General features: G+C 28.2%; 43 protein-coding genes, 6 tRNA genes and 1 other annotated feature. Of the genes, 42 read left to right on the top strand and 7 right to left on the bottom strand.

Annotated elements, in window-relative coordinates; all coding sequences use genetic code 11:
• The first annotated feature begins 53 nt into the window (after positions 1-53).
• The 18 genes from Q0Y03_RS08560 (at position 54) to addA (ending at position 18114) form a co-directional block, all read left to right on the top strand.
• Positions 54-129 (top strand) — tRNA-Ala (locus tag Q0Y03_RS08560).
• Between the two features lie 192 nt (positions 130-321).
• Positions 322-819 (top strand): HD domain-containing protein, encoded by a 498-nt coding sequence (locus Q0Y03_RS08555; protein WP_133016190.1) that lies wholly within the window; start codon positions 322-324, stop codon positions 817-819.
• 15 nt (positions 820-834) lie between these two features.
• The gene (locus Q0Y03_RS08550; RefSeq protein WP_291677413.1) at positions 835-1344 is read left to right on the top strand and encodes a transcription repressor NadR; all 510 of its coding nucleotides are present in this window, start codon (positions 835-837) and stop codon (positions 1342-1344) included.
• A 17-nt stretch (positions 1345-1361) separates the two neighbouring features.
• Positions 1362-2774, top strand: coding sequence for an FAD-dependent oxidoreductase (locus tag Q0Y03_RS08545; protein ID WP_297713411.1), 1413 nt, complete (start codon positions 1362-1364; stop codon positions 2772-2774).
• A 14-nt stretch (positions 2775-2788) separates the two neighbouring features.
• A complete protein-coding gene (locus tag Q0Y03_RS08540) occupies positions 2789-3022 on the top strand; it encodes a DUF1667 domain-containing protein (RefSeq protein ID WP_291677409.1) in 234 nt (77 codons plus the stop codon).
• 128 nt (positions 3023-3150) lie between these two features.
• Positions 3151-3355 (top strand) — a binding site (T-box leader).
• A gap of 63 nt (positions 3356-3418) precedes the next feature.
• Positions 3419-4696 (top strand): serine--tRNA ligase, encoded by a 1278-nt coding sequence (gene serS / locus Q0Y03_RS08535; protein ID WP_297713410.1) that lies wholly within the window; start codon positions 3419-3421, stop codon positions 4694-4696.
• A 249-nt stretch (positions 4697-4945) separates the two neighbouring features.
• Complete coding sequence (locus tag Q0Y03_RS08530) at positions 4946-5788, top strand: DUF2520 domain-containing protein (protein ID WP_363318730.1); 843 nt, start codon at positions 4946-4948, stop codon at positions 5786-5788.
• Positions 5789-5790: 2 nt separating this feature from the next.
• Positions 5791-6618 (top strand): 3-methyl-2-oxobutanoate hydroxymethyltransferase, encoded by an 828-nt coding sequence (gene panB, locus Q0Y03_RS08525; RefSeq protein WP_297713409.1) that lies wholly within the window; start codon positions 5791-5793, stop codon positions 6616-6618.
• A gap of 13 nt (positions 6619-6631) precedes the next feature.
• Positions 6632-7477 (top strand): pantoate--beta-alanine ligase, encoded by an 846-nt coding sequence (panC, locus tag Q0Y03_RS08520; RefSeq protein WP_297713408.1) that lies wholly within the window; start codon positions 6632-6634, stop codon positions 7475-7477.
• Positions 7478-7494: 17 nt separating this feature from the next.
• On the top strand, positions 7495-7881 hold the full coding sequence (gene panD / locus Q0Y03_RS08515; protein WP_297713407.1) for an aspartate 1-decarboxylase: 387 nt from the start codon (positions 7495-7497) through the stop codon (positions 7879-7881).
• Between the two features lie 230 nt (positions 7882-8111).
• Positions 8112-8202: transfer RNA gene (locus Q0Y03_RS08510), tRNA-Ser, on the top strand.
• 96 nt (positions 8203-8298) lie between these two features.
• Positions 8299-8856 carry a carbonic anhydrase gene (locus Q0Y03_RS08505; protein ID WP_297713406.1) on the top strand — a complete coding sequence of 186 codons (558 nt, stop codon included), beginning with the start codon at positions 8299-8301 and terminating at the stop codon, positions 8854-8856.
• 67 nt (positions 8857-8923) lie between these two features.
• Positions 8924-9014: transfer RNA gene (locus Q0Y03_RS08500), tRNA-Ser, on the top strand.
• Positions 9015-9019: 5 nt separating this feature from the next.
• A tRNA-Ser gene (locus Q0Y03_RS08495) sits at positions 9020-9112 on the top strand.
• Between the two features lie 187 nt (positions 9113-9299).
• Positions 9300-10241: an ROK family protein gene (locus tag Q0Y03_RS08490; protein ID WP_297713405.1), complete on the top strand. Its 942-nt coding sequence runs from the start codon at positions 9300-9302 to the stop codon at positions 10239-10241.
• 148 nt (positions 10242-10389) lie between these two features.
• The gene (locus Q0Y03_RS08485) at positions 10390-10908 is read left to right on the top strand and encodes a GNAT family protein (RefSeq protein WP_297713404.1); all 519 of its coding nucleotides are present in this window, start codon (positions 10390-10392) and stop codon (positions 10906-10908) included.
• Between the two features lie 10 nt (positions 10909-10918).
• Positions 10919-14350, top strand: a complete 3432-nt coding sequence (addB, locus tag Q0Y03_RS08480; RefSeq protein WP_297713403.1) for a helicase-exonuclease AddAB subunit AddB — start codon at positions 10919-10921, stop codon at positions 14348-14350.
• 2 nt (positions 14351-14352) lie between these two features.
• Positions 14353-18114 (top strand): helicase-exonuclease AddAB subunit AddA, encoded by a 3762-nt coding sequence (addA, locus tag Q0Y03_RS08475; protein WP_297713402.1) that lies wholly within the window; start codon positions 14353-14355, stop codon positions 18112-18114.
• A 133-nt stretch (positions 18115-18247) separates the two neighbouring features.
• Here addA and Q0Y03_RS08470 read toward each other — a convergent pair whose 3' ends face one another.
• A complete protein-coding gene (locus tag Q0Y03_RS08470) occupies positions 18248-18775 on the bottom strand; it encodes a dihydrofolate reductase family protein (protein WP_297713401.1) in 528 nt (175 codons plus the stop codon).
• A 118-nt stretch (positions 18776-18893) separates the two neighbouring features.
• On the opposite strand from Q0Y03_RS08470, the gene Q0Y03_RS08465 reads away from it, so the two are divergent.
• Positions 18894-19850: a WYL domain-containing protein gene (locus Q0Y03_RS08465; RefSeq protein WP_297713400.1), complete on the top strand. Its 957-nt coding sequence runs from the start codon at positions 18894-18896 to the stop codon at positions 19848-19850.
• Between the two features lie 54 nt (positions 19851-19904).
• Here Q0Y03_RS08465 and Q0Y03_RS08460 read toward each other — a convergent pair whose 3' ends face one another.
• Both Q0Y03_RS08460 and Q0Y03_RS08455 read right to left on the bottom strand, forming a co-directional pair.
• Positions 19905-21245, bottom strand: a complete 1341-nt coding sequence (locus tag Q0Y03_RS08460) for a CCA tRNA nucleotidyltransferase (RefSeq protein ID WP_297713399.1) — start codon at positions 21243-21245, stop codon at positions 19905-19907.
• Positions 21246-21377: 132 nt separating this feature from the next.
• Positions 21378-22580 (bottom strand): L,D-transpeptidase, encoded by a 1203-nt coding sequence (locus Q0Y03_RS08455; protein WP_297713398.1) that lies wholly within the window; start codon positions 22578-22580, stop codon positions 21378-21380.
• 180 nt (positions 22581-22760) lie between these two features.
• On the opposite strand from Q0Y03_RS08455, the gene Q0Y03_RS08450 reads away from it, so the two are divergent.
• From Q0Y03_RS08450 to Q0Y03_RS08440, 3 genes are all read left to right on the top strand, one after another.
• Positions 22761-23540, top strand: a complete 780-nt coding sequence (locus tag Q0Y03_RS08450) for a DUF1189 family protein (RefSeq protein WP_297713397.1) — start codon at positions 22761-22763, stop codon at positions 23538-23540.
• Positions 23541-23609: 69 nt separating this feature from the next.
• A tRNA-Arg gene (locus Q0Y03_RS08445) sits at positions 23610-23684 on the top strand.
• 100 nt (positions 23685-23784) lie between these two features.
• The gene (locus Q0Y03_RS08440; protein ID WP_297713396.1) at positions 23785-24918 is read left to right on the top strand and encodes a DUF1887 family CARF protein; all 1134 of its coding nucleotides are present in this window, start codon (positions 23785-23787) and stop codon (positions 24916-24918) included.
• A 13-nt stretch (positions 24919-24931) separates the two neighbouring features.
• On the opposite strand, the gene Q0Y03_RS08435 is transcribed toward Q0Y03_RS08440, so the two are convergent.
• Positions 24932-25822 carry a phosphatidylserine decarboxylase gene (locus Q0Y03_RS08435; protein ID WP_297713395.1) on the bottom strand — a complete coding sequence of 297 codons (891 nt, stop codon included), beginning with the start codon at positions 25820-25822 and terminating at the stop codon, positions 24932-24934.
• Positions 25823-26008: 186 nt separating this feature from the next.
• Between Q0Y03_RS08435 and Q0Y03_RS08430 the strand changes: the two genes are divergently transcribed.
• A complete protein-coding gene (locus Q0Y03_RS08430) occupies positions 26009-26569 on the top strand; it encodes a TetR/AcrR family transcriptional regulator (protein WP_297713394.1) in 561 nt (186 codons plus the stop codon).
• Positions 26570-26596: 27 nt separating this feature from the next.
• Here the strand turns inward: Q0Y03_RS08430 and Q0Y03_RS08425 are convergent, their stop codons facing one another.
• Together Q0Y03_RS08425 and Q0Y03_RS08420 are read right to left on the bottom strand one after the other, a co-directional pair.
• A complete protein-coding gene (locus Q0Y03_RS08425; protein WP_294141065.1) occupies positions 26597-28186 on the bottom strand; it encodes an ATP-binding cassette domain-containing protein in 1590 nt (529 codons plus the stop codon).
• 151 nt (positions 28187-28337) lie between these two features.
• Positions 28338-28985 carry a hemolysin III family protein gene (locus Q0Y03_RS08420; protein WP_297713393.1) on the bottom strand — a complete coding sequence of 216 codons (648 nt, stop codon included), beginning with the start codon at positions 28983-28985 and terminating at the stop codon, positions 28338-28340.
• 214 nt (positions 28986-29199) lie between these two features.
• Here Q0Y03_RS08420 and Q0Y03_RS08415 point away from each other — a divergent pair, with 214 nt between their 5' ends.
• From Q0Y03_RS08415 to Q0Y03_RS08405, 3 genes are all read left to right on the top strand, one after another.
• On the top strand, positions 29200-29772 hold the full coding sequence (locus tag Q0Y03_RS08415; RefSeq protein WP_297713392.1) for a DUF1836 domain-containing protein: 573 nt from the start codon (positions 29200-29202) through the stop codon (positions 29770-29772).
• 3 nt (positions 29773-29775) lie between these two features.
• Complete coding sequence (locus Q0Y03_RS08410) at positions 29776-31470, top strand: ABC-ATPase domain-containing protein (RefSeq protein WP_297713391.1); 1695 nt, start codon at positions 29776-29778, stop codon at positions 31468-31470.
• Positions 31471-31579: 109 nt separating this feature from the next.
• Positions 31580-31654: transfer RNA gene (locus tag Q0Y03_RS08405), tRNA-Glu, on the top strand.
• Positions 31655-31740: 86 nt separating this feature from the next.
• Here the strand turns inward: Q0Y03_RS08405 and Q0Y03_RS08400 are convergent.
• Positions 31741-33114, bottom strand: a complete 1374-nt coding sequence (locus tag Q0Y03_RS08400; RefSeq protein WP_297713390.1) for a YjiH family protein — start codon at positions 33112-33114, stop codon at positions 31741-31743.
• Positions 33115-33411: 297 nt separating this feature from the next.
• Here Q0Y03_RS08400 and proB point away from each other — a divergent pair, with 297 nt between their 5' ends.
• From proB to Q0Y03_RS08320, 16 genes are all read left to right on the top strand, one after another.
• Positions 33412-34218, top strand: coding sequence for a glutamate 5-kinase (proB, locus tag Q0Y03_RS08395; protein ID WP_297713389.1), 807 nt, complete (start codon positions 33412-33414; stop codon positions 34216-34218).
• A gap of 24 nt (positions 34219-34242) precedes the next feature.
• Positions 34243-35487 (top strand): glutamate-5-semialdehyde dehydrogenase, encoded by a 1245-nt coding sequence (locus tag Q0Y03_RS08390; RefSeq protein WP_297713388.1) that lies wholly within the window; start codon positions 34243-34245, stop codon positions 35485-35487.
• A 56-nt stretch (positions 35488-35543) separates the two neighbouring features.
• Positions 35544-35990, top strand: a complete 447-nt coding sequence (locus tag Q0Y03_RS08385; RefSeq protein WP_297713387.1) for a GNAT family N-acetyltransferase — start codon at positions 35544-35546, stop codon at positions 35988-35990.
• 70 nt (positions 35991-36060) lie between these two features.
• Positions 36061-36657, top strand: coding sequence for an ElyC/SanA/YdcF family protein (locus Q0Y03_RS08380; protein ID WP_297713386.1), 597 nt, complete (start codon positions 36061-36063; stop codon positions 36655-36657).
• A 149-nt stretch (positions 36658-36806) separates the two neighbouring features.
• A complete protein-coding gene (locus tag Q0Y03_RS08375) occupies positions 36807-37604 on the top strand; it encodes an SDR family oxidoreductase (protein WP_297713385.1) in 798 nt (265 codons plus the stop codon).
• Positions 37605-37735: 131 nt separating this feature from the next.
• Complete coding sequence (locus Q0Y03_RS08370) at positions 37736-38305, top strand: Uma2 family endonuclease (protein ID WP_297713384.1); 570 nt, start codon at positions 37736-37738, stop codon at positions 38303-38305.
• Positions 38306-38709: 404 nt separating this feature from the next.
• Positions 38710-39759 (top strand): carbamoyl phosphate synthase small subunit, encoded by a 1050-nt coding sequence (locus tag Q0Y03_RS08365; RefSeq protein WP_297713383.1) that lies wholly within the window; start codon positions 38710-38712, stop codon positions 39757-39759.
• A gap of 13 nt (positions 39760-39772) precedes the next feature.
• Entirely contained in the window at positions 39773-42979 is a 3207-nt protein-coding gene (carB, locus tag Q0Y03_RS08360; RefSeq protein WP_297713382.1) for a carbamoyl-phosphate synthase large subunit, read from the top strand.
• A gap of 155 nt (positions 42980-43134) precedes the next feature.
• Positions 43135-43437, top strand: coding sequence for a hypothetical protein (locus tag Q0Y03_RS08355; protein WP_297713381.1), 303 nt, complete (start codon positions 43135-43137; stop codon positions 43435-43437).
• A gap of 120 nt (positions 43438-43557) precedes the next feature.
• Positions 43558-44334, top strand: a complete 777-nt coding sequence (murI, locus tag Q0Y03_RS08350; protein WP_297713380.1) for a glutamate racemase — start codon at positions 43558-43560, stop codon at positions 44332-44334.
• 144 nt (positions 44335-44478) lie between these two features.
• A complete protein-coding gene (locus tag Q0Y03_RS08345) occupies positions 44479-44751 on the top strand; it encodes an STAS-like domain-containing protein (protein WP_297713379.1) in 273 nt (90 codons plus the stop codon).
• Between the two features lie 234 nt (positions 44752-44985).
• A complete protein-coding gene (locus tag Q0Y03_RS08340) occupies positions 44986-45510 on the top strand; it encodes a peptidylprolyl isomerase (RefSeq protein ID WP_148323273.1) in 525 nt (174 codons plus the stop codon).
• Between the two features lie 128 nt (positions 45511-45638).
• Complete coding sequence (locus Q0Y03_RS08335) at positions 45639-46013, top strand: DUF3783 domain-containing protein (RefSeq protein ID WP_297713378.1); 375 nt, start codon at positions 45639-45641, stop codon at positions 46011-46013.
• Entirely contained in the window at positions 46006-46680 is a 675-nt protein-coding gene (locus Q0Y03_RS08330; RefSeq protein ID WP_297713377.1) for a helix-turn-helix transcriptional regulator, read from the top strand. The genes Q0Y03_RS08335 and Q0Y03_RS08330 overlap by 8 nt, the downstream gene beginning before the upstream one ends.
• 85 nt (positions 46681-46765) lie before the next feature.
• Positions 46766-50413 (top strand): S8 family peptidase, encoded by a 3648-nt coding sequence (locus tag Q0Y03_RS08325; protein ID WP_297713376.1) that lies wholly within the window; start codon positions 46766-46768, stop codon positions 50411-50413.
• A gap of 66 nt (positions 50414-50479) precedes the next feature.
• Positions 50480-51814: a peptidoglycan-binding domain-containing protein gene (locus tag Q0Y03_RS08320; RefSeq protein ID WP_297713375.1), complete on the top strand. Its 1335-nt coding sequence runs from the start codon at positions 50480-50482 to the stop codon at positions 51812-51814.
• Positions 51815-51955: the final 141 nt, after the last annotated feature.

Below are 51955 nucleotides of genomic sequence, written 5' to 3'. Positions count from 1 at the left end.
CGGCTCATAACCGGTCGGCCCGGGGTTCGAGTCCCTGAAGGTCCACCATTTTTGGGGGTATAGCTCAGTTGGGAGAGCACTTGCCTTGCACGCAAGGGGTCAAGGGTTCGAATCCCTTTACCTCCACCAAAAGCTACGATATAAATCGTAGCTTTTTTTGTTTTATAAAATTTAAATAACTTAAGTTAATATTTTTAATATTAAGATGTAGAATTATAACTAAATAAAATAGATTTTTATATTTTTAATTTATTTATAATAGTGGTATTATAAATATGAATGTGTATTACAATATATGTTAAAGAACAAGGTGATAAGTAAATGTCTTTATATAGGGTTAAACAATTTGTTTGGGCATTAAAATCATTGTCCGAGGATATTGATACTGAATATGTAAATAAATTTCTCAATAAAAGAGAGAAAAATTTATTTAATAAATTAAAAAAAACAGATAAACAACATTGTATTAGAGTTAGTAAAGATGCTGTACATTTATCAAAGGGAAAAAATATAAATTTGAATAGAGTTGCCAAAGTAGGGCTATTGCATGATATAGGAAAAGGTGAATATGGACTTAATATTATTGAAAAATCTGTATTAGTAATATTAAATAAAATGACCAAAGGAAAATTAAAAAAATATGATGGTATTAAAGCTGTTGATTCTTATTATAATCATGCAGAAAAAGGTGCAAATTTATTAAAGCATTTTAATACATATGATAAAGAATTTTTGGATACTATTAGATATCATCATAGTAATAAAATACAAGGAAATAAACTATTAGATATAATAAAAGAAAGTGACAATAGAAATTAAGTTATGGGGTGAACTATGAAAGCTGAGGAAAGAAGAAATAGCATTATTGAAATGTTAATAAGAGAAAAAAAAGCTATTAAGGGAACAATATTAGCTGAGAGATTTAATGTAACAAGACAAATAATAGTTAAGGATATAGCTATTTTAAGAGCAAAAGGAAATAATATAATAGCGACTCCAGATGGATACATGATTAATGATGATAGTAGTAGTAGGGTAAAATCAGTTATTGCAGTAAATCATAATAAAGAGGACGTTATTAAGGAGCTTGAAATAGTTGTTAAGTATGGTGGAATAATAGAAGATGTTATAGTAGAACACCCTTTATATGGAGAGATAAAAGGGATATTAATGATAAAAAATCTTAATGATTTAAACAAATTTAGAAATGCATTAAAAGAGATAAATGCAAAGCCATTATCTATATTAACTAATGGCGTACATCTCCATACTATTTCTGCTGACTCTATTGAAAATATGGAGTTAATAAAAGAAGAGTTAAAAGAAAATGGTTTTATTTTATAAATTAGGGGAATTGAATTATGGATTATGATGTTTTAGTTTTAGGTGGTGGCATAATTGGATGTGCTGTTGCTTATGAATTATCTAAATATAATTTAAATATAGCTGTAATTGAAAAAGAGTTTGATATAGCAGATGATATTTCATTTGTTAATACTTCTATTGTATATGATGGATCAGAAACATCTAATAATGTAATGGCTGGATTAGAGTATATAGGAAATATATTAATGGAAGATTTATGTGAGAAATTTAATGTTCCATTTAGAAGAATAGGATCATTAAGAGTAGTTAATGATGATAATGGTGTAATTAAATTAGAAGAGATGTATGAAAGAGCTATAAGACGAGGAATCGATGGAGTATATTTAATAGATCCAGATGAGGTGTATGAAATAGAGCCTAATATTAATACGGAAGTAAAAAAGGGATTATACTCTCAAAATGTTGCAATAGTCGCTCCTTATGACTTAGCAATTGCATATGCTGAAGTTGCATTTGATAATGGAGTTAATTTTAGATTAGAAGAAGAAGTTTTAACTATACAAAATGTTACGAAAGGATTTAGGGTTGTAACTAATAAGAATAAGTTCTCTTGTAAGGTTGTTATAAATACAATTGCAAATGAAATATATATAAATGAAAAAGGGATAGTTGAAGAAAAAGACTTTGAGGATGGAATAAATTCTTTCAAAAATATGAGTTATATTTTACTTGATGATAATTATGAAAAGAAGTTACAAAGAATTGTTACAAAAACTTTTGATAAAGATACTTTTGTTGTCTCAACTCCTGTTTTAAATGGAGGTTCTCTTATTGGAATAAAAAGTATTGAAAAAACTAGTTTAGATGATAATTTACAATATGCATCTAAATTATTAAAAGGATTAGATAAAAGTAATATAAATAACCTATTTAGGGAAAGTTATGATAAGGATTCTATTGTAGTAGATGATCAAAAAATTGATAAGGGATATATTAGTGTTATAGGAACTCATTATGGAAAAGTTACATTAGCGCCAGCTATAGCAAAAATGTTATGTGATACTATTAGCAGTAATTTAAATTGTAGATTAAAGAAGAATTTCATTGATAAAAGAAGAGAGTTCTATAGATTTAGAGAAATGGATAGAAATGAAATTAATGAGGTTATTAAGCTAGATAAACGTTATGGTAAGATAGTATGTATGTGTAATAATGTTTCAGAAGGAGAAATTGTTGATTCTATTAGAAGACCTTTAGGTGCTAGAACTGTTAAAGGTGTTAAAAGAAGAACAGGAGCTGGATTTGGAAATTGTCATGGGGCTTATTGTAATGAAAAAATAATTCAAATACTATCTAGAGAGTTAGATAGAAAATTTACTGATATAGTAGATGATTCAAAAAAATCAAATATAATTTCAGGCAGAATTAAGGAGTTTAAAGATATATAATAGGAGTTGTAAGTATGGAGAAAAAAGATATTTTCACTTCTGTAGTTAGAGTTAAAGGTAGTGAGAAGTTTAAGGTTGTTCCTGTTAAAAGTAGTGATGAAGTTGATAAGGGATTATGGATAGAAATGTCTAAGGTTGTCAGTAGATTATATGTAAGTATTCCTATAAAAATGGGAAGTATTATATGTAAGAATATTTTAAATAGTGGAGTTGATATAATTTGCACTAGGGATATTCAAAATAAATAATAATTTAGAGATAATTTTAAAATTTAAATTCATTCCTATAAATAGCTTTACCAAAATAGGGATTTAAATGTATTGACAAAAAGTAGGAGCTTATAATATATTAAATATATTAATATTGTAAATATTTAATTAAACCGTTGAAAAGGCTAGTAATAAAGTAATTGTTTTAAGAGAGTCAGTGGTTGGTGAAAACTGATAACAATATTTTATGAATCCACCTTGGAGGGACTGTGATGAGCAGTACGGATAAACCCGTTAGTTTTATAAAGAGTGGATAATAGATGAAAATTTATTATCAATTAGGGTGGCAACACGGAGTTCTTCGTCCCTTATATGGGAAGGAAGGGCTCCTTTTTTATATCAGAAAAAATAAATAAAATATACATGGAGGATATTATGTTAGATTTAAAATTTTTAAGAGAAAATCCAGAAATAGTTAAACAAAATATTAAAAATAAGTTTCAAGATCAAAAACTTCCGTTAGTTGATGAAGTAATTGAATTAGATAAGGAAAGTAGAGCTACTCAACAAGAAGCTGATTCTTTAAGATCAAATAGAAAAACAATTTCTAAGCAAATTGGTGCATTAATGGGCCAAGGAAAGAGAGAAGAAGCTGAAGAATTAAAAACTAAGGTTAATGAACAAGCGGCACGTTTAGCAGAATTAGAAGCTAAAGAAGCTGAACTTGAAGAAAAAATAAGAAATATAATGTTAGTTATTCCTAATATTATTGATCCAAGTGTTCCAATAGGAAAAGATGATAGTGAAAATGTAGAAGTTGAAAAATTTGGTGAGCCTGTAGTTCCTGAATTTGAAATTCCATATCACACAGAAATAATGGAAAAATTAAATGGAATAGATTTAGATGGTGCTAGAAAAGTAGCTGGTAATGGATTCTATTACTTAATGGGTAACATAGCAAGATTACAATCAGGAATACTTTCTTATGCTAGAGATTTCATGATAAATAAGGGATTCACTTACTGCATTCCTCCTTTCATGATTCGTAGTGAAGTTGTTACTGGAGTAATGAGTTTTGCCGAAATGGAATCTATGATGTATAAGATAGAAGGTGAAGATTTATACCTAATAGGTACAAGTGAACACTCTATGATAGGTAAATTCATCGATACTATATTAAAGGAAGAAAGTCTTCCTCAAACTTTAACTAGTTATTCACCTTGCTTCAGAAAAGAAAAAGGAGCGCACGGAATAGAAGAAAGAGGAGTTTATAGAATACATCAATTCGAAAAACAAGAAATGATAGTAGTTTGTAAGCCGGAAGAAAGTAAAGAATGGTTTGAAAAGTTATGGAAATATACTGTTGAATTATTCCGTTCTTTAGATGTTCCAGTTAGAACTTTAGAGTGTTGTTCAGGAGATTTAGCAGATCTTAAAGTTAAATCTATTGACGTTGAAGCTTGGTCTCCAAGACAAAAGAAATACTTCGAAGTTGGAAGCTGCTCTAATTTAGGAGATGCTCAAGCTAGAAGATTAAAGATTCGTGTAAATGGAGAAAAGGGAAAATACTTTGCTCATACATTAAATAATACTGTTGTTGCTCCACCTAGAATGTTAATTGCATTCTTAGAAAACAACTTAAATGAAGATGGATCAATAAACATTCCAGAAGCTTTAAGACCTTATATGGGTGGAATGGATGTTATAAGATAATTTAAAATTGATTAAATTTAAGATATAAGAAAATTAATTATGATTTTCTTATATCTTTTTTTATAAGAAGTTATTGTAAATAATATAATAACAAATATTGACAAAAACAAGAAATGTGATAAATTTAAAGTGGGTGGTATTTTAATTAAACCGCACCTTATATATTTGAAAATTTAAAGATTAAAGAAGTAGCTCATATCAATTTTGAATGGGACTTATTAGTATCACACTCTTTTGGAGGTGATAATTATAAAATTTGGATTTATTGGAGCAGGAAAAGTTGGCTTTTCCCTAGGAAAATATCTAAAAGAAAACAATATAGACGTAAGTGGGTATTATAGTAAATCACAGCATTCATCTAAAGAAGCTGCAATTTTTACAAATACGCGACAATATAATAATTTAGAAGATTTAATAAAAAATAGTGATGCTATATTCATTACAACACCTGATAATCAAATTGCAGATGTATGGAGTGAAATAAAAAGGTTACCTATTAAAGAAAAATTAATTTGCCATTGTAGTGGCTCTATTTCTTCAGAAGTCTTTTCAAATATAAATAATCATGGTGCATATGGTTATTCTATTCATCCAATGTTCGCTATCTCGGACAAATATAATTCTTATAAAAATTTATCTCAAGCATTTATTACAATTGAAGGACATGAAAAACATATTAAATATTTAAAGCGTTTATTTTTACATTTAGGAAATGATGTAACAATTATTAATAAAGAGAATAAAATTTTATATCATGCCTCATCAGTAACAGTTAGTAACTTAGTGTTAGGATTAATTAATAATGGTATTAATTATCTAGAGGAATGCGGATTTACGCAGGAAATGGCTATTAAGGCTTTATATCCATTAATTGAAAATAACTTAAGAAATGTTAAGGAAAGAGGTGCAGTTAATAGTTTGACTGGGCCTATAGAAAGAGGAGATTTAAGTACTGTTATTAATCATTTAAATGTAATACCTGAAGAGGATAAAGAATTATATAGGTTATTATCAAAGAATATTTTAAAGATAGCGAAAATTAAAAATCAGGATAGAGATTATAAAAATTTAGAAGAGTATTTAGGAGATTAGTTATGAAAAATACAGCAGTCACATTTAAACAAGCTAAAGAGAAAAATGAAAAGCTTACTATGCTTACAGCATATGATTATTCTACAGCGAAAATAATTGATGAAGCTGGAATAAACGGAATATTAGTTGGAGATTCATTAGGAATGGTTTGTTTAGGATATGAAGATACACTATCAGTTACTATGGAAGACATGATACATCATACTAAAGCAGTATCTAGAGGTGTAAAAAATACATTAGTTGTAGCAGATATGCCTTTTATGTCTTACCAAACATCAGTATATGATGCTGTAGTTAATGCAGGAAGATTAATTAAAGATGGTAGGGCTAATGTAGTTAAATTAGAAGGTGGAATTGAAGTTTGCGATAAGATAGAAGCTATAGTTAAAGCTTCAATACCAGTTATGGCTCATATTGGATTAACCCCTCAATCAGTTAATGCATTTGGTGGGTTTAAGGTTCAAGGTAAAGATGAAGAGGCAGCAAAGAATCTTATTGAAGCAGCTCTAGCTGTAGAAAAAGCGGGAGCATTTGCAGTTGTATTAGAATGTGTCCCTGCTAAGCTTGCAGCAATAATAACTGAAAAGTTATCTATCCCTACAATTGGAATAGGTGCTGGAGCACAATGTGATGGGCAAATTCTTGTTTATCAAGATATGTTAGGTATGTATAGTGATTTTACGCCTAAGTTTGTTAAGAAGTATGAAAGTTTAGGGGAAAAAATGAATGTAGCTTTTAAAAAGTATATAGAAGAGGTTAAGGATGGAGTTTTCCCAGCAGAAGAGCATTCTTTTAAAATAAATGATGAAGTAATTAAAAAATTATATTAAAGGGGAAGATAAAATGAGAGTTGTAGAAAAGGTAAATTACGTAAGAGCTACAGTAAAGGAATGGAAAGCCAAGGGATTAAAAGTTGGATTTGTCCCTACTATGGGGTATTTACATGAAGGGCATGAAAGTTTAATTAGAAAGGCATCAGAAGAAAACGATAGAGTTGTTGTAAGCATATTTGTTAATCCAATTCAATTTGGGCCTAAAGAGGATTTATCTACTTATCCTAGAGATTTAGATAGAGATAGTAAAGTATGTGGGAGAGCAGGAGCAGATATTATATTCCATCCTGAAAATGAAGAAATGTATTTTGAAGACTTTTCTACTTTTGTTGATATGAGAGGATTAACTTCAGGCTTATGTGGTAAAAGTAGACCTACTCATTTTAGAGGTGTTTGTACTGTTGTAACAAAATTATTTAATATAGTAGCACCAGATAGAGCTTATTTTGGGGAAAAGGATGCTCAGCAATTAGCAGTTATAAAAAGAATGGTAAGAGATTTAAATATAGATATAGAAATTATAGGATGCCCTATAGTTAGAGAAAAAGATGGACTTGCTAAGAGCTCAAGAAATACTTATTTATCAATAGAAGAAAGAAATGCTGCAACTATATTAAATAAGTCATTAACGTTGGCTAAAGAAAAAATTCAATCTGGTGAAAGAAATTCAGAAATTATTATTAAGTTAATTGAAGAAATACTTAATTCGGAAAAGTTGGCTAGAGTTGATTATATAGATGTTGTAGACAGTCTATCTATGGAGAGGGTGGAAAGAATAGAAAAATCAGTATTAGTAGCAATAGCTGTATTTATAGGTAAAACAAGATTAATAGATAATTTCACATATGAGTTATAATAAGGAGCGAAGCAATAATGAAGATAAATATGTTAAAAGGTAAGATACACAGAGCAACAGTAGTACAAGCTGAACTGAATTATGTTGGAAGTATAACCGTAGATGAGGATTTATTAGATGCTGCAGGAATATATGAATATGAAAAAGTTCATATAGTTGATATTGATAATGGTGCAAGGTTTGAAACTTATACTATTGCTGGGGAAAGAGGAACAGGTATGATTTGCTTAAATGGTGCAGCGGCAAGATGCGTGCAAGTTGGAGATAAAATTATATTAATGGCTTACTGTGATTTAGATATAGAAGAGGTAAAAGATCATAAACCGAAAGTTGTTTTTGTTAATGAAGAAAATAAAATTAGTAGAATAACTAATTATGAAAAGCATGGTCAACTTTCTGAATAATAAAATATTAAAGTGACTTTAGAGAAGTATGATGAATTTGAAATAATATTTTTTATTTTAAATTCATCATCTTTATTAATAATATTATATAATTACAAAAAATTTATATATTTTGAGGTGTTTTTAGATGGCTACAAAGTGATAGAAAGCATATAGAAAATTAATTTAAAAAAATTTATAAAAGGTGTTGACATAATATTTTTACACTGATATAATAACAATTGTTCCGAGGAGAGATGGTCGAGTTGGTTTAAGGCACCGGTCTTGAAAACCGGCGTGCGTGTGAGCGTACCCAGGGTTCGAATCCCTGTCTCTCCGCCAAGAGCTTCTAGCAAACGCTAGAAGCTTTTTTTGTATATATATTTAAAAATGCGGTAAGATAAAAATATAAAATAATTTTTATAAGTTGGGGTATATATGAATAAATTAGGTGAAATATTAAAATACAATAAAATGTTTGTAGAAAATAAAGGATATGAACAATACAAATCTACAAAATATCCAGATAAAAAATTAGTAATATTATCTTGTATGGATACGAGGTTAACAGAATTATTACCGAAAGCTCTTAATTTAAAGAATGGTGATGCTAAAATAGTAAAAAATGCAGGAGCTACAATAATGCATCCATTTGGAAGTATTATAAGAAGTATTATAGTTGCCATTTATGAATTTGATACAGATGAAGTGTTAGTAATTGGACATAAAAATTGTGGAATGAGCAATATTGATGGAGAGGAAACTATTAATAAGATAATTAGTAGAGGGATTCCAAAAGAAACAATAGAAACGTTAAGTAATTCAGGAATAGATATAAAGAAATGGTTACATGGATTTGACTCTGTAGAAGATTCAGTAAAAGAAAGTGTAGATTTAATTAAAAAACATCCACTAATACCCAAGGAAATAAAAGTGCATGGGTTAATAATGGATCCGGAAACAGGAAAATTAGAAGTAGTAATTAAAGATAAATAAAAAATAAAAAAATTTTAAAAAATATGTTGACATAATTAATAGTCGTTGATATAATTAATCTTGTCTTGGAGAGATGGTCGAGTTGGTTTAAGGCACCGGTCTTGAAAACCGGCGTGCGTGTGAGCGTACCCAGGGTTCGAATCCCTGTCTCTCCGCCATAAGTGGAGAATTACTCAAGTGGCTAAAGAGGCTCCCCTGCTAAGGGAGTAGGCTGGATAAAACTGGTGCGAGGGTTCGAATCCCTTGTTCTCCGCCAAAAGCATCTAACTAATGTTAGATGCTTTTTTGGTATATAAAAGAAAGTAAGATTAATAAATAGTATATTAATTTATAAATAAATAGATTAATTCCAAATTTTCCATAACTAATAATTGTAAACGTAATTTTTAAATGGTATACTTTAATAGTTAAAGTAGTATAACTTTTTAGTGGGAGGGTAATAAATGGAAAAGAAGTACGTTGTAGGTGTTGATTTAGGTGGAACTAAAATTTACACAGCTTTAGTAGATTTAGAAGGAAATATTATAAAAGAAAAAACAGTTGAAACATTAGCTCATGAAGGTGAACAAGCCGTTATGGGAAGAATAGTGGATACTATAAATTATGTTATAGATGGAACTGATAAAAATTTAATAAAATCAATTGGAATCGGTTCACCAGGACCATTAGATGTAAAGAATGGTATTATAATTGAAAATTCAAATTTACCATTTAAAAATTTTGCAATAGTTAAAACTATAAAAGAAACATATGATTTACCAACTTATTTAGACAATGATGCTAATGTAGCAACATTAGGAGAGTTTATGTTTGGTGCAGGAAAAGGTACTGAAAACATGGTATTTATTACAGCAAGTACAGGAATCGGTGGAGGAGCTGTATTAAATGGTAAATTATTTAGAGGATCAACAGGAAACGCATTAGAAGTTGGACATACGACTGTTGCTACAGAAGGTCCAAGATGTGGATGCGGAAACTTAGGATGTGCAGAAGCTTTAGGATCTGGTACAGCAATTGGTAAGAGAGCTAAAGAAGCTGTATTAAGTAATGTTGTAACTTCATTAAAGAACTATGAGAATGTTACAGCTAAAGAAGTATTTAAAGAAGCTGCAAATGGAGATAGAGTTGCTAAGAATATATTAAACACTTCATTAACTTATCTTGGAATTGCTGTAGCTAATACAATAACAAACTTTGATCCAGAAAAAGTTGTTGTTGGTGGTGGAGTAGTTAATGGTGGAGATATAGTTCTTGAGACTATAAGAAATGTTGTTGAAGAAAGATGTATGGCTGCATTTGTTGAAAATTGTACAATTGAAAAGGCTGTATTAGGTGGAAAAGCAGGAGTATTAGGTGCTGCAGCTTTAGCTATCACTGAGAGATAATATAAAATATATAAAAAACTACAATATATAAAGAGGGAACCTTTATATATTGTAGTTTTTTTATTAAAAAAATCTTATAGGAATAAATAATTAGCAATTAGTAAAACTTTTAAAATAATAGTATCATTAATTATGGGGAGGGATTAATGTGATTTATGGAGATAAAATATATTTGAGAGAAATATTGAAAGAAGATATTGATGATGCTTATAATTTATGCTCAGATAGTGAAGTATTAAAATATAATGGTTATCAATATGGCGTATCATCGAAAAAATATATGGTGGAACATTTAAAATATCTCAATATACCTTCAAAAAGAAGTTATGTAATAATTAATAAACCAGGAAATATAGTTGGAGTAATAGCTTATTCAGAAGATAAATACTCAAGAAATGTTTATAATATTAGTTTAACTATAGGTAAAAAGTATTGGAGAAGGGGCTATGGAACAGATTCAATAAAAGCTATTTTAAAGTACTTATTTTTTAAAAGAAAAGCTCATAAGGTTGAGCTTGAAGTAGTTAGAGAGAATGAAGCTGCAGTGCTATGCTATAAAAAATGTGGATTTATTGAAGAAGGGATACGAAGAAAGAAATATTATTATAAAGGGGATTATTTAGATACCATTGTAATGGGGTTATTAAAAGAGGAATTTAAAGTTTAAGGAGTTGGATATGGGAATTAGATTTATTTTTGGAAGAGCTGGTTCAGGAAAAAGCTATTATTGCTTAAATCAAATAAAGAAGAAGCTAACTAATGATAAAAATAATAAGTTAATAATGTTAGTGCCAGATCAATATACATTTCAAACTGAAAAAAAATTATTAGAGTATGTAGGAGAAAAATCATTGCTTAGAGCTGAAGTTCTAAGCTTTAAGAGAATGGCTACAAGAGTTTTTGATAAATGTGGTGGAAGAGCAATTAATGTAATAGAAGATTCAGGAAAGAATATGCTTATTTATAAACTATTAAAGGATAAAGGTGAAGAACTTCAATATTTTAATAGAATAAGTAAGCAACAAGGATTTGTTGGAATAGTATCAAAATCAATTACTGAATTTAAAAAATATAATATTTCCGAGGAAATATTAAAGGAAAAAGAGTTAGAAATAGAAAATAAGGATTTAAAAGAAAAGATAAGTGATTTAGCTTCTATTTATGAAACCTTTAATGAAAGTTTGCATAAAGGATATATAGACTCTGAAGATATATTATCTATTTTAGCTAAAAAGTTAAAGGAATGTGATTTATATAATGATGCTGAAATTTGGGTAGATGAATTTACAACATTTACTCCACAGCAGTTAGAAGTATTAAAGGTATTAGCTAAACAATGTAAGAATGTGAACATTACTTTATGTAGTGATGGAGAAATTCAGTTTGCTGAAGTTGAAACTGATATATTTGATGTAATAAAAAATACTGAAAATAGAATTTTGAAAATGATGCAAGAAAATAACATCTCATATAAAGAGCCTGTAAATTTAAATAAGAAAAATATTTATAGATTTAAAGAGAGTAAGGAGTTAGGGCATATAGAAAAATATTTCTTTAATTATCCTTTTAAAATACATAAGGGTGAGTGCAAAGATATTAGATTATATAAAGCCAATAATAATTACTCTGAAATAGAATGGGTGGCACAAGATATATTAAAACTTGTTAGAGATAAGGGATATAGATATAAGGATATTGCTGTTGTTTGTAGAGAAATTGATAGTTACGATAAAATAACTTCAGTTATATTTAATGAGTACAATATTCCATATTTCCTAGATAAGAAAAGAGAGATTTTAAGTAATCCATTAGTAGTATTAATAATATCAGCGTTAGAAATATTAGTTACTAACTGGTCTTATGAAAGTGTATTTAAATATGTAAAAAGTGGACTTATAACATTAGAAACAAATTTTATTGATAAATTAGAAAATTATATTTTAGCTAATGGAATAAAGGGATATAAATGGACTAGAGATTTATTAATATCTCAAGATGAGGAACTAACACAAGAAGAAATTGAAATATTTGAGTATATGGAAGAAATCAGAAGACCAATAATTAATTTATATAATAAGATAAAAGGTGACGTTACGGTAAGAAAGTATTGCACTGCTTTATATGAGTTTTTATTAGAAATAAGTGCTTTTGAAACTATGGATAAATGGCTTGATGATTTTAATAATAAAGGAATGCAAGATAAAATTAAGGAATATACTCAAGTTCCAGCTATGGTAATGGATATGTTAGATCAAGCTGTAGAAGTATTAGGAGATGAAGTAGTTGATTTAAAGACTTTTTCTAAGATATTAATATCTGGATTTGAAGAAAAAGAAATTGGTGTAATTCCTATGGCATTAGATCAAGTAAATATAGGTGATATAGCTAGAATAAAAGGTAGAGATGTAAAAGCACTTTATATAGTAGGAGCAAATGATGGTGTATTACCTTCTGCTAATAAAGACGAAGGGATATTATCTGATGAAGATAGAATTGAACTTAAAAGCATGGGCATTGAACTTGCTAGTGATACAAGAAGTAGAGTATTTGAAGAACAGTTTATGGTTTATACAGCATTAACAATACCTTCTAATTATTTAATGATTACTTATCCAATGGCAGATTTTGAGGGGAAATCATTAAGACCTTCAATAATAATACCTAGATTAAAAAAGATTTTGCCTGGATTAAAGGAAGAAAGTGAGATATTTAATAGTAATTTATTTGATGATAAATATCATAATATAACTGCACCAGTACCAACATTTAATGAACTTATAGAAGCATTAAGAAGAGAATATGAAAAAGAAGAAATTGAACCATATTGGGTAGAAACATTTAAATGGTTTGAAGAAAATGAAGAATTCAAAGATAGAACTAAGATTATTTTTAATGGATTAAATTATACTAACTTAGTTGAAAAGATACCAAGAGAAAAAATAAAAAGGCTTTATAGTAATGATAATGGAAGATTAATGTTTAGCGTTTCTAGAATAGAAAAATATGCTCAATGTCCTTTTGGTTATTATGTTCAATATGGATTAAAAGCTAAAGATAGAAAAGTTTATGAGTTTACTGCACCAGATTTAGGTTCATTTATGCATGATATATTAGATCAATTCACCAATAAAATAAGAAAAGAAAATATATTGTGGGGAGATTTAACAAAGGATAAATGTGCTGAAATAGTTAATGAGCTTGTTAATAGTAAGCTTAGAAATGAAACTAATTCTATATTAAATAGTAATAAAAAGTATCAATATTTCTCAGAAAGATTTAAAAAGACTATTACTAAATCTGTAACAGTAATATCAGAACAAATGAGAAAAGGTGAGTTTGACATATTCAAAAGTGAATTTGACTTTGGAGATTTTAAAGATTCAGATCCAATAAAATTAGAATTACCTTCAAAGGAGACAGTATATTTAAAGGGTAGAGTTGATAGAATTGATAAGGTTGATTTAAATGGAGAAACATATATAAGAATTGTTGACTATAAATCAGGTTCTAAGAGCTTTGATTTAAATGAGTTATATTATGGTCTGCAAATACAATTATTAGTTTATTTAGATGCTATATTGAAAAACTCAAAGCAAATTTTAAAAGCACAATGTATGCCTGGTGGTATATTATATTTTAAAATTGATAATCCAATAATTAAGTCAAAGAAAGCTTTAACAGAGGAAGAAATTCAAGTTGAGGTATTAAAGAAGTTAAAGATGGATGGATTATTATTGAAAAATGTAGAGCTTGTTAAATCAATGGATAGAGATATGGAAACATACTCACTTATAATTCCAGCTGCATTTAAAAAGGATGGAGATTTTACAAGTACTAGTTCTGTAGTAACAGAGTCTCAATTTGAATTATTAAGAAAATATGTTAATGATAAAATGATTGAAATATGCGAAGAAATGCTTAGTGGTGAGGTCAAAATAGAGCCTTGTAAGTCATCAAAAGTAACATATTGTGATTACTGTGATTATTCATCAATATGTCAATTTGATACTTCAATAAAAGATAATAAATACAAAATAATATCAAAAAAGAAAAAAGATGATTTGTGGGATGCAATGAGTAATAAAGTAAAAGCGGAGGAGGATGAATAGATATGGGAGATACTAAATGGACTGATGAACAGCTTCAAGCTATAGAAACAAGAAGATGTAATTTGCTTGTAGCAGCAGCTGCAGGTTCAGGAAAAACAGCTGTTTTAGTTGAAAGAATTATAAGAATTATAACTGATGAAGAAAATCCAGTAGATATTGATAAGCTTTTAGTTGTTACATTTACTAGTGCAGCAGCATCAGAAATGAGAGAAAGAATAGCAGCAGCTATATCAAAGGCTTTAGAGAAAAATCCTAACTCTAAAAATCTTCAAAGACAACTTACTTTATTAAGTAGAGCTAATATTACTACTATGCATTCATTTTGTTTAGATGTAATTAAAAATTATTTTTATACTATTGATTTAGATCCTAGTTTTAGAATAGGTGATGAAACAGAAGCAACTTTAATGAAAAATGAAATAATTGAAGAGCTTTTTGAAGAGTACTATGAAGAAGATAATGAAGAGTTTAAAGATTTATTAGAAGCATATAGTGGTTCTAAAGATGATGAAAAATTAAAAGAAATGATACTTTCTTTATATAGATTTTCTATGAGTGGGCCTTGGCCAGAAAAATGGCTAATAGAGAAGGCTGAAGCTTTTAATATTAGTACTTTAGAAGACCTTGATAAAAGTGAGTGGGTAAAGGTGCTAAAGGAGAGTTTAAGAGTTGAATTAAATGGATTCTTAAATATGTATAGAAAAGCTATTGAAATAATTAATGATACTGATGGATTAGAGCCATATTTAGATGCTTTTAATAGTGATTATGATCATTTATTAAGGGCTTATGAAAGCTTAGATAATGGTTTAAATGATATTTATATTGCTTTAAATTCTATTTCGTTTATTAAGTTAAAGACAGTTAAGAAGAATCAAGTTTCTGATGAAAATGCTCAAAATTCAGTTAAGAGTATAAGAGATTCAGTTAAGAAAAAAATAAAATCATTAATTGAGAGTACATTTGAATTTACTCCACAAGAGGCTTTAGATGGAATAATAGGTGTATATCCTTTTATGAAAACTTTAGCAACTATAACTCTTGAGTTTTCAAAGAGATTTGATGAGAAGAAAAGAGAAAAAAATATACTAGACTTTAATGACTTAGAGCATCTTTGTTTAAAAATATTAATTGATAAGGATGAAAATAATAATATTGTTCCATCTAAGGTTGCAGAACATTTTATGGAATTCTTTGATGAAGTATTAGTAGATGAATATCAAGATTCTAATAATGTTCAAGAAACCATAATAGATTTAGTTTCGAGAAGAAGGTATGAAGAATCTAATGTATTTATGGTTGGAGATGTTAAGCAAAGTATATATAGATTTAGACAGGCAAAGCCGGAGTTGTTTTTAGATAAATATAATAGATATTCTTTAGAGGATGGAAGTAAAGATAGAAAAATTCAATTATATAAAAACTTTAGAAGTAGGAAAGAAGTTATTGAGGGTGTAAATTATATATTTAAGATGGTTATGTCTAATACAGTAGGGGAACTTGAATATACTAATGAAGAGGCATTGAACTTAGGTGCAAGCTTTACGGAAGCTACTGATGAAGAATCAATAGTGGGAGGAGAAATTGAACTTCACATATTAGATAAATCGGGAATTATTAAGGAAGAAGAATTTGAAGTTTTAGATGAAGATAGTGAAGGTGGAAATAAAGAAGAGGAAGAAGATTTAGATGCTATTACTCTTGAAGCTAAAATTGTTGCAAAGAGAATAAAAGAGTTATTTGAAATTAAGGACGGTAAAAAGTTTAAGGTATTTGATAAGGATACTAATGGATATAGAGATGTTAGATATAAAGATATAGTTATTCTTTTAAGAGCAACAAAAAATTGGGCAGAGATATTTTTAGATGAATTAGGATCTGAAGGTATTCCAGTTTATGCTGATACTGGTAGTGGATATTTTGAATCTATTGAAATTAGAACTATAATGTCTTTACTTAAGATAATAGATAATCCACTTCAAGATGTGCCTATGATAGCAACTTTAAAATCACCTATATGCGGATTTACGGCTGAAGAATTAAGTGACTTAAGATTATTAAATAAAGATTTATATTTTTATGAAATAATAAAAGAAGTTTATGAAGGCAATTATGAAGTAAATGAGGAGTTAAAGTTTAAGTGTGATAATTTTATTGAAAACTTAGATAATTGGAGAGAAAGAGCAATATATACTCCAATAGATGAATTCATATGGTATCTTTATATGGACACTGCCTTTTATGGATATGTTGGAGCAATGCCTAATGGAAAGCTGAGACAGGCAAACTTAAAAATTCTTTTCCAAAGAGCAAAGCAATATGAAAGCACTAGCTTTAAAGGATTATTTAATTTTATAAACTTTATTAATAAATTAAGAAAATCTTCTGGAGATATGGGAAGTGCGAAAGTACTTGGAGAAAATGAAGATGTAGTAAGAATTATGAGTATTCATAAGAGTAAAGGACTTGAGTTCCCAGTAGTATTTACTAGTGGAATGGGTAAGCAGTTTAATTTAATGGATTTATCAAATTCTATTTTATATCATGAAGAATTAGGTTTTGGACCTAGTTACGTTAACTTAGAAACTAGAAATTCATATTCAACTTTAGCAAAAGAGGCAATAAAGAAAAGAATAAGATTAGAAACTTTATCTGAAGAAATGAGAATACTTTATGTTGCATTTACTAGAGCAAAGGAAAAGTTAATTATTACTGGAGCAACTAGCAATTTAGAAAAAGCAATTAATAGTTGGGTATCATCAGCTTCATTAGATGAAAATATAATTTTACCTTCTGAAGTTTTAAAAGGAAGATCCTATTTAGATTGGATTGCTATGGCTATGTGTAAACATACCTGTGGAGAAAAGTTAAGAGGGGTTACCGGTGCTACTAGAGATTTAATTACAAGTGACTTTTCCACATGGAATATCAAATTCTGGACAAAAGACTTATTAACAGTGGATAAAAATTTAGAGCCTGTGGATAAAATTGAAGATGAGAGCATGTTTATAACTTCTAAAAATGTTGTTGTGGATAAAGAAATAAGCAGAAGGCTGGATTATAAATATAAATTTATAGAAGGTGCAATGCTACCAAGTAATATTTCTGTTTCTGATTTAAAGAAAAAAGAATTTACTTATGGTGATGAGGTACATGACACTGTAGAAGTATTTAAGGAAAAGGAAGTTTTAAAGCCTAAATTTTTAAAAGAAGAAAAGGGATTATCTGCAGCTGAAAGAGGAACTGTAATTCACTATGTTATGCAAAGATTGAATTATGATAGGGTAAGAACAATTGATGAAATTAAAACACAAATAGAAGAAATGGTACTAGATAATTCACTAACAGAAAAGGAAGCTTCCTCTGTATGGTATAAGAAAATATATAATTTCTTTAACAGTAAATTAGGCGAGAGATTATTGAAAGCTTATAAAGAAGGTAGATTAGTAAGTAGGGAATTACCGTTCTTTACTGAATTAAGTAGTGTAGAATATGATCCAGAATTAAATAAAGATGTCTATATGGATGAAAAGATTAGACTTCAAGGGATAATAGATTGTTTCTTTGAGGAAGAGGATGGAATAGTTCTTTTAGACTATAAGACTGATTATGTAGAAGAAGGAAAAGTTGATGAAATAATTGAAAGGTATAGAACTCAGCTTAAGTATTATAAGGATGCTTTAGAGAAGATAACAGAAAAAAGAGTAAAGGAAAGTTATTTATATTTGTTTAGTATAGATGAAGAAATAAAAGTAGAAATCTAATTTTTAAAGTATGATATAGAGTGTATGCACCTAAAGTCTAAGCAATTATATTACTAGGCTTTAGGTGTTAAAAATCATAATTAGACATATTAATGGGGATTTATAAATAAATTATAGCTAATTTATTTTAATTCTATTTCTTTCTCTTTGTATATTTCATTACTACAACACCATTTTCAACGGAATAGAATTGCAGTTCTAAATCTATTTTAGGATTGTTTTCTAAAAATAACTTTCTACCCTTGCCTAAAATAGTAGGTATTATTCCTATCACATATTCATCAATTACATTGGCCTTCACAAAGTGGTCAATTACTTTACCACCACCAAATAAAAATATGTTTTTACATTCTTTTTTCAAATTATTTATAATCTTTACTATATCACCATTTATGAAATGATAGTTTTCATAGTTTTCTATTTCTTTAGTGGTTGCGATATATACATTTTTTTCAGAAAAGTCTTTATGAAAACCTTGTTCGTAACATTTTTTTCCCATGACTACAACATCAATATCTTCTAAAAATTTATCATAATCCCACTTTTCCTTAGTATTAAGTATGTTGTTACCATCACCAATTATCCAATCAAATCCTCCATTTTCATCTGCTATGTATCCATCTAAGCTTATTGCTAAGTTTAATATTATTTTTCCATTCATTTCTTTTATCCTCCAATTTATCTCTGATATTATTATCTTATAAATTCTTTCTCTTGATACAAAATATATTGTAAGTTATAATAACTGACATCTTATGTCATGTTAAGAAAGGAATATTATGAAAGCAGATAGATTAATTTCAATACTAATGCTATTACAAATACATAAGCAATTAACAGCAAGTAATTTAGCAAAAAGATTAGAAGTATCAGTTAGAACTATTTATAGAGATATTGAGTCATTAAGTAGTTTAGGTATTCCTATATTTACGGATAGGGGTTCTAATGGTGGTATAAAACTATTAGGGGATTATAAGACTACACTAAGTGGTCTAAGTAATAATGAGCTTTACTCATTATTTGCTCCTATAAGTGATAAGATATTAGAGGATTTAGGAATTGAAAAGGTACATGAGAATACCTTGCTAAAATTACTAGGTGGTTCTTCTCAAAATCAAATAGATGAAATTAAAAATTTTCAAAACTATATTTATATAGATATGCAAACTTGGAGTGAAAATCCTATTAAAATTGATAAACATATACTTTCTATTTTACAGAATTGTATTTGGAGCCATACTATTTTAAAAATTATATATAGAAAACCAAATGAGACAAAAGAAGTTATTTTAAAGCCATTAGGATTAGTTTGTAAAAGGGGTATTTGGTATTTGATAGGAGAAAATAATGATATTATTAAAACTTATAAAGTTATTAATATTGAATATGCTACTTCAACAAATAAATCCTTTAATAGATCTAATGATTTTAATTTAGAAGAGTATTGGAAATTAAGCACAGATAATTTTAAGTCTAATATTCCAAAGTATACATTTACTTTTAAAGTTAATCATTCTATTATAAATCATATTAAGGAAAGGCAATTTATTAATATAATCAATACAGTAGTTGAAAGTGATAAAATATATTTGGATATAAGCTTTGAGGCTATGTTTCAAGGAGTAGAATTTGCCTTTGGATATGGAAGTGATATAGAAATAATACATCCTGTAGAAGCTATTGAAGAACTCAAGAAAAAATCCATTGAAATAATTAATTTGTATAGAAATTATTAATTTACTATACAAATTAATTAGTAAGTAAGTATATGATATTATAAAATGATTAACTTAAAGAAAATTCTTAGCTATTTCTAAAAGGCTTTCCTTATTATTTAAATGTTTATCATCTAAAACACTTTCTAATAAAAAATTTAATATTTCACCAATAATTTTTCCGGGTTTAATATTTAAATGTATCATTAAATCAGAACCAGTAACAGCTAAATCTTTTATGTAAAGTGGTTCCTTATTTTCAAGTATTAATTTTACTCTATCAGAAATATAATCAACTTTCTTTAAGAAAGGAACTGGATCCCATAGTGAATTTATATCTGCTTTTTGAAGTTCAAAAAGTGTAAATATGTTTTCACTTCCAACACGTATTAATAACCTTTTAATTTCACCATCAGTAGGCATATAATTTACATCTAAAACTAAGTGATCATAAATAATTTTAGAAACCTTATCTATAGTATTATTGTCAAATTTAAGTCTTGATAATATGGGTTTACATATTATTGCACCCTCCTGAGCATGACCTGGGAAATAACAATGACCATTAGGTAATTGTTTTAATGTATTAAGTTTACCAACATCATGGAAAAGAGCTGATAATCGTAAAATTAAGTCATTACTTGAGGTATTGTTTATTACATTTAATGTATGATTAAAAACATCTCTATTATGGTTATTACAAAGAGGTGTGTAACCAACTAAGCTATAAATTTCAGGAAGAATTATTTCTAATATTCCTGTATCTTTAAGTAAGTTTAGACCATCACAAGGATTATTAGAAATTAATATTTTACATAATTCGTCTCTAATACGTTCAATACTAATGTTTTTTATTAACTTATAGTTTTCCTTTATGGCTAAATATGTTAATTCATCAATTTGAAAGCCTAATTGGCAGCTAAATCTAATTGCACGTAACATTCTTAAAGCATCTTCTTGAAATCTCTTATTTGGATTTCCAACAGCTCTAATTATTTTATTTTTTATATCATATATTCCATTAAAATAATCTATAAGACCTTCCTTGTTATTATAAGCTAAAGCATTAACTGTAAAATCACGTCTTGATAAATCTTCTTTTATATTTGAAACAAATTCAACAGATTCAGGATGACGATTATCTAAATAATTTCCTTCTGTTCTGTAAGTAGTAACTTCTAAATTTTCATTATCTAATACAACAGTAACTGTTCCATGCTTTATTCCAGTTGGAATTGTTTTTTCAAATAGTGATTCTGTTATATTAGGTAGGGCAGAAGTAGTTATATCGTAATCCTTAGGTGTTAAACCAAGTAAGGAGTCTCTAACACATCCACCAACCATAAAAGCCTCATGATTGTTGTTATAAAAAGTATCTATAATAAATTGAACATTGTTAGGTATATTAATAAGCATAAAAAATCATCCTTTAAAATAAGTATTATTAATATATTTTAACATAAAGATTATTCAAAAAGTTAATAGCAAAAAATTAAAGCTGTATATCAAATTTTATATTTAAATAAACTTGATATACAACTTTTAAATTTAATTAATTATAACTTTTGTACCAGCTTCTATATTATCATAAATCCATTTGGCATCTTCTGTTTTTAATCTAATGCAACCGTGAGAAGCTGGAGTTCCTAAAGTATTGTCTACTACTTCACTTTGATCTTCGTTATAAGGAACAGAATGGAACAAATAATCACCATAAAATTGCACCCAGTACTTTCCACCTTGTTGATACTTATCTGAAAAGAACCAATCTCCACGTTCACGAATATCAAAAACTCCAGTTGGTGTCTTTTCATCGTTTATTCCTGTAGAACAAGTAAATGATTTAACAGTATCCCATTTATTCATAGTTCCTTTATAAACATATGTCATTTGTTCAGATAAATTTACATATATTAAATATGGAGTTAAGCTTTCTAGGTTTAGAGTGTTTATGTTGTTACTAGTAATTGATTGAAGTAATTGACTAGATGTTGAGGTTGAATTTTGACTATCATTAGCACCTATAGAAGCTAAATAATTTTCCTTAGCTTCAGCTATAGAATTAATTTTATTATTAATTTCCTCATCTTCTTCTGAAATTATAGAAGCATCAACATTAGATAATAAATTTATAGCTTTAGTATAATAATCATTTTTAGCTAACTCATCTGCTTCTTTAAATAAATTATTTTTGTAATCAGTCATACATTTTTCTATATATTTGGTTGCATCACTATAGTATTTCGAAGAATCAGGGATTTTTTTTAGTAAGCTTATAGCAATATCAAAATTACCACTATTACAATTATCTAAACCTAAGTCTAAAATTGCTTTATAATCAGAATCATTTTCTGGAATATAATTGTCATCTAATGAAATTATTGCTTTATTCAATGATGAATCTAATATATTATAACTCTTAATTTCATTTAAAACTTCCAGGGCATTTGACTTGTTATCTTCATTATCTAAAACAGAATCACAAAAGTTTTTGACTAAAGATGAAAAATAAGTATTTAGATCTTTATTTAAAGTTTTCTTTTTTAATTTTAAGTAAATATTGTCATCTGTAATAATTTCTTTTGCAGCAGTAAAATTATAACTGTTAAATTTTGAGAAAAAGTCATCTGTAATTAAAGAATATTTATAATTTATATAGTAATTAACAGCAAATACTAATAATAATCCCGCAAAAATAATTGTAATAAATCTAAATATATTTCTTTTAGGTTTTCTAAATAAATTTTTCAATTAAATACCTCCTTATGTTTTATTATTAATAATTGACTATTTTATTTATTTTTAAACCTATAGTAAGCAAATTTACAAAAAGTACATAAGATAATTTAGAAAAATATGTTATAATCAAAGTGTGAAAAGCGAACTTAAAACTAAATTTATTAATAATTTATTAGATTTATTGGAGGGGTAATGAAGGATAAAGTAAGAATGAGAAATAAATTTATTTTTAGTATTAGTCCGAATAAATATGTTTATTTATATAAAGAAAAAATAAGCAAGGCATTTTTATATGTATTAGTGCTTTCTTTGATTATTGGAGTTATTCAAGGAGCAATGACTACTGTAATAATTTCAGGATTAGAGAAAACTACAAAAATGATTTTAAGTCAAGATGAAGTTCAATTTGAGATGAAAGATGGAATATTAGATTTTAAGACATCTCCTATAAAAGAAGAAGAAGGGCAAGCGTTAATATATATAGATACAGACCAGGGAGTAGAGGATTTAGAATCTCTAAGAAGTATTACTGTTCATAAGGATATGGTAACTGTAATACTTAAGGATGGATTTATGGTTAAGGTAGGATCAGAAAATATTACATATAAATATTCTGATTTAGGTTTAGATAAAGTAGATTTGGATAATAATTTTGTAATTTCAGCATTAGAAAAGGTTGGTATAATTAAGTATATAGTTATTCCAATTATGATAGTTATTAATTTTATACAATTAATAATATATGCATTATTAATATCCTTAGTAGGATTATTAAGTAATCTAATTTCAAATAGAAAAATTGGGTATGTAAAAGTATTTAATCTTTCGCTATATTCTGTTACATTACCAGCAATAATTAATTTAATATATCCAATTGGTGGATATTCTATTTTAGCTGGTGGCATTATATTAATGTTTGGATTAAATTATATATCTTTTTATGATGAAAATTCTAATATAGAAAGCAATTAGTTAAATGTAAAAAATTTTAATTGTTGATAAATTATAATTTTTGTGTTAACATAGATTTGTTAACACTATGGAGCGTTAGTTAAACGGATATAACACGCCGCTACGGACGGCGCATTAAGGGTTCGATTCCTTTACGCTCTGCCAAAAAAGAACTGTTGAATTTCAACAGTTCTTTTTTGTTATTATAAAATTCTATATTACTAGGAAAACTATTTTTATAGTTAAAATAAAGAGGTATAGATATATGATTGATATATTAATAAATCAAGTAGATGAGCACAATGAAAGTAATATCCTAGCAACTCAAGAGTTTAATCCAAGTATAGTCTATTTCATAAAGGATAAAGACTCTGAAGAAAAAATGAAAACACTTAGATTATATTATGAAAAAAATTTTAGAAAAATTAAAATTGAAGAAGTTCTTGTTGAAGAAGGAAATAAAGAAGAATTAGAAAAAATAATAAAAAGTATAAAAGATAAGAATATTCTACTTAATTTAACAGGAGGAAAAAGAGTAAATTCCTTAATTTTATTAGATTTGTGTATAAAAGAAAAACTTACAGCAGTATATATAGATATTAAGAAGCAAATTATGTATGAATTTAAAGATAATATAGTAATATATGAAAAAACTTTTGAAGATTTGGAGATTGATGACATTGTTAAAGCTTCAGGAGGAAAAATTGTTGAAGATTCTTCAGAACTATGTAATAAAAAAGATTTAATTTATTTTGCTGAACAAATATCTAATAACTTAGGATTATGGCATAAGTATAAGCAACAATTATATGAATCAAGTATATTTGAACATGATAGCAATGGACCTCAAAGAATATATATTCATACTCAAACATTAGAAAATGAAGAGATTAATTTATTAGATAAAATACTATCTAAACTTAAAGAAATGAATGAAATTAATTATAGGAAAGAAAATGATAAAATAACTGTTAATTTTAATAATTATTATCTAAAAGCATTTATATTCAAAAGTGGAACATGGTTAGAAATAGAAACAAATAAATTGATTAATAGTATTGAAGAGGTAGATGAAGCAAAAAATGGGGTAATGTTTTTATGGGATGATGAAAATCAATTAGTTAGAAATGAGCTTGATGTTGTAGCAGTAAAAGATTCAATTCCAATTTTTATTTCATGTAAAGATAGTGATAAATATAATGAAATGGCATTAAATGAATTAAATGTATATGCTACTAAATTTGGAGGAGAAAATGCTTATAAAATATTAGTGGCTACAAAAGAGCCAATAAAATCTCCAGTAAAAATAAGGGCAAAAGAAATGGGAATTCATTTAATTATTTTTGATGGAAATGAAGAAAAATTTATCAAAGAAATTAAGAGTATAATAAATAACTAAAGTGCAAAGCACTTTAGTTAAATTTTTCTCCTATTTTTTCTCCCATATTAACTTTTGTTTCAAAGCCAAAAGATGATTGTATAAGTATATCATCATCTATATTTACAGTGTTTGGCTTGAAGAAAAGAATAGTAGTAGAACCACCAAATTTAAAGTATGATTTTTCATCACCTTTAGTAACTTTTTTATTTGGTTCATAGCTTTGAACTATAGACCCAACACAAGTTGCACCTACTTCTATAAGAATTACATCGTCAAAATTTTCAGAGTGAAAAACAGACCATTCACGTTTATTTTGACAATATAACTTAGGAATTCTCTCTAAAGCTGTAGGATTAACAGAGTAATAATTCCCCTTAACTATATTTGATTTTTCTGCAACACCATTATCAATAAAGTGTAGTCTATGATAGTCTGTAGGGCATAGTCTTAAAACTAAACAAGTACCACCATTATATTCATTTGCAATAGGATTATCTTCTATTAATTCAGATAAGCTATAAGTAATTCCCTTCACCTGAATTAAGGAATTTATATCAATATCAGTATAAGCTAATAAACGTCCATCACCAGGGGAGATTAAGATATTTTTATTTTTATTAATAGGCCTAGCTTCTGGAGTAAGTTTTCTAATAAAAAAGTCATTAAAACTTTTAAAGTCTGATGGATCATCAGTAAATATATCAGTATTAATGTTAAAATTTTTAATAAATGAGTTAATTTTTTTTGTACTAAATTTACTATCGCAATAATTACCATATAATTTAGAAAAAAGTTTTCTTTTTATAAATAATTCAACAAAACTTTTACCTATTGGTGATTCATAAGCCCACTTTATGTACTTTCCGCCAGCAACATCTTCAGTATCATATTTATTTGTTTGTCTATTATAAATTTGTATCATAATTTACCTCATATTAATTAAGAAAAATGTTATTATTTATTATAAAAGAAAATATAATAATATATTAACATATTTTCTTTTAATAGTTTATTAACATTAATATAATAGAAAAGTTATTTGAAACTATAAATGTAAAACTATAGAATAAATTTATATGAAATAGTTTATTAGGTTGTGGAGGATTGTATGAGCTTGGAAATAAAAATAATAAATGCAACTATAGATATCTTTAGAGAAAAAGGCGTTAAATTTACAATGGATGATATTGCTAACAAATTGGGGGTTAGTAAAAGAACTCTTTATGAAAATATAGATAGTAAGGAAACATTATTAAGCTTATTAGTTGATGAGGTGTTTGATTCAATTAAACATCAAGGACAGGTAATAATTGAAGATAATAGTATAGATGATTTAGACAAGTTAAAGAGATTATTAACAGTAATCCCAACTTCTTATAATACTATTGATTATACAAAAATACATGAAATAAAGAAATTTTATCCTAATATCTATGAAAAAATAATTAATAGATTAGATATATGCTGGGGTCCAACAGAAATACTGATAAATAAATGTATTAAAGAGGGATTAATTAAAAAAGTAAATTTAAATCTTATGAAAAGTGTTCTAATTGGTAGTATTAGAATTTTAATTGAAGATGATAATTTACATAAAGAAAAATTAGATTATAAAGATACCATGAGAAATATTATAGATATAATGTTTGATGGTTTAGTAATTAAATAAAGGAGCCTGTAATATTGGCTCCCTTTATTATTCACCGAATTTTTCTAAGAATTCGTCATATGTCATAGTTCTATCAAAGATAGATCCATCATCATTTATTCTTATAATTCTATTTGCAACTGTTTGAACGAATTGGTGGTCATGAGAAGCAAATAATACATTACTGTTATAGTCCTTTAATCCGTTATTTACAGCTGTAATTGATTCAAGGTCTAAGTGGTTAGTAGGACCATCTAAAATTAATACATTTGCACTAGAAAGCATCATTCTAGAAAGCATACATCTAACCTTTTCTCCTCCAGATAATACGTTAGCTTCTTTTAAAGCTTCTTCTCCAGAGAATAACATTCTTCCTAAAAATCCTCTAATATAACTTTCAGATTTTTCTTCAGAGAATTGTCTTAACCAGTCAACTAAGCTTAATGTACAATCGTTAAAGAATTCAGAGTTATCTTTAGGGAAGTATGCTTTAGTTATAGTGATACCCCATTTATATTCACCAGCATCTGGTTCCATTTCTCCGTTTATTATCTTAAATAAAGTTGTAATTGCAATTTCATTTCCTACAAAAGCAATTTTTTCATCTTTATTTACTCTGAAGCTTACGTTATCTAAAACTTTAACGCCATCAACAGTTTTAGATAATCCTTCAACTACTAATATATCATTACCAACCTCTCTTTCAGGCTTAAATCCAACGAATGGATATCTTCTGCTTGAAGGCTCTATATCGTCTAAAGTAATTTTTTCTAATAACTTTTTACGAGATGTTGCTTGCTTTGATTTAGAAGCATTAGCACTAAATCTAGCGATAAAGTCTTGTAATTCCTTAATTTTTTCTTCCTTTTTCTTATTTTGGTCTTTAGCCATTTGAGTAGCTAATTGGCTTGATTCATACCAGAAATCATAGTTACCAACATATAGTTTAATCTTACCGAAGTCAACGTCAGCCATGTGAGTACAAACTTCATTTAAGAAATGTCTATCATGTGATACAACTATAACTGTACCTTCAAAGTCACCTAAGAAAGATTGAAGCCATTTAATTGATTTAATATCTAAGTGGTTAGTAGGCTCGTCAAGGATTAATATTCCTGGGTTACCAAATAAAGCTTGAGCAAGTAATACTTTAACTTTTTCAGCACCAGTTAATTCTGACATTAATTTGTAATGTGCATCAGTTCCGATTCCTAAGCCTTGTAATAAAGATGATGCTTCAGATTCAGCTTCCCAACCGTTTAATTCAGCAAATTCACCTTCTAATTCAGCGGCTTTAATTCCATCTTCATCTGAAAAGTCAGGCTTAGCATATAAAGCATCTTTTTCTTTCATTATAGTATGTAATCTTTCATTACCCATTATAACTGTTTCTAAAACAGGGAATTCATCATATTTATAATGATCTTGACTTAAAACAGACATTCTTGTATTTGGAGCAATGATAACTTCACCAGTATTTGGTTCAACTTCTCCAGATAATATTTTTAAGAATGTAGATTTTCCAGCTCCGTTAGCACCAATAACACCATAGCAGTTACCAGGAGTAAACTTGATATTAACATCTTCAAATAATTTACGAGACCCGTATCTTAAACTTACATTTAAAACATTTATCACTCAACATACCTCATTTCATTTCTTATTCTCTCGATATTATAACACAAAGTTTTTATCTTTTCATGAAAATATACAATATTGAAAGTGTGAATTAATTTTTTATAAAAAAAGAGTTGTATACTAATTATTTAGCAAGACAACTCTTTTTTACTTATATTACGTAAGTATATACACAAATAAAATGACTCAAACTACCAAGTAATATAAAGATATGGAATATTTCATGAAATCCCCAATTTCCTATAGTTAATTTCTTAGATTTACTGGCATAAATAATTCCTCCAATTGTATAAAGAACGCCACCAAGAACTAACCAAAATAAACTTATTCCAGGTAAAATAGCGGCTAAAGGTTTAATCATAAACAAAGCAGCCCAGCCCATTCCAATATACATTGCACTATCAACCCAACAAGGACAATTAAACCAACAAAGTTTAAATATAATTCCTGCAATAGCAAGGGTAATCATTATTATAAACATTGTAATACCAAATTTGCCACCAATAGAAAGCAAACAGAATGGAGCATAAGATCCAGCAATTAAAACAAAAATCATTGAGTGATCAAGCTTTTTAAAAGTATTAATTACCTTCTCGCTAGACATTATTCCATGATAGGTTCCAGAAGTTGTATATAAAAGAATTAAACTAATTCCAAAAATAGTCACAGATAATATTGCAATACTAGAAGAGTTTGAGGATATAGACTTAATTAACATTGCTATTAAAGCAAGTAAAGATAAGCCGGCTCCAGCAAAATGGGTAATAGAGTTAATAGGTTCTCTTAATTTTTTATACATATAGAAAAACACCTCTCGATTCAATATATAGTTATTAAAACTACATGATATTATATTGATATTATTTATTATATGTGCAAAAGAGTCAAAGTTTATAATAGGTGATTTAATGAAATTATCATTAATTATATTAAATATTCTTGCAAATGTTAGTAAATGCTATTATTATTAAATACATAGATGATATAGTTTTAAAAACTACGTGGAGGATGCTATGAATATACTAGAAATACTAAATAGTTTGCAATTAGAAAGTAATATAAAGTTAGATGAAATACCAGAAATAGATTTATATATGGATCAAGTAATACAACTATTTGAATCGAAATTAAGTAATCAAAAAAGAAACGAAGATGAAAAAATATTAACAAAAACCATGATTAATAATTATGCTAAAGGGAAATTATTATTACCAATAAAAAATAAGAAATATTCAAAAGAGCATATAATATTAATGTCTTTAATTTACAATTTAAAAGGGGCATTATCTATAAATGATATAAAGCTTTCTTTAGATGAATTTATAAATAAGCCAGAGGAAGATAATTATCCACTAAGAGAATTATACTCTTGCTTTTTAGATGAATGCGTAAATGATGAGAATAACTTTAGAGAAGATGTTATTAATAAAATTGAGAATATAAATAATAAAATTGATGAAAATAAAGTATTAAATAGTGAATTTGAAAAAAGATTTTTATTGTTATGTTCTTTAGTAAATATGAGTAATATGTATAGAAGAATGAGTGAGAAGTTAATTGATGAGTTCTTCACTGAACAGGAGTAGTATATGAAAAATTCAAGGGATTTAAAAAGAGAATTAGATAGAATCAATGGGCGAGGATATAAGTCATATAAAGATTTAGAGGGGCAATATAAATTTGATAACTATGTATTAAGCATAGATCATGTTCAAGGAGATCCATTTGCATCACCATCAAGAGTTAGAGTAATAGTAGAAGATAATATTAATAAATTTCCAGGGCAATTATTTAATGAGAAATATAAGAAAATTGCATTATGTGATTTTTTAACTAGATTATTTAGTAAAAATATATATAAATATGGTGAAAAAATATTTGGGTCAGGTAAGAGTGGGCTTTTAGAAATAAGTAGATGTCCACAACAAATATTAGAAAGAACTTCAATAATAATAGATAATGAAAAAATTGAAGCAAGATTTTATATTGGTTTTCCGGCTAAAGGAAGAAGTGTATTATCATATGAATTAGAAAAGATATTATTTAATATTTTACCTAACATAGTAGAGAATACTTTAATTTATACTAATGTAAATAATAAAGCTTTAGATGAAAGAATAAAGTTAGTTCAAGATCAAGAGTTTATTAGAGGTGAACTTAAAAGGAGAAAATTAGTTGCATTTGTAGGTAATAATTCTATTTTGCCAAGAGAAAGTGGGGTTTCACAAAAACCATTAAAGGATGGAAAGAAATTTATATCACCTAAAGAATTAGAAATAGAGTTTAATACACCAAATAGAGGAATTATAAAAGGTATGGGGATACCAGAAGGAATAACACTTATAGTTGGTGGCGGATATCATGGTAAATCAACATTACTTAGAGCATTAGAACTTGGGGTATATAATCATATTGAAGGTGATGGTAGAGAATTTGTTATTACTGATGATAGTGCTTTAAAAGTTAGAGCTGAAGATGGAAGAGCAATAACTAAAACTGATATATCATTATTTATAAATAATCTGCCTAATGGAAAAGATACAGTTAAGTTTTATACAGAAAATGCAAGCGGAAGTACATCTCAGGCAGCTAATATTGTTGAAGGAATTGAAAGTGGAACAAAGGTATTTTTAATAGATGAAGATACTTCAGCAACTAATTTTATGATTAGAGATAATATTATGCAACAGCTTGTGGCAAAGGATAAAGAGCCAATAACTCCATTTATTGATGTTGCAAGAAGTCTTTATAATAAAAAAGGTATATCAACTATATTAGTGGCCGGGAGTTCAGGAGACTTTTTTGATATTGCAGATTTAATTATCCAAATGGATAATTATGAACCATTTGAAGTTACAGAAAAAGCTAAGTCTTTAATTAAAGAAAATAATAAACATAGTAAAGATTTAGATATTAATATAAATTTTGATAGGGTAATACTTAGGGGAACTATAGAATCTGGGCCAAAAGGTGTTAAGATAAAAACCTTAGGAAAGGATGGACTTTCTATTAATAGAGATAATATAGATTTAAGAGCTGTTGAGCAGATTGTAGATACTGAACAATTAAATACTATAGGGGCTATAATGAAGTATGTTGAAAACAACTTAATTGGAAAAAATTTAACTTTAATTGAAATTACAGATAAAATGATTAATGAAATAAATAATAATCTTATTAATATTGATAATACAAAAGGTGGATATGGAAGTTTAGCTACTGTAAGAAAGCAGGAATTAATAAGTGCTTATAATAGATTTAGAAAACTAAGAATTAAGAAATAATTACAAAATTTGCGTAAAAATTAAATAAATTTTTAAATATGTAAAAAATAACTAGAATATTTTTATAATATATGGTAATATTAATATTGTAAAGTAAATAATTTACAATGGCTTGTTGGTCAAGAGGTCAAGACGTCACCCTCTCACGGTGAAATCAGGGGTTCGATTCCCCTACAGGTCACCATATCAAGGATTTAGGAGTTGAACATTATGTTTGCTCCTTTTTATTTACACTAAAATAAGCTGTCTTCAAAAGACAGCTTAAGTATTTTAATAAATAAAATTTGCAATTAAAACTATAACAGGTAAAGTTATTAATGTTCTTTCTATAAATATTACAATTAATTCTTTTATGTTTACTGGAATCTTTGATCCAAGTAAAACACCACCAACTTCAGACATATATATAAGCTGAGTTACAGATACTGCAGCAACTATAAATCTTGTCATTTCATTAGTTATTGTTGTTGAAGCAACAACAGAAGGTAATAGCATATCAGCAAAACCAACAACTAATGTTTGAGAAGCTTGAAGGGCTTCAGGTACTTGTAATAAATGTAGTATTGGAACAAATGGCAATCCTAAAATTTTAAATACTGGAGTATAAGTAGCTATTATAAGAGCTAATGTTGCCATACACATAACAACAGGAAGAACTCCAAGCCACATATCTAAAACATTTTTAGCGCCTTCAGCAAAGAATTCACTTATACTAGAGTTTTTTCTTGCTTTTATTATAGCCTGTTCATATCCCCACGATAAGGCAGTATATCCTTCAGGAATAGATTCATCTAATTTTTTAGTTTCACCATTGTAATAAGTATCTTTCTTTTTTGATAATGGATAAATTCTTGGAACTATTATTGCTGCAACTATACCAGCAAATGTAACAGTTAGATAGAATGGTACAAACATATTTCCAAGTCCAACAGTATTTATTACGATTAAACTAAATGTAATTGAAACTGCAGAGAATGTAGTACTTATGGTAGCAGCTTCTCTTTCAGTGTAAAATCCATCTTCATATTGTTTGTTAGTTAACATTATTCCTAAGGTACCATCACCTAACCAAGAAGTAATACAGTCGATTGATGAACGACCAGGTAACTTAAATAAAGGTCTCATTACTTTTGTTAATAAAGCACCAAAAAATTCTAGTAAGCCAAAGTTAAGTAATAGTGGTAAGAATAATCCTGCAAACAAAAATATAGAAAATAATACAGTTAAAAGGTCGTGCAATACAAATGAACCAGTATCTGCGCTTATTATCATTTCAGGCCCTATTTGAAATGCTGAAAGAACTCCAAATATTCCTCCAAGCACCCTAGATGTTAACCATAAAGGTGTAATACTAAAAAGTGAATTTAATAATTTATTATTAGTAATAAATTTAGGTTTAAATAATGTAGTTACTAAACTAAGTATAGCTGATATAACTAATGTTCCAGTAATTATATATACTAGATATTCACCAAGAAAATCTACTAACATTCCAGAAAGAATAGCAATTGGAATTGTTACACCACCTTTGTGTTTTATTGGAATTATAAATAATAAAATACCGATTATAGAAGGAATTATAGATTTTAAATTATCTTTTAAGGTAATTTTATTATTAAATGGTTTAAATTTTGAAATTTCCATTTTGTCTCCTTTGTATTTATGAATATAAATTTTTATAATTATTCATCTACGTTCATTTTAAATATAAGAATATTAAAAATCAATACTTTTTTATGCAGAAATGGCTAGGAAAAGCTTGTAAAATTTAATTTTTATGCAAAATTATTAAGTTTTATAAAAATTTTATTCAATTTTATAGATGGAAATCGCTTTAAAAGGAATATGAGGGGATAAATGTAAAGATAATTTTTATGGTAAATAGTAATAAAGATAATTATAATATAAAAATAACAAGATAAGATTAGGGAGATAAGTAAAATGGATTATAGGGATCAAATAACGGAATGTAATAGAATAGTAGTTAAGGTAGGAACATCTACTCTTACTTATGATAATGGAAATATAAATTTAACAAGAATCGAAAAATTAACAATGGTGTTATCAGATTTAATGAATTCGGGAAAAGAAGTGGTTCTTGTTACATCAGGAGCTGTTGGTGTTGGAGTTAATAAATTAAAATTAAAAGAAAAACCAACAAGTATAAAAGAAAAACAAGCGGTAGCAGCAGTAGGTCAATGTGAACTTATGCATATATATAGTAAGTTTTTTGGAGAATATAGTCATATTGTTGGTCAAGTTCTTTTAACAAGAGATGTTGTTGAAGATGATCATATAAGAGAGAATGTTGTTAATACATTTGAAACTTTATTAGAAAATGGAATAATACCAATAGTTAATGAAAATGATACAGTTGCCATAGATGAAATAGAAAACATAGTTAGATTTGGTGATAATGATAATTTATCTGCCATAGTAGCACAATTAGTATCAGCTGATTTGTTAATTATATTATCTGACATAGATGGATTCTATGATTCAGATCCAAGAAAGAATCCAAATTCTAAACTTATAAAGACTGTAGAAGAAATTACACCAGAATTAGAAGAATGTGCTGGTGGCGCTGGAAGTTCACTTGGAACTGGGGGAATGGCTACAAAGTTAACTGCGGCAAAAAGAGCTATAAATGCAGGATGTAATATGATATTAGCTAATGGAGATAATCCATCAATATTATTAGATATTACTGAGGGTAAAGAAATTGGAACATTGTTTATGAAAAAATAATTATAAGAGGGGAGTTAAAGAACAATGAGTGAATTAATTATTAAAGGAAAAAAGTCTAAAGAAGTTTCTTTTATATTAGGAAGTTTAAGTACAGGGGAAAAGAATAAAGGTCTAAATACGATGGCAGATTTTTTAGTTAATAATAAGGAAGAAATTATTAATGCTAATAAAATAGATTTACAAGCTGCCGTGGAGAAGGGTACATCTAAATCTATGCTTGATAGATTAACATTAAATGAAGAAAGAATAGAAGGCATGGCTAGTGGATTAAGACAAGTAGCAGCACTTCCAGATCCTGTTGGAGAAGTTTTAGGAATGTGGAATAGACCTAATGGATTACAAATAGGACAAAAAAGGGTGCCTTTAGGAGTTATAGGAATAATATATGAAGCAAGACCAAATGTAACAAGTGATGCCGCAGGGCTTTGTTTTAAAGCTGGAAATACAGTTATTTTAAGAGGTGGAAGTGAGGCTATTAACTCTAACAAGGCTATAGTTAAAGTTTTAAGAGAAGGCCTTAAAGCCGTAAATCTTCCAGGGGATGCAATTCAATTAGTAGAAGATACTAGCAGAGAAGTTGCAACTGAAATGATGAAATTAAAAGAATATATAGATGTCTTAATTCCAAGAGGTGGAGCAGGACTTATCCAAGCTGTAGTTAAAAATGCAACTGTACCTGTAATTGAAACTGGAACAGGTAACTGTCATATATATGTTGATGAATATGCTGATTTTGAAATGGCTAAAAATATAGTATTAAATGCAAAAACTTCAAGACCATCTGTATGTAATGCTGCTGAAAAATTATTAGTTCATGAAAAAATAGCTAAGGAATTTATGCCAATAATTTTAAATGAGTTAAAAGAGAAAAAAGTAGAAATTAGAGGGGATGAATCTGCAATAGCTTATGATTCTTCAATAATAAAGGCAAATGATGAAGAATGGTACAATGAATATTTAGATTATATAATTGGTGTTAAAATAGTTAGGGATATAGATGAAGCTATTAATCTTATTAATCATTTTGGTTCAGGACATTCTGAAGCTATAGTTACTAAGGATTATGCAAATTCACAAAAATTCTTACAAAAGGTAGATGCAGCAGCTGTTTATGTAAATGCATCAACTAGATTTACTGATGGTGAAGAGTTTGGATTTGGAGCAGAAATAGGAATTAGTACTCAAAAACTTCATGCAAGAGGACCAATGGGACTTAAGGAACTTACTACTATTAAATATATTATTTATGGAAATGGACAAATTAGATAAGTGACAATTAATGATAAGATTAGCTATATTAGAAATTAGGAAAGGTATGAAATTTTATGGATTTTAAAATTTTAAGATTTAATGAATTAACTGTTGATGAAATGTATGAAATTGCAAAATCTAGGTTTGAGGTTTTTGTTTGCGAACAAGAAATTACAGAAGAACAAGATTTTGATGATAAAGATAAGTTAAGTCATCATGTAATGTTAGAAGAAAATGGAAGAATTGTTGCTTACAGCAGAATTGTACCTAAAGGAGTTGGATATGAGAATATTTCAATAGGTAGGGTTTTAGTGCTTAAAAGCCATAGAAGAAAAGGTATAGCTCAAGAAATGATGAAAGCATGTTTAGAGTTTATTAAAAATAATTTAGATGAAAATGTTGTTGTATTATCTGCACAGGAGTATGTAAAAGAAATGTACTCAAGTGTAGGATTTAAAGTTATATCTGATGTTTATGATGAAGTAAATATTCCTCATGTTAAGATGAAAATAGAATTATAAAAAATAGTGTACAAATACAAGGTGTAATACATATCATATAGTAGTAGAAATAGTCGAGAAGGAATAATATATGGTCTATATATTGATTTTTTGTTTAATGATAGTGCTAATTGTTCTTGAGATTTTAGTAGTAATGGATAGATATGGACAAGAGTACATTTTAGACATGAAAGATCTTCCGATAGATTGTGATACGGTAATTGTTTTAGGAGCGGGATTAAAGCCGAATGGAGATCCTTGTGATATATTAGTAGATAGGTTAGATACTGGTGCTAAAGTATATGTAAGAAGAATGAGTAAAACAATTTTATTAACTGGAGAGAATAGTGGACAAAGTTATAATGAGCTTAAGGCTATGAAAAATTGGATTATGAATAACTACACTGAAGTAAATGTAAAAGAACAGGATTTACTTATCGATAATTGTGGATTTTGTACATTTGATAGTATATATAGAGCAAAAACTATATTTAATATAAAAAGTGCAATAATATCAACAAATAGATATCATTTACCTAGAGCTATATATATTGCAAGAAGATTAGGAATTGATGCTTATGGTATTGCTTCTGATGTGAGAGAATATGATAGAATGAAAAAATATAAAAGAAGAGAATTATTAGCACAAATTAAGGATTTCTTTTTATGCCTTATAAAGATGCATTAGAATGTATCTTTATAAGGTTATTTTTAATAGTTTTATTATTTATAGTATTAACTTAATTACTGTTGTCATTACTAAATACAATGTATAATTTTATTTTAGGTACTTTTTATAAAAATAAAAAAACTAAATAGAGAAATTAGGAGAGAATTATGACAAATAATGAAATAAGATACACGTTAATAACAGGTGCATCAACTGGAATTGGATATGAATTAGCCAAATTATTTGCAAAAGATAAACATAATTTGGTTTTAGTTGCTAGAAATAAAACTAAATTAGAAGCTGTAAAGAATGAATTGTCAAAATATAATATAGATATAAAAACTTTATCATTAGATTTATCAAAGAGTGAAGATATTAAAAATATATTTAATTATGTAGAAATAAATAAGTTAAGTATAGATATTTTAGTTAACAATGCTGGTATAGGAACCTTTGGAGATTTTAATGATATTGAATGGAAAAAGGAAGAAGAATTAATAGATATAAATATAAAAGCATTAACACAATTAACAAAATTTTTTTTACCTAAAATATTAGAGTATAAAAGTGGTGGGGTTTTAAATGTTGCTTCTACTGCAGCATTTTGTTCAGGACCAAGAATGGCTTCATATTATGCATCAAAAGCATATGTTCTTAACTTAACAGAAGCCATACATGAAGAGTATAAAAGAACAGGAATAAAGGTATCATGTCTTTGTCCAGGTCCAGTTAAGACTAGTTTTCAAGATAAGGCAGGCATTAAAAAGAGTGAGGCTGCTAAAAAGTATTTAATGGATGTAGAAGAAGTGGCAAGGATTTGTTATAAAGATTTTAATAAAGGAAAGCTTATTATAATTCCAGGAAAGAAAAATAAGTTATTAGTTATAGGAAATAAGTTTTTGCCTAGAAGTATTTCAAGAAAAATAGTACTAAAGACTAATATGGAGAGTGATTTACATTTATAGTGAAATGGATTCAAGAATTAAAACAATGTTATATTGGCAATAATTAATATATATTATAAAATTAAAATAATAAGATAACTTTTTATCAAATTAAAACTTGAAATTATACTTATATATAGGAGAGATGTGACATGGCTAAATTAGAAAATAAATTAAATGTAACATATGAAAAGTATTTAGAAATTAAGAAAAATACAGATAATAGAATAGAGTTTATTGATGATATAGTATATATGTCACCATCACCATCAACTAAACATCAAATAGTATCTGCAAACTTATTTGATGAGTTTAGACGATTTTTTAAAAATACAAATTGTTTAGTATTAGCAGCTCCTTTTGATGTATATTTACAAGGTGAAAATGAGGATAAGCCTAAAGTAGTGATTCCAGATATAACAGTAATGTGTGATAAAACTGGGTTAAAGGATAATGGTTATTTTGGAGTTCCAAGTATAATAATAGAAATATTAAGCACTTCAAACAATGAAAATAAATCAAGAGATACAGTTGTTAAATTTAACTTATATGCTAAATATGGTGTAAGAGAATATTGGATTGTAGATCCAAAAGAAGAGGTTATAACTATATATGAACTTATTGATGAACATTATTATAAGACATATATAACAGCTATAGGTGGAGAAGTGAACTCAAGTTTATTTAGTGATTTAAAAATAAATTTTAATGATATATTTTAAAATGATATAATTAACTAATTATACAAAAAGTGATAAATGAGACTATTTTATTCTTGACATTAATTAGTGTGCCATATAGAATAATATACAAGGATATAGAATAAGTTAATTAGTTAAAAAGTACACTTTAAATTGGTCCAGAGAGGCCAGAAAGGAGTATGTAGGTATGTTATACGTAAATAGCAATAGTTACATAGATTTATCAAAGGAATTTTCTAAAGTTAATTTTAAATATTATAAGGATAGTATGGAGAGATTACATAGTTAAATGTCTCCCTACTATCCTTTTCTATTAAATTCACTAATATATAGTGAATTTAATAGATAAACTATATTTGAGATTGAAGAGCTTTTAGAAAGTGTATTTTTAGCTGTTATATATATAAATTGCAGGAGGGCTAGGAATGAAAGCAAGGCTTATATTAGAAAATGGTATGACTTTTGAAGGTAAGGCATTTGGATATTTAAAAGATAGCGTAGGGGAAGTTGTATTTACAACAGGAATGACTGGTTATCAAGAGGTATTAACAGACCCATCATACTATGGGCAAATTGTAACTATGACATATCCACTAATAGGAAACTACGGAATAAACTTAGAAGATAATGAATCTGAATCACCAAAAGTAAGAGGGTTTATAGTAAGGGAAAAATGTAGCTTCCCAAATAACTTTAGATGTGAAATTGGATTAGAAGATTATTTAAAACAAAATAAAATAATTGGATTAGAAGGAATAGATACAAGAGCTTTAACTAAAGTTTTAAGAAATAATGGAACTATGAAGGGGATTATTTCATTAGAACACGAAAATTTAGAAGAAGTAGAAGAAAAGATTAAAGCTTTTTCAAATAAAGAAGCAGTTAGCATAGTTTCAACAAAGGAAACTTATACAATTGAGGGAACTGGTAAACATGTTGCAATAATGGATTTTGGAATAAAATCTAATATAATAAGAAATTTCAAAAAGAGAAATTGTAAAATAACAGTTTTCCCAATGACAGCTACTGCAGATGAAGTATTATCAGTAAATCCTGATTTAGTATTTTTATCAAATGGCCCTGGAGACCCTGAGGATTTAGGAACTGTAATAGAAAATGTTAAGAAGATTGTTGGAGTTAAACCTATAGTTGGTATTTGCTTAGGACATCAATTATTAGCATTAACTTTAGGTGGAAGAACTACTAAATTAAAGTTTGGACACAGAGGGTGTAACCATCCAGTAAAAGATTTAGAAAGAAATAGAGTTCATATTACTTCTCAAAATCATGGATATGTAGTTGATGAATTACCAGAAGGTGTTGTAGCAACTCATGTAAATATCAATGATGGAACAATAGAAGGTATGAAACATACTACTTTACCAATATATTCAGTTCAATTCCATCCAGAGGCTGCAGCAGGTCCAAAGGATAGTGAATATATATTTGACAGATTTATGGAATATGCACTATAGGAGGGTTTAGAAAATGCCATTAAATAAAGATATTAAAAAAGTTTTAGTTATAGGATCAGGACCAATAGTTATCGGCCAAGCTGCAGAGTTTGATTATTCAGGAACTCAGGCATGTCAAGCGTTAAAGGAAGAAGGAATAGAAGTTGTATTAGTTAACTCTAATCCAGCTACTATTATGACTGATAGAGAAGTTGCAGATAAAATTTATATAGAACCATTAACATTAGAATTTGTTGAAAAAGTAATAGCAAAAGAAAGACCAGATAGCTTACTTGCTGGTATGGGAGGGCAAACAGGTCTTAATTTAGCAGTTGATTTACATGATGCAGGAATATTAGAAAAGTATGATGTTAAAGTTATAGGAACATCAATAGCTTCTATCAAAGAAGGTGAAGATAGAGAGTTATTTAGAGATATGATGCACAGAATTAACGAGCCAGTTATTACATCTGAAATAGTAACTGATATGGAAAGTGGTATGGCCTTTGCAAACAAAATTGGTTATCCAGTTATAGTAAGACCAGCCTACACACTAGGAGGAACTGGTGGTGGAATAGCTGAAAATGAAGAAGAATTAAGAACTATTCTTGCATCAGGATTACAATTAAGTACTATAGGGCAAGTTTTACTAGAAAAATCAGTTAAAGGTTGGAAAGAAGTAGAGTACGAAGTAATGAGAGACTCTTATGGAAATTGTATAACTGTATGTAACATGGAAAACATTGACCCAGTAGGAATTCATACAGGAGATAGTATAGTTGTAGCTCCATCTCAAACTTTATCAGATAAAGAGTATCAAATGCTTAGAACTGCATCAATTAATATCATTAATGCAGTAGGAATTGAAGGTGGATGTAACGTACAATTTGCTTTAAACCCAAATTCATTTGAATATGCAGTTATCGAAATAAATCCTAGAGTTTCAAGATCTTCAGCTTTAGCATCAAAAGCTACTGGATATCCAATAGCAAAGCTTGCAGCTAAAATAGCTTTAGGGTATGGATTAGATGAAATTAAAAATGCAGTAACTCAAAAAACTTATGCATGCTTCGAGCCAACACTAGACTACGTAGTAGTTAAAATTCCAAAATGGCCTTTCGATAAATTCTTTACAGCTGATAGAGCTTTAGGAACAAAGATGATGGCAACTGGAGAAATAATGGCTATAGGTGCTAATTTAGAGTCAGCATTATTAAAAGGTATTAGAAGTTTAGAAATAGGAAAATATTCTTTAGACCATCCAAAGTTTAAGGAAATGAGTATACAAGAATTAAAAGAAGCTGTAATGAAGCCAGATGATGAAAGACTGTTTGCTCTTACAGAAATGATAAGAAGAGATTATAGAATTGAAAGTATTGCTAAAATTACTGGAATAGATATATTCTTCTTAGAAAAGTTTAAATGGATAGTACATGAAGAAACTAGATTAAAATTAAGCAAAATAGATGATTTAGATAAAGAATGGTTATTAAATCTTAAGAGAAAAGGATTCTCAGATAAGGCTATAGCTGATATGTTAAAGGTTAGCCCAGATGATATTTATAGATTAAGAAACATTTGGAATATAAAGCCTGCATATAAGATGGTTGATACTTGTGGTGGAGAGTTTGAAGCATTATCACCATACTATTACTCAACTTATGAACAATATGATGAAGTTGAAGTATCAGATAAGAAAAAAGTTATAGTAATAGGTTCAGGACCAATTAGAATAGGGCAAGGTATAGAGTTTGACTATGCTTCAGTTCACTGTGTAATGGCATTAAAGAAAATGGGAATTGAAACTATAATAGTTAATAATAACCCAGAAACAGTAAGTACAGATTTTAATATATCAGATAAACTTTACTTTGAACCATTAACAGAAGAAGATGTATTAAACATCATTGAAAAAGAAAATCCATATGGAGTTATTCTTCAGTTCGGTGGTCAAACAGCAATTAAGCTTGCAAACTTCTTAAAGGAAAAAGGAATCAAAACTTTAGGAACTACAGCAGATCAAATTGATATGGCTGAAGATAGAGAAAAGTTTGAAGAATTACTTGAAAAGTTTGATATAGCAAGACCTAAAGGAAAAGGTGTTTGGACTTTAGAAGAAGGTATAGAAGAAGCAAGAAGATTAAAATTCCCAGTTCTTGTTAGACCTTCATATGTTTTAGGTGGTCAAGGTATGGAAATAACTCATGATGAAGAAGAGTTAACATACTACTTAAAAAATGCATTTATGAAAGATAAGAAGAATCCAATTCTTATAGATAAATATTTAATGGGTAGAGAAATCGAAGTAGATGCTATATCTGATGGAGAAAATATATTAATACCTGGTATAATGGAACATTTAGAAAGAGCTGGGGTTCACTCAGGAGACTCTGTAACGATGTATCCAAGCCTAAATATTAGTGATGAAATAAAAGCAAAAGTTTTAGATTACACTAAAAAATTAGCTTTAGCTATAGGAATAAAAGGAATGATAAACATTCAATTCATAGAATTTGAAGGAAACCTTTATGTAATAGAAGTTAATCCAAGAGCTTCAAGAACAGTTCCTTATATAAGTAAGGTAAGTGGAGTTCCAATAGTAGATTTAGCTACTAAGGTTATGCTTGGAGAGAAATTAGCTGACTTAGGATATGGAGTAGATGTTTATCCAGAGCCAGAGCTAGTATCTGTTAAGGTTCCAGTATTCTCAACACAAAAGTTACCAAAGGTTGAAGTATCTTTAGGACCTGAAATGAAATCTACTGGAGAAGTTTTAGGTGTAGGTAGAGATATTAAGGAAGCTTTATATAAAGGATTTGTTGGTGGAGGAATGTATCCATCAATGAAAAAAGGAAAAATATTAGCGACAATAAATAAGCATGATAAAGCAGAATTCTTACCAATAGCTAAAGACTTAGCTAAGTCTGGATATAAATTTATAGCAACAGAAGGTACTTGTAAATTATTAAGAGAAGCTGGTATTGATGTAGAAGAAGTAAGAAGACTTAACGAAAATGAACCAAATATATTAGATGTTGTTAAGAATAAGGAAGTTGATTTAGTAGTTAACACACCAACTAAGGGTAATGACTCTAAGAGAGATGGATTCTTAATTAGAAGAGCTGCTATTGAGAGAAATATAGGAGTTATAACAGCATTAGATACATTAAGAGCAATTGCTGATGTTAAAGTATCTGAAATTGATAAGAGAGATTTAGAAGTATTTAATATAGCTGAATAATATAAAAAAGGAGCAAGAGATTTAAAGGTTAAGTTTCTTGCTCCTTTTTGTGTATTATGGTAAGAATTTCTCTAAAAAGATAAAAAAATGTTGACTCCGAACAAATGTTCTGTTATTATTTAGTTAATAAATGAACGTTTGTTCGGAGGTGCGGTATGGAAGGTAATAGAGGAATATTTGTAAAAGTTAATTATAAAAATATCGGGGAACTTAATAGTTTTATTTATGATAGTATGAATGGAATAAATAAAAATAAAGATAAATATGTTATGTGTGCAGGAAAGTATAATAAAGATGGATGGACAATGGTTTTTAAGGCTAAGAGTATAAGAGAAGCAGAAGAATTATTAAGTATAAATTCGGCTAAGAGAGAATTGGCAAAAAAGAAAGATTTATTACACTCACAATTAATTGAAAATGATAGAGTATCAATACCATCTTGGATGTGCAATAATTAATAAACTTTTGTTAAAAGAAAAATACACAATAATTTATATATTATAGTAAATGAAAGTAGATTTACTATTAATTAAGGTATAAAATAAAGTTAAGGAATATATAAATTGGAGTGAGATAACTTGAATAAGAAGGATTTACCAATAGGTTTTTTAGATTCAGGAGTAGGTGGCTTAAGTGTAATGAGAGAAGCCATAAAGATAATGCCTAATGAGAATTATGTATATTTTGGAGATTCAAAAAATGCTCCATATGGTGTAAAACCTACAAAAGAGATAAGAGATTTAACATTTAATGTAGTTGAATTTTTAATAGAAAAAGGAATAAAGGGCCTTGTTGTTGCGTGTAATACAGCTACTAGTGCAGCGGTAAGTGAACTAAGAAGAGTGTATCCGGATATGCCGTTAGTTGGAATAGAGCCTGCAATAAAGCCGGCAGTAGAGTTAAATAGGAATGGTAAGATATTAATAATGGCAACCCCAATGACTATTAAACAACAAAAGTTTAATTTGTTACTTAATAAATATAAAGAAAAGGCAGAAATAGTTCCAATACCATGTGCAGGACTTATGGAGTTCATTGAAGATGGTATATTAACCGGAAAAGAATTAGAGGAATATTTACTGGAAAAGTTAAGTTTATATAATAAAGAGGATATTAGTTCTATAGTACTTGGTTGTACACATTATCCATTTGTAAAAGATACAATATCAAAAATTGTAGGAAGTAATGTTACCATAATTGATGGTGGAGAAGGAACAGCTAGGGAAATTAAAAGAAGGTTAAAAGAGAAAGATCTATTAACGGATAGAACTGAAAAAGGAAGTATAAATATATATAACTCTCTAGATGAACAAAAGGTTGTTGATTTAAGTTTAAAATTAATTCAACAACGATAAATAATAAAACGCCAAAGGGCGTTTTTTTATATTCATATTTATAAAAAATATTTGTTAAATAGTTGACAATATTCTGAAAATTGTATATATTATTAGTATAGAAAGAATTTTCAGAATATTTAAAAAGGGATCGGGGTAATAAGTATGAATATAAGAATAAAAGACTTTTTAGGTGAAAGTTATTTAATAGAGGATGCTATTTTATTAAGAGAAATAGTAAAGAATAATTTAGATACAGGTGTAACTTTAGACTTTGACGGGTTAGAGAGAATTCCATCAACTTTTTTAATATGTTTATTTAACGACTTAATAAATAAGTTTGGACGAGAATATATTTTTAAACAAATTGATGTTAAAAATTTATCAAACTATAGTGATTATTCAAGAGTAGTTTTAGGAACTGCATTTCAACAATAAATGAAAATTTTTCAACTTGGTATAATATATTTTAAAGGACTTTTATTAATAAGTATAATTTATTAGCTTCGATTTTCGAGGCTTTTTTGAGTTTCCTTACTAAAATTTAAATGTTGGTATTTATAATGTATCATCATAGCTTTAAAAAAGAAAAAATTTGCTTAAAACATTGAATTACTATATAGAAATATGATAATAATAAATTATACCAAAAAATGAAAGTGAGGTAATTATATGAAAAACCCTATAGTAACTATAGAAATGGAAAATGGAGATATAATGAAAGCTGAGTTATATCCAGAAATAGCTCCAAATACAGTTAAAAATTTTGTTGATTTAATAAATAGAGGATTTTATGATGGATTAATATTCCACAGAGTAATACCTGGATTTATGATTCAAGGTGGATGTCCAGAAGGAATGGGAATTGGAGGTCCTGGATATAGCATAAAAGGTGAATTCTCAAGAAACGGATTTGCAAATAATTTAAAACATACAAAAGGTGTTTTATCTATGGCTAGAGCAATGCATCCAGATTCTGCAGGAAGTCAGTTCTTCATAATGGTTGAAGATGCACCACACTTAGATGGACAATATGCTTCATTTGGTAAATTAATAGAAGGATTAGATGTTGCTACAAAGATAGTTAACACTAAGAGAGACTACAGTGATAAGCCATATGAAGATCAAGTAATGAAAAAAGTAACAGTAGAAACTTTTGGTGAAAAGTTTGATGAACCTGAAATAATAGAAGACTAATATTTCATTAGGATTAAAACTTTAAGGGCTGTATTAAAAAAAGCATGTGAATAATTTAGTATAGTTTTCACATTGGATTTTAATACAGCCTTAAATTAAATTTATATGTGTATATTGGGGTGTTTGTTATGCTTGAGAATAATAAGTGTATTTTAGCATATGGATTATCTAATACTGAGTTACTGAATTTAATGGAGTTAGGATATAAAATAATTGAAATAACTCCTGAAATGTGTGAAATGACATTAATGGATGTATTACTTGGTATGAAGTTAGAAATATTTAATAATAATCCAATTAAAGAAAAGGTAATATTATATAATAATTTATCCGAATATGAACTTAGAAAAGCAATAATGGATACTAGACAAAATATTAAAGATGGTATATTGGCTGTAGTAACACAGCAGTCTATTAATTGGAAAATAAGTTATCTTATTAAGCATTTAATAGATGAAAAAGAATGGTATTCAAAAGTTAGAAAGGAAGAGAGCGATGAGTAGAGTTGGTGAAAAGATAAAAGAAGCTAGATTAAAATCTGGTATGACGCAAAAGGTGCTTGCAAAGAAGTTAGGTGTTGCAGAAAAATTTATAAACGAAGTTGAAACTGGGAGAAGGATTGTACAAGAATCATTTATAGATAAGGCAGCTAAGATTTTAAATGCAGATTTAAATGATGTAAGTATGGTTGTAACTGATGAAGTATTAATGGAAGAAAGAAAAACTTATGCTACAGTTAACAAAAAGCCAGCAAAGATAGAAACAGAAGAAGTATGGGATAATGCATTTTCATCTGTTTTAAAGAATGTTCCAATTTATGATTATAGTTTAAAGAATGTTAAAGGAAAAATAGAGCTACCTATTCATTCAAATAAAGTAGAAGGTTTTCCACAAGATAAAGTTATGTATTTAGAAATTCAGGATAATGAGATGTCTGGATTTAGAATGATGCAAGGAGATTTAGCCTTTGCTCATTTAGTAAAGGAAATAAGCAATAATGGAATATTCTTAGTTGATTATAAAGGCAGCAGAAAAATAAGACAAATAAAAAGTTTAGGGAATTCAAAGTTACTTATTGTAAGCAACGGGGGATCCCTTATGACAGAAACTGTAGAAGCTAGAGAAATATCAGTAATTGCAAAGTTAGAGAGAATAGAAATAAAATTATAAAAAAGTGCTCAAGGGCACTTTTTTTTGTTAATAATACAAAAATTAATAGATAAGCATATATTATATAAATCAATTTTATATGGGGATGATATTTATAGAAGCTAATAATTTAAATCAAAACTATTTAGGATTATTAAAAAACTTTCCTCTTGAAGTTTTAGGAAAACTAAATATATCAAATGGTTTTATGTTAAAAAATGTTCAACAAGAAATAGAAGTTACTATAATTTCTGGGGATAGTGTTGATAAAGTGGCTCAATCTGTGGATAACTTAGGTGGAAAATATGAAGATTTGGGATATAATTTTGGGATTGTAACAATTCCTGTGGATAAGTTAATAGATTTAGCATTAAATCCTAGTATTCAATATATAGAACTACCTAAAAGTTTATATACAACAGATTCTGAAGCCAATAGGGTATCATGTATTCCACAAGCTGTGAGTTCATATGATTTAGATGGTGAAGGTATTTTAGTTGGATTTATAGATACTGGAATAGATTACACTCATCCTGCATTTATAAATGATGATGGAACTACTAGAATTAAATATATTTATGATTTAGAGCAAGGTGGAAAAATATATGATAGTGGGACCATAAATAAAGCATTACAGTCACCAGATCCATTTTCAGTAGTAAATTCTGTAGATTTAGTTGGTCATGGAACTCATGTAGCTGGTATAGCTTGTGCTGGTGGAAAAATAGATAGAAAATTTTATGGAGTAGCACCTAAAAGTTCTATAGCTATGGTTAAAGCTGCAAGAACTAGATTTGCACTTAGTACTCAAATAATGAGAGGCCTTAAATTTTTAAATGACAAATCAAAAGAATTGGGATTACCTTTAGTTGTAAATATGAGTCTAAGTACTAATGATGGTGCACATAATGGGAGTAGTTTATTAGAACAATATATAGGTATAACATCATCTTTAGAGAGACAAACAATAGTAATAGCAGCTGGAAATGAGGGAGAAGCTGCACATCATATTTCTGGTGAATTAAATACTATAAATGAAATTTATTTTAATGTTGGTGATGCAGAAGCTATTATAGCATTAAATATATACAAATCTATTTTACCTAAAATTAGTATAGAGCTTTTATGTCCCTGCGGAATAAGTAGTGGGGAAATATTTTTAGCAGAAGGATTTAGAGAAGGTAGATTAGGAAGAAGCATTTATGAAATATATAGTACTGGTCCTAAACCATTTGATATCAGTGGAGAAATAGGGATAATATTTAGAGGTGTTAATGAGTTTGTAGCACCTGGACAATGGAAGTTAACTATAAGAAAAATTAATGATTATAAAGGAAATTTTAATATATGGCTACCGATATCAGAAGGGTTAAATGTGACTACAAAGTTTTTAGATCCAACTATAGATAATACATTAGGAATTCCGGCAACAGTAAGTAATGTTATTTCTGTTGGGAGTTATAATTATTTAACTAATAATATATCACCATTTAGTGGAAGAGGAAAAGTTTATATTGGACAATATATTAAGCCAGATATAGTGGCTCCTGGAGAAAATATTTATTCCACAATTCCTGAGAAGTCTTATGATAGGAAGACAGGTACATCAATGGCAGCACCTAATGTTGCAGGAATATGTGCACTAATGATGCAATGGGGAATAGTAAAGAAAAATGATCCGTATCTTTATGGGCAAAGATTAAAGTATTATTTAATTATGGGATCTAGAAAGGAAAGAAGGGATATAAGTTATCCTGATTCAGCATGGGGATATGGTGAAGTTTGTCTATATGATAGTCTTATGGTGACAATGGAGGAGTTAGGAGCTAGGTTTTATGGATTAATTAGACAAGATGAGCCAGAAGGCAATATAAATGTAACAACTACAGATGAAACTAATCAAGGAAGTGCAATTAACCAAAATAATATGAGTATTAATGGAATTGACGGTATTAATGGAGTTAAGCAAGATGGAAACTCTATTGTTCTATTAATTGAACTTCCTAATAGGGAAAGGCTTAATGAAATTGTAAAAATTCCAGGTGTAGAAGGAGTAATGATATCTGAAACTTTTGCAATAGTAATAGTTCCAAATGATAAGGTTAGTGAGATAGAGAAATTAGCTAATAGTATAGTTGACCTTGATTTACAACCAGTAATGACATTGAGTGATATATCTCCCGTTGAAGCTAGTGGTGCACCTACGTTTAATAACAATCCATATCTAAGGTTAAATGGAAGAGGGGTACTGGTTGGAATAATTGATACTGGAATAGACTATTTAAGTGAGGAGTTTCAAAGAGAAGATGGAACATCCAGGGTGTTTAGAATATGGGATCAAACATTGCTTGCAAATGAAAATGTATATGGAATTAGATATGGAAAGGAATATACCAATGAACAAATAACAGAGGCTATCGCTGCTAATGCCAAAGGGGAAGATCCATATTCTATAGTTGAATCAAAAGATGAAATTGGCCATGGAACTATGGTAGCCGGTATTATTGGTGGGAGAGGGATTAATCCAGAATTAAAAGGTGCAGCACCAGATTGTGAATTCGTAGTAGTAAAGCTCGCAAGGGCAAATGAGGATGAATTAATACGATCTTATATAGATCCTAAAAAAATTGGATATACACCTTGGAGTATACTTTTGGCACTAAGATATGTAGCTGCTGTAGGAAATGAAGTTAATAGACCAATAGTTATATATATACCACTTGGTACTAATATGTCATCACATTCCGGTGATGGATTTTTAGAGACACCTATAGAAAATTATTCAAAACAGGTTGGAACTTTAGTAGTAACCAATACTGGTAATCAAGGAAATACAGAAACACACGTTGAAGGAATAATTAACAATACTGGTGATGTTAAAGAAATAGAGCTTAGAGTAGGAAAAAACCAAAATATATTGCCAATACAAATATATATAAACAAGCCTAATATTATTGCATTATCAATAGTATCACCATCGGGAGAGATAATAGATAATTTAACATCAAAAATATCTAGAGATCAAAAAATAAAATTTACCTATGAAGGAACAGAAATGATTGTAAATTTTGTTAGTCCTGATTATATAACAGGTGATTCATTAATTGTTGTAAAGGCAAGTAATTTAAGGGAAGGCATATGGAAGTTTAGATTGACAGGAAAATATATAGTAGATGGAAAGTATTATGTTTGGATACCGCAAAGAGAATTATTAGATGAAGAAACTAAGCTATTAAATTCTACGGCGAATACAACATTGACAGTTCCTAGTTCAGCCACTGGTTCAATTAGTGTAGCATATTATAATCAAAATAATAATTCAGTTGTAAGTGAATCTGGTAGGGGTTATACAAGAGATAATAGAATAAAACCTGATATAGCAGCAGGAGGTGTAAATGCAACTGTTATTAAGCCAGGAGGAGGAATAGGATTAGCAACTGGAGGATCAGTAGCTGGAGCTGTAGTAGCAGGTGGATGCGCTTTAATTTTACAATGGGCAATAGTTAATAAAAATCAGCAAGCAATATACACATCACAGGTAAAATCATATATTATTGCAGGAGCTGATACAAGAAGTGGGGATATTTATCCAAATAGAGAATGGGGGTATGGGATTTTTAACTTGAATGGAATATTTGATAATATAAGAGAGATTTATGAAGAGAAAAGTAGAAGGATAAAAGTTGATGGTAATGATAGATATGAAGAATATAATATTGGGAAGTTGTTTGTTAGAAAACCAAAAGAAATATAGTCTTAGTAACTAAAACTGTATAAAAATCATATTAATATTAATGGATTAATATATTGAGGAGTAATTATGGCTGAGAAAGGTAGGTTAAAATTACAATGTTTTGTAGGTGATACTTATATACCGGTAGATGGAAGTAAGGCAGTATTAGTACCATCAGCAGGTCAAACAGGAGAGAGTAGGGAAGTAAATTTAGTAACAAACTCATCAGGAGAATCACAAACAATAGAGTTAGATGCACCTCCATTAGAATATTCACAAGAGCCATCACAACCAACTCCATACAGTTTGTATGATTTGCAAGTTGAAAGAGAAGGATTTCAGGTACTTGTTATAAATGGGATACAAATTTTCCCGGGACAAACAGCTATACAACAATGTCGGTTAGTAGAAAATAATAATAGAAGAGGTTTTAGGGCTGATGTAATAAACATAAATCCTAACACACTAAATGGTAATTTTCCAGCGAAAATTCCAGAGGAAGTAGATAAGCCATTACCTCCACCAACTGGTGGAGTAGTACTTCCTAAACCTGTAGTTCCAGAATTTATAACTGTTCATGCAGGTACGCCAAGTAATACTTCAGCACCAAATTACAAAGTATTATATAAGGATTATATTAAAAATGTAGCATCTTGTGAGATTTATTCAACTTGGCCAGAGAGTACAATAAGAGCTAATATTTATGCAATAATATCATTTACCTTAAATAGAATTTATACAGAATGGTATAAAGGAAAAGGTAAAAATTATGATATTACAAACTCAACAGCATATGATCATGCTTTTAATTATGGAAGAAATATATATGATAGCATAAGCGTAGTTGTTGATGATATTTTTTCAACTTATATAAGAAGAATAGGTAGGAAGCAACCTTTATTAACACAATATTGTGATGGAAAAAATGTTCAATGTCCAGGTTGGATGACTCAATGGGGAAGCAAATATCTTGGGGATCAAGGAAAAGTTCCTTATGAGATTTTGACTAACTATTATGGAAATGATATTGAGTTAGTTACAGCAGAGCTTGTAAAGGGAAGTCCAAGCTCTTATCCAGGGTATGATTTAACTGTAGGTTCTACAGGAACTGAAGTTGAAACAATTCAAGATCAATTAAATAGAATATCTCAAAACTATCCATTAATACCTAAGTCTGCAGTTGATGGAGTATATGGATCAAGGACAGAAGAGGAAGTTAAGGTATTCCAAAGTGTATTTAATTTGCCTCAAACGGGGATTGTAGATTATGCAACATGGTATAGAATATCTGATATTTATGTTGGAGTAACAAGAATCGCAGAATTAAGATCATCTATCAAACAAAAAACATTCATTCCACCATTATCATTTGATATCTTAAACTCAAAACAAATACCAAAAATGAACTACTTCGACGACTAGTTGAATTCTATTGTTCGTCACGTGGAAGCGAAAAAATGAAATATTTATTTTACGGGAACTGTGAAATTTTCGCCTAGAATTTATATAATTGATTCCGTAAAGTTGGCTAAAGTTTTTAAACTCGCTATTCGCTCAAACAGT

The sequence above is a fragment of the Clostridium sp. genome (genome assembly GCF_026168755.1).
Taxonomy (GTDB): domain Bacteria; phylum Bacillota; class Clostridia; order Clostridiales; family Clostridiaceae; genus Clostridium.
Note: the sequence above shows the minus strand (reverse complement) of the source record. Positions and strands in the feature narration are given on the sequence as shown.

What these genes read in the sequence shown, in the direction of transcription:
- Q0Y03_RS08420 (WP_297713393.1), bottom strand. Translation starts at nt 28,985, where the DNA reads ATGTATAAAAAATTAAGAGAACCTATTAACTCTATTACCCATTTTGCT.
- serS (WP_297713410.1), top strand. Translation starts at nt 3,419, where the DNA reads ATGTTAGATTTAAAATTTTTAAGAGAAAATCCAGAAATAGTTAAACAA.
- Q0Y03_RS08410 (WP_297713391.1), top strand. Translation starts at nt 29,776, where the DNA reads ATGAAAAATTCAAGGGATTTAAAAAGAGAATTAGATAGAATCAATGGG.
- Q0Y03_RS08460 (WP_297713399.1), bottom strand. Translation starts at nt 21,245, where the DNA reads ATGCTTATTAATATACCTAACAATGTTCAATTTATTATAGATACTTTT.
- Q0Y03_RS08385 (WP_297713387.1), top strand. Translation starts at nt 35,544, where the DNA reads ATGGATTTTAAAATTTTAAGATTTAATGAATTAACTGTTGATGAAATG.
- Q0Y03_RS08330 (WP_297713377.1), top strand. Translation starts at nt 46,006, where the DNA reads ATGAGTAGAGTTGGTGAAAAGATAAAAGAAGCTAGATTAAAATCTGGT.
- Q0Y03_RS08340 (WP_148323273.1), top strand. Translation starts at nt 44,986, where the DNA reads ATGAAAAACCCTATAGTAACTATAGAAATGGAAAATGGAGATATAATG.
- Q0Y03_RS08325 (WP_297713376.1), top strand. Translation starts at nt 46,766, where the DNA reads ATGATATTTATAGAAGCTAATAATTTAAATCAAAACTATTTAGGATTA.
- Q0Y03_RS08540 (WP_291677409.1), top strand. Translation starts at nt 2,789, where the DNA reads ATGGAGAAAAAAGATATTTTCACTTCTGTAGTTAGAGTTAAAGGTAGT.
- Q0Y03_RS08505 (WP_297713406.1), top strand. Translation starts at nt 8,299, where the DNA reads ATGAATAAATTAGGTGAAATATTAAAATACAATAAAATGTTTGTAGAA.
- proB (WP_297713389.1), top strand. Translation starts at nt 33,412, where the DNA reads ATGGATTATAGGGATCAAATAACGGAATGTAATAGAATAGTAGTTAAG.
- Q0Y03_RS08440 (WP_297713396.1), top strand. Translation starts at nt 23,785, where the DNA reads ATGATTGATATATTAATAAATCAAGTAGATGAGCACAATGAAAGTAAT.
- Q0Y03_RS08435 (WP_297713395.1), bottom strand. Translation starts at nt 25,822, where the DNA reads ATGATACAAATTTATAATAGACAAACAAATAAATATGATACTGAAGAT.
- Q0Y03_RS08450 (WP_297713397.1), top strand. Translation starts at nt 22,761, where the DNA reads ATGAAGGATAAAGTAAGAATGAGAAATAAATTTATTTTTAGTATTAGT.
- panB (WP_297713409.1), top strand. Translation starts at nt 5,791, where the DNA reads ATGAAAAATACAGCAGTCACATTTAAACAAGCTAAAGAGAAAAATGAA.
- Q0Y03_RS08430 (WP_297713394.1), top strand. Translation starts at nt 26,009, where the DNA reads ATGAGCTTGGAAATAAAAATAATAAATGCAACTATAGATATCTTTAGA.
- Q0Y03_RS08380 (WP_297713386.1), top strand. Translation starts at nt 36,061, where the DNA reads ATGGTCTATATATTGATTTTTTGTTTAATGATAGTGCTAATTGTTCTT.
- Q0Y03_RS08490 (WP_297713405.1), top strand. Translation starts at nt 9,300, where the DNA reads ATGGAAAAGAAGTACGTTGTAGGTGTTGATTTAGGTGGAACTAAAATT.
- carB (WP_297713382.1), top strand. Translation starts at nt 39,773, where the DNA reads ATGCCATTAAATAAAGATATTAAAAAAGTTTTAGTTATAGGATCAGGA.
- Q0Y03_RS08400 (WP_297713390.1), bottom strand. Translation starts at nt 33,114, where the DNA reads ATGGAAATTTCAAAATTTAAACCATTTAATAATAAAATTACCTTAAAA.
- Q0Y03_RS08465 (WP_297713400.1), top strand. Translation starts at nt 18,894, where the DNA reads ATGAAAGCAGATAGATTAATTTCAATACTAATGCTATTACAAATACAT.
- Q0Y03_RS08375 (WP_297713385.1), top strand. Translation starts at nt 36,807, where the DNA reads ATGACAAATAATGAAATAAGATACACGTTAATAACAGGTGCATCAACT.
- Q0Y03_RS08355 (WP_297713381.1), top strand. Translation starts at nt 43,135, where the DNA reads ATGGAAGGTAATAGAGGAATATTTGTAAAAGTTAATTATAAAAATATC.
- Q0Y03_RS08320 (WP_297713375.1), top strand. Translation starts at nt 50,480, where the DNA reads ATGGCTGAGAAAGGTAGGTTAAAATTACAATGTTTTGTAGGTGATACT.
- Q0Y03_RS08390 (WP_297713388.1), top strand. Translation starts at nt 34,243, where the DNA reads ATGAGTGAATTAATTATTAAAGGAAAAAAGTCTAAAGAAGTTTCTTTT.
- panD (WP_297713407.1), top strand. Translation starts at nt 7,495, where the DNA reads ATGAAGATAAATATGTTAAAAGGTAAGATACACAGAGCAACAGTAGTA.
- Q0Y03_RS08550 (WP_291677413.1), top strand. Translation starts at nt 835, where the DNA reads ATGAAAGCTGAGGAAAGAAGAAATAGCATTATTGAAATGTTAATAAGA.
- Q0Y03_RS08545 (WP_297713411.1), top strand. Translation starts at nt 1,362, where the DNA reads ATGGATTATGATGTTTTAGTTTTAGGTGGTGGCATAATTGGATGTGCT.
- addA (WP_297713402.1), top strand. Translation starts at nt 14,353, where the DNA reads ATGGGAGATACTAAATGGACTGATGAACAGCTTCAAGCTATAGAAACA.
- addB (WP_297713403.1), top strand. Translation starts at nt 10,919, where the DNA reads ATGGGAATTAGATTTATTTTTGGAAGAGCTGGTTCAGGAAAAAGCTAT.
- Q0Y03_RS08345 (WP_297713379.1), top strand. Translation starts at nt 44,479, where the DNA reads ATGAATATAAGAATAAAAGACTTTTTAGGTGAAAGTTATTTAATAGAG.
- Q0Y03_RS08415 (WP_297713392.1), top strand. Translation starts at nt 29,200, where the DNA reads ATGAATATACTAGAAATACTAAATAGTTTGCAATTAGAAAGTAATATA.
- Q0Y03_RS08555 (WP_133016190.1), top strand. Translation starts at nt 322, where the DNA reads ATGTCTTTATATAGGGTTAAACAATTTGTTTGGGCATTAAAATCATTG.
- panC (WP_297713408.1), top strand. Translation starts at nt 6,632, where the DNA reads ATGAGAGTTGTAGAAAAGGTAAATTACGTAAGAGCTACAGTAAAGGAA.
- Q0Y03_RS08365 (WP_297713383.1), top strand. Translation starts at nt 38,710, where the DNA reads ATGAAAGCAAGGCTTATATTAGAAAATGGTATGACTTTTGAAGGTAAG.
- Q0Y03_RS08335 (WP_297713378.1), top strand. Translation starts at nt 45,639, where the DNA reads ATGCTTGAGAATAATAAGTGTATTTTAGCATATGGATTATCTAATACT.
- Q0Y03_RS08470 (WP_297713401.1), bottom strand. Translation starts at nt 18,775, where the DNA reads ATGAATGGAAAAATAATATTAAACTTAGCAATAAGCTTAGATGGATAC.
- Q0Y03_RS08370 (WP_297713384.1), top strand. Translation starts at nt 37,736, where the DNA reads ATGGCTAAATTAGAAAATAAATTAAATGTAACATATGAAAAGTATTTA.